General features: G+C 31.6%; 48 protein-coding genes (2 of these 48 cut by a window edge). 14 read left to right on the forward strand and 34 right to left on the reverse strand.

Annotated elements, in window-relative coordinates; genetic code table 11:
- The 6 genes from Q4512_RS02195 to Q4512_RS02220 form a co-directional block, all read right to left on the reverse strand.
- Positions 1 to 2,386, reverse strand: the 5' portion of a protein-coding gene (locus tag Q4512_RS02195; protein ID WP_303421152.1) for an efflux RND transporter permease subunit. It extends 752 nt beyond the left edge of the window; the window shows 2,386 of its 3,138 coding nt (coding positions 1–2,386); it begins with the start codon at positions 2,384 to 2,386; the stop codon falls past the left edge of the window.
- A gap of 22 nt (positions 2,387 to 2,408) precedes the next feature.
- A complete protein-coding gene (locus tag Q4512_RS02200) occupies positions 2,409 to 3,539 on the reverse strand; it encodes an efflux RND transporter periplasmic adaptor subunit (RefSeq protein WP_303421154.1) in 1,131 nt (376 codons plus the stop codon).
- Between the two features lie 13 nt (positions 3,540 to 3,552).
- Positions 3,553 to 4,056 carry a GbsR/MarR family transcriptional regulator gene (locus tag Q4512_RS02205; protein ID WP_303421156.1) on the reverse strand — a complete coding sequence of 168 codons (504 nt, stop codon included), beginning with the start codon at positions 4,054 to 4,056 and terminating at the stop codon, positions 3,553 to 3,555.
- 169 nt (positions 4,057 to 4,225) lie between these two features.
- Positions 4,226 to 5,245, reverse strand: coding sequence for a phenylalanine--tRNA ligase subunit alpha (pheS, locus tag Q4512_RS02210; RefSeq protein WP_303421158.1), 1,020 nt, complete (start codon positions 5,243 to 5,245; stop codon positions 4,226 to 4,228).
- A 32-nt stretch (positions 5,246 to 5,277) separates the two neighbouring features.
- Positions 5,278 to 5,697: a lipocalin family protein gene (locus Q4512_RS02215; protein ID WP_303421160.1), complete on the reverse strand. Its 420-nt coding sequence runs from the start codon at positions 5,695 to 5,697 to the stop codon at positions 5,278 to 5,280.
- Positions 5,698 to 5,702: 5 nt separating this feature from the next.
- A complete protein-coding gene (locus Q4512_RS02220) occupies positions 5,703 to 6,059 on the reverse strand; it encodes a hypothetical protein (RefSeq protein WP_303421163.1) in 357 nt (118 codons plus the stop codon).
- Between the two features lie 69 nt (positions 6,060 to 6,128).
- Between Q4512_RS02220 and Q4512_RS02225 the strand changes: the two genes are divergently transcribed.
- Positions 6,129 to 6,647 carry a CvpA family protein gene (locus Q4512_RS02225; RefSeq protein ID WP_303421165.1) on the forward strand — a complete coding sequence of 173 codons (519 nt, stop codon included), beginning with the start codon at positions 6,129 to 6,131 and terminating at the stop codon, positions 6,645 to 6,647.
- Here the strand turns inward: Q4512_RS02225 and Q4512_RS02230 are convergent.
- The 4 genes from Q4512_RS02230 to Q4512_RS02245 are packed head-to-tail and all read right to left on the reverse strand — an operon-like array spanning position 6,644 to position 11,726.
- On the reverse strand, positions 6,644 to 8,827 hold the full coding sequence (locus Q4512_RS02230; protein ID WP_303421167.1) for a PepSY domain-containing protein: 2,184 nt from the start codon (positions 8,825 to 8,827) through the stop codon (positions 6,644 to 6,646). The two genes, Q4512_RS02225 and Q4512_RS02230, sit on opposite strands and share 4 nt — an antisense overlap.
- A 22-nt stretch (positions 8,828 to 8,849) precedes the next feature.
- Entirely contained in the window at positions 8,850 to 9,332 is a 483-nt protein-coding gene (locus Q4512_RS02235) for a DUF2271 domain-containing protein (RefSeq protein WP_303421169.1), read from the reverse strand.
- Between the two features lie 8 nt (positions 9,333 to 9,340).
- Positions 9,341 to 10,819 carry an ankyrin repeat domain-containing protein gene (locus Q4512_RS02240; RefSeq protein ID WP_303421171.1) on the reverse strand — a complete coding sequence of 493 codons (1,479 nt, stop codon included), beginning with the start codon at positions 10,817 to 10,819 and terminating at the stop codon, positions 9,341 to 9,343.
- 1 nt (position 10,820) lies between these two features.
- The gene (locus tag Q4512_RS02245) at positions 10,821 to 11,726 is read right to left on the reverse strand and encodes a DUF6607 family protein (protein WP_303421173.1); all 906 of its coding nucleotides are present in this window, start codon (positions 11,724 to 11,726) and stop codon (positions 10,821 to 10,823) included.
- 149 nt (positions 11,727 to 11,875) lie between these two features.
- Here Q4512_RS02245 and Q4512_RS02250 point away from each other — a divergent pair, with 149 nt between their 5' ends.
- Together Q4512_RS02250 and Q4512_RS02255 are read left to right on the forward strand one after the other, a co-directional pair.
- Complete coding sequence (locus Q4512_RS02250; RefSeq protein ID WP_303421175.1) at positions 11,876 to 13,975, forward strand: TonB-dependent siderophore receptor; 2,100 nt, start codon at positions 11,876 to 11,878, stop codon at positions 13,973 to 13,975.
- Positions 13,976 to 13,986: 11 nt separating this feature from the next.
- Complete coding sequence (locus Q4512_RS02255; protein ID WP_303421177.1) at positions 13,987 to 15,171, forward strand: HmuY family protein; 1,185 nt, start codon at positions 13,987 to 13,989, stop codon at positions 15,169 to 15,171.
- 91 nt (positions 15,172 to 15,262) lie between these two features.
- Here Q4512_RS02255 and Q4512_RS02260 read toward each other — a convergent pair whose 3' ends face one another.
- The 15 genes from Q4512_RS02260 to Q4512_RS02330 form a co-directional block, all read right to left on the reverse strand.
- Positions 15,263 to 15,889: a carbonic anhydrase gene (locus Q4512_RS02260; protein WP_303421179.1), complete on the reverse strand. Its 627-nt coding sequence runs from the start codon at positions 15,887 to 15,889 to the stop codon at positions 15,263 to 15,265.
- A 20-nt stretch (positions 15,890 to 15,909) separates the two neighbouring features.
- Complete coding sequence (locus Q4512_RS02265; protein WP_303421181.1) at positions 15,910 to 17,772, reverse strand: SulP family inorganic anion transporter; 1,863 nt, start codon at positions 17,770 to 17,772, stop codon at positions 15,910 to 15,912.
- 68 nt (positions 17,773 to 17,840) lie between these two features.
- Positions 17,841 to 18,509, reverse strand: coding sequence for a DUF2490 domain-containing protein (locus tag Q4512_RS02270; protein WP_303421183.1), 669 nt, complete (start codon positions 18,507 to 18,509; stop codon positions 17,841 to 17,843).
- 20 nt (positions 18,510 to 18,529) lie between these two features.
- Complete coding sequence (locus tag Q4512_RS02275) at positions 18,530 to 19,156, reverse strand: carbonic anhydrase family protein (protein WP_303421185.1); 627 nt, start codon at positions 19,154 to 19,156, stop codon at positions 18,530 to 18,532.
- A 36-nt stretch (positions 19,157 to 19,192) separates the two neighbouring features.
- The gene (locus Q4512_RS02280; protein WP_303421187.1) at positions 19,193 to 19,981 is read right to left on the reverse strand and encodes a universal stress protein; all 789 of its coding nucleotides are present in this window, start codon (positions 19,979 to 19,981) and stop codon (positions 19,193 to 19,195) included.
- A 6-nt stretch (positions 19,982 to 19,987) separates the two neighbouring features.
- Entirely contained in the window at positions 19,988 to 21,580 is a 1,593-nt protein-coding gene (locus Q4512_RS02285; protein ID WP_303421189.1) for a SulP family inorganic anion transporter, read from the reverse strand.
- A 91-nt stretch (positions 21,581 to 21,671) separates the two neighbouring features.
- Positions 21,672 to 21,911 carry a hypothetical protein gene (locus Q4512_RS02290; protein WP_303421190.1) on the reverse strand — a complete coding sequence of 80 codons (240 nt, stop codon included), beginning with the start codon at positions 21,909 to 21,911 and terminating at the stop codon, positions 21,672 to 21,674.
- A gap of 104 nt (positions 21,912 to 22,015) precedes the next feature.
- Positions 22,016 to 22,774, reverse strand: a complete 759-nt coding sequence (locus Q4512_RS02295) for a tetratricopeptide repeat protein (protein ID WP_303421192.1) — start codon at positions 22,772 to 22,774, stop codon at positions 22,016 to 22,018.
- A 1-nt stretch (position 22,775) separates the two neighbouring features.
- Complete coding sequence (locus tag Q4512_RS02300) at positions 22,776 to 24,545, reverse strand: BatD family protein (protein ID WP_303421194.1); 1,770 nt, start codon at positions 24,543 to 24,545, stop codon at positions 22,776 to 22,778.
- Positions 24,546 to 24,672: 127 nt separating this feature from the next.
- The gene (locus Q4512_RS02305) at positions 24,673 to 25,539 is read right to left on the reverse strand and encodes an aerotolerance regulator BatC (protein WP_303421196.1); all 867 of its coding nucleotides are present in this window, start codon (positions 25,537 to 25,539) and stop codon (positions 24,673 to 24,675) included.
- Positions 25,540 to 25,602: 63 nt separating this feature from the next.
- Positions 25,603 to 26,643: a VWA domain-containing protein gene (locus Q4512_RS02310; protein ID WP_303421198.1), complete on the reverse strand. Its 1,041-nt coding sequence runs from the start codon at positions 26,641 to 26,643 to the stop codon at positions 25,603 to 25,605.
- A gap of 94 nt (positions 26,644 to 26,737) precedes the next feature.
- Positions 26,738 to 27,742, reverse strand: a complete 1,005-nt coding sequence (locus Q4512_RS02315) for a VWA domain-containing protein (RefSeq protein ID WP_303421201.1) — start codon at positions 27,740 to 27,742, stop codon at positions 26,738 to 26,740.
- Positions 27,743 to 27,745: 3 nt separating this feature from the next.
- Positions 27,746 to 29,425 carry a hypothetical protein gene (locus tag Q4512_RS02320; RefSeq protein WP_303421203.1) on the reverse strand — a complete coding sequence of 560 codons (1,680 nt, stop codon included), beginning with the start codon at positions 29,423 to 29,425 and terminating at the stop codon, positions 27,746 to 27,748.
- Between the two features lie 15 nt (positions 29,426 to 29,440).
- Entirely contained in the window at positions 29,441 to 30,307 is an 867-nt protein-coding gene (locus Q4512_RS02325) for a DUF58 domain-containing protein (protein ID WP_303421206.1), read from the reverse strand.
- A 93-nt stretch (positions 30,308 to 30,400) separates the two neighbouring features.
- The gene (locus Q4512_RS02330; protein ID WP_407941800.1) at positions 30,401 to 31,402 is read right to left on the reverse strand and encodes an AAA family ATPase; all 1,002 of its coding nucleotides are present in this window, start codon (positions 31,400 to 31,402) and stop codon (positions 30,401 to 30,403) included.
- A gap of 160 nt (positions 31,403 to 31,562) precedes the next feature.
- On the opposite strand from Q4512_RS02330, the gene Q4512_RS02335 reads away from it, so the two are divergent.
- The 5 genes from Q4512_RS02335 (at position 31,563) to Q4512_RS02355 (ending at position 36,216) form a co-directional block, all read left to right on the forward strand.
- Entirely contained in the window at positions 31,563 to 32,435 is an 873-nt protein-coding gene (locus tag Q4512_RS02335) for an aldo/keto reductase family oxidoreductase (RefSeq protein WP_303421210.1), read from the forward strand.
- Positions 32,436 to 32,522: 87 nt separating this feature from the next.
- Positions 32,523 to 33,281, forward strand: coding sequence for an SDR family NAD(P)-dependent oxidoreductase (locus Q4512_RS02340; RefSeq protein ID WP_303421212.1), 759 nt, complete (start codon positions 32,523 to 32,525; stop codon positions 33,279 to 33,281).
- Between the two features lie 2 nt (positions 33,282 to 33,283).
- Positions 33,284 to 34,351: a hypothetical protein gene (locus Q4512_RS02345; protein WP_303421213.1), complete on the forward strand. Its 1,068-nt coding sequence runs from the start codon at positions 33,284 to 33,286 to the stop codon at positions 34,349 to 34,351.
- Between the two features lie 41 nt (positions 34,352 to 34,392).
- Positions 34,393 to 35,526: an ATP-binding protein gene (locus tag Q4512_RS02350; protein ID WP_303421214.1), complete on the forward strand. Its 1,134-nt coding sequence runs from the start codon at positions 34,393 to 34,395 to the stop codon at positions 35,524 to 35,526.
- A 288-nt stretch (positions 35,527 to 35,814) separates the two neighbouring features.
- Positions 35,815 to 36,216: a lipocalin family protein gene (locus Q4512_RS02355; protein ID WP_303421215.1), complete on the forward strand. Its 402-nt coding sequence runs from the start codon at positions 35,815 to 35,817 to the stop codon at positions 36,214 to 36,216.
- Between the two features lie 53 nt (positions 36,217 to 36,269).
- On the opposite strand, the gene Q4512_RS02360 is transcribed toward Q4512_RS02355, so the two are convergent.
- The 5 genes from Q4512_RS02360 to Q4512_RS02380 all read right to left on the reverse strand — a co-directional run bounded on the left by Q4512_RS02360 (position 36,270) and on the right by Q4512_RS02380 (position 42,243).
- Entirely contained in the window at positions 36,270 to 37,460 is a 1,191-nt protein-coding gene (locus Q4512_RS02360) for a DUF1501 domain-containing protein (protein WP_303421217.1), read from the reverse strand.
- Positions 37,461 to 37,502: 42 nt separating this feature from the next.
- Positions 37,503 to 38,879 (reverse strand): DUF1800 family protein, encoded by a 1,377-nt coding sequence (locus Q4512_RS02365; RefSeq protein ID WP_303421219.1) that lies wholly within the window; start codon positions 38,877 to 38,879, stop codon positions 37,503 to 37,505.
- A gap of 146 nt (positions 38,880 to 39,025) precedes the next feature.
- Positions 39,026 to 39,562 carry a hypothetical protein gene (locus Q4512_RS02370; protein WP_303421221.1) on the reverse strand — a complete coding sequence of 179 codons (537 nt, stop codon included), beginning with the start codon at positions 39,560 to 39,562 and terminating at the stop codon, positions 39,026 to 39,028.
- A 24-nt stretch (positions 39,563 to 39,586) separates the two neighbouring features.
- On the reverse strand, positions 39,587 to 40,516 hold the full coding sequence (locus Q4512_RS02375; RefSeq protein WP_303421223.1) for an OmpA family protein: 930 nt from the start codon (positions 40,514 to 40,516) through the stop codon (positions 39,587 to 39,589).
- 173 nt (positions 40,517 to 40,689) lie between these two features.
- Positions 40,690 to 42,243 carry an aldehyde dehydrogenase family protein gene (locus Q4512_RS02380; RefSeq protein WP_303421224.1) on the reverse strand — a complete coding sequence of 518 codons (1,554 nt, stop codon included), beginning with the start codon at positions 42,241 to 42,243 and terminating at the stop codon, positions 40,690 to 40,692.
- A 244-nt stretch (positions 42,244 to 42,487) separates the two neighbouring features.
- Here Q4512_RS02380 and Q4512_RS02385 point away from each other — a divergent pair, with 244 nt between their 5' ends.
- The 3 genes from Q4512_RS02385 (at position 42,488) to Q4512_RS02395 (ending at position 49,277) form a co-directional block, all read left to right on the forward strand.
- Positions 42,488 to 48,058: an alpha-2-macroglobulin gene (locus Q4512_RS02385; protein WP_303421225.1), complete on the forward strand. Its 5,571-nt coding sequence runs from the start codon at positions 42,488 to 42,490 to the stop codon at positions 48,056 to 48,058.
- A gap of 185 nt (positions 48,059 to 48,243) precedes the next feature.
- The gene (locus tag Q4512_RS02390; protein WP_303421227.1) at positions 48,244 to 48,966 is read left to right on the forward strand and encodes a YqjF family protein; all 723 of its coding nucleotides are present in this window, start codon (positions 48,244 to 48,246) and stop codon (positions 48,964 to 48,966) included.
- On the forward strand, positions 48,963 to 49,277 hold the full coding sequence (locus Q4512_RS02395) for an antibiotic biosynthesis monooxygenase (RefSeq protein ID WP_303421229.1): 315 nt from the start codon (positions 48,963 to 48,965) through the stop codon (positions 49,275 to 49,277). The genes Q4512_RS02390 and Q4512_RS02395 overlap by 4 nt, the downstream gene beginning before the upstream one ends.
- Before the next feature lie 59 nt (positions 49,278 to 49,336).
- Here Q4512_RS02395 and Q4512_RS02400 read toward each other — a convergent pair whose 3' ends face one another.
- Entirely contained in the window at positions 49,337 to 51,658 is a 2,322-nt protein-coding gene (locus tag Q4512_RS02400) for a T9SS type B sorting domain-containing protein (protein WP_303421231.1), read from the reverse strand.
- A gap of 89 nt (positions 51,659 to 51,747) precedes the next feature.
- On the opposite strand from Q4512_RS02400, the gene pbpC reads away from it, so the two are divergent.
- Entirely contained in the window at positions 51,748 to 54,099 is a 2,352-nt protein-coding gene (gene pbpC, locus Q4512_RS02405; protein WP_303421233.1) for a penicillin-binding protein 1C, read from the forward strand.
- Here the strand turns inward: pbpC and Q4512_RS02410 are convergent, their stop codons facing one another.
- Genes Q4512_RS02410 through Q4512_RS02420 form a run of 3 tightly spaced genes read right to left on the reverse strand, consistent with a single transcriptional unit; the run spans position 54,100 to position 55,779 of the window.
- Positions 54,100 to 54,633 carry a YciI family protein gene (locus tag Q4512_RS02410; protein WP_303421234.1) on the reverse strand — a complete coding sequence of 178 codons (534 nt, stop codon included), beginning with the start codon at positions 54,631 to 54,633 and terminating at the stop codon, positions 54,100 to 54,102.
- A gap of 2 nt (positions 54,634 to 54,635) precedes the next feature.
- Positions 54,636 to 55,124 (reverse strand): CYTH domain-containing protein, encoded by a 489-nt coding sequence (locus Q4512_RS02415; protein WP_303421235.1) that lies wholly within the window; start codon positions 55,122 to 55,124, stop codon positions 54,636 to 54,638.
- On the reverse strand, positions 55,117 to 55,779 hold the full coding sequence (locus tag Q4512_RS02420) for a lysoplasmalogenase (protein ID WP_303421236.1): 663 nt from the start codon (positions 55,777 to 55,779) through the stop codon (positions 55,117 to 55,119). The genes Q4512_RS02415 and Q4512_RS02420 overlap by 8 nt, the downstream gene beginning before the upstream one ends.
- A gap of 36 nt (positions 55,780 to 55,815) precedes the next feature.
- Between Q4512_RS02420 and dinB the strand changes: the two genes are divergently transcribed.
- Positions 55,816 to 56,919 (forward strand): DNA polymerase IV, encoded by a 1,104-nt coding sequence (gene dinB, locus Q4512_RS02425; protein WP_303421237.1) that lies wholly within the window; start codon positions 55,816 to 55,818, stop codon positions 56,917 to 56,919.
- Between the two features lie 174 nt (positions 56,920 to 57,093).
- A protein-coding gene (locus tag Q4512_RS02430; protein ID WP_303421238.1) for a hypothetical protein crosses the window boundary here: on the forward strand, positions 57,094 to 57,671 show its 5' portion. The gene runs 133 nt beyond the window's last position; only the first 578 of its 711 coding nucleotides appear in the window; it begins with the start codon at positions 57,094 to 57,096; its stop codon lies off the right edge, out of view.

Raw genomic sequence — 57,671 nt, forward strand, 5'->3', positions numbered from 1 at the left:
CGCCACTATCGGTTCTTACATACATGCTGTTTAACGCACTTTTATCTGCTCTATCTTCTGGTAATGCTTGAATATATACTCTAAATTGTTTTCCAAATCTTGAAAAATCCGAAGCATAAATCCCTCCAATATATCCTTGTAAAGTTGAAAAAATACTAGTTACCGAAACTCCTTTTTCTTTTGCTAATGGTACATTAACTTCCATTTCGTATTGTGGATAATTTGTACTAAAAGAAGAGGTTGCGTATTTAATTTCTGGATGACTCATTAAAGCCATAGAGAATTCTTTATTCGCTTTGTCTAAATCGGCAAACTCGCCACCAAATTTATCTAATAGATTAATTTCGAAACCTGAAGCATTTCCAAAACCACGTATACTTGGTGGTGAAAAAAATATAATTTTGGCTTCTGGAATAGTAGCTGCAATACCAAATAACTTACCCGTTAAAGCTTGTACAGAAAGTGAGGGGTCTTCACGTTCGCTCCAATCTTCCAATTTAATAATACCAAAACCATAATTACTACCAGCTCCAGAAATTAAACTTCTACCTTTAATAAAATTAACACCTACAATACCTTCTAGTCCTTCAATTTTATTATATAAATCTTTAGATACCGCATTGGTTCTATCTAATGAAGCTCCTGGTGGTAATTCAATATTTGCAAAAATAATTCCTCTATCTTCATTAGGTACAAAACCTGTTGGTGTTGTTGTAGACGCCCAGTAAATTCCAACTCCGGCAATAATTAATAATAATACCGAAACAAATTTTCTTTTGTATAAAAACTGAAGTGATTTACCGTAACGCTCGACTGTAGCATTAAATCCACGATTGAATAACGTATAAAAGCGTTTTAATGGGCTCTTACCTTTTAGTTCTTCATCTTCTTTATGTTCTTTTAATAATAGAGCACATAATGCTGGACTTAATGTTAAAGCATTTACTGCCGAAATTAGAATTGCAATAATTAAAGTAACGCCAAACTGTTCATAAAAAACTCCCGTTGGACCAGTTACAAAAGTCACCGGAATAAATACGGCCGCCATAACTAAAGTAATCGAGATGATGGCTCCAGAAATCTCATTCATGGCTGTTAGTGTTGCTTTTTTAGGATTGTGTTCCCCTTCGTCCATTTTAGCATGCACAGCTTCCACAACCACAATAGCATCATCTACCACAATACCAATAGCGAGTACTAACGCAAATAGTGTTAAAAGATTAATAGAATATCCAAAAACATTCAAGAAAAAGAAAGTACCAATAATAGAAACAGGCACTGCAATTGCCGGAATTAAGGTCGAACGGAAATCTTGCAAGAAAATAAATACAACTAAAAACACCAGTAAGAAGGCTTCTAATAACGTGCTTATTACTTTCTCAATAGAAGCATTTAAAAATAAACTCGTATCGTATGGCACAAAAATATCTAAACCTTCTGGAAGATCTACTTTTACCTGCTCTAAAGTTATCTTTATGTTTTCAATAATCTCTTGTGCATTTGAACCTTTCGTTTGAAAAATCCCCATAAACACTGCAGGATTACCTAAACTCATTGCATTAGATGCGTAAGACTGTGCATCTAACTCAATAGTAGCGATATCCTTTAAGCGTAAAAACTCACCGTTCCCTAAAGCTTTAATAACAATGTCACTATATTGACTTTCATTTTTAAAACGACCGCTATAGGTTAATGTATATGAAAAAGACTCTCCATTATTTTGCCCTAAAGAACCCGCTGCAGCTTCTAAATTTTGTTCTGCTAAAGCTGCCGAAACATCGGAAGGAATTAAGTTATATGCTGCTAATTTTTCTGGATTTAACCAAATACGCATGGCATAATCTTGTTGTGAGAATAAACTAACATCACCAACACCACTAATACGCTGCATAGCAGGAATAACGTTAATATTTAAGTAATTCTGAATAAAAGTAGCGTCGTAATTATCGCTTTCCGAATACATGGCAATAAACATTAATGCACTGGTTTCTTGCTTTTGTGTTACAACTCCCGTTTGCGTTACTTCTGTTGGCAATAATGGCGCAGCTCTTGCTACACGGTTTTGTACATTTACAGCTGCAATATCTGCATCCATTTCTTGGTCAAAATAAACTGTAATTTCTGCTGTACCTGTATTAGAAGCAGTAGAGGTAATGTACGTCATTCCTTCTACACCATTAATTTGCTCTTCGATAGGAATGATAACACTTTCTAAAACGGTTTCTGCGTTTGCTCCTGTATAATTTGCGGTCACCTTAATAGTTGGTGGTGCAATATCTGGATACTCCTCTATAGGTAAACTAGTGATACTGATAACACCTAGCATAACTATTATAATAGAGATTACTGTTGAAAGCACTGGTCTTTCAATAAATGTTTTTAACATGATTAAATATGTTTGTGGTTAACTAGTTTTTAAATAAAGTGGCTATAGGTTTAATAGCTTCATCAAAAGAGGTTTCTTGAGGAGAAATTTCCATTCCGTTTTTTAATTTACCAACACCAGATATTACAATTTTATCGTTAGCTGTTAAACCAGATTCTACAACGTATAGGTTATCTACTGTTCCTTTTATTTTTATAATGGAAGTGGCAATTTTATTATCTTCTACTAGTTTAAAAATCATAATATTTCCTTGTTGTTCAAAAGTAGCAGATTGTGGTACTACAATAGCATCTTTATACTCAATAGGAAGTCTAATTTTTCCGCTGTTTCCATTGGTTAAAATTTCGTTAGGATTATTAAAAGCAGCTCTAATTTGAATGGTTCCTGTACTTTGATTTATTTGTCCTGTACTGGTTTGAATGCGTCCTTTTTCAGAATAAATTTTACCATTAGCTAAAACCAGGCTTAGGTCTGGCGAGTTTTTAATACGCTCTGCTTTATTTTGACCTTCTGATCTTTGTAAATGGTCTATGTATTGTGCTTCATTAAAACTAAAAAAGGCGTATACTTGATCTATTTCGCTAACCGTTGTTAAAGCTGTTGCATCGCTTGGGCTAATTAAAGCGCCTTCTCTAAAGTTTATAGACCCTACATAACCATCTATTGGACTTTTAATAGTGGCATAACCAATATTTGCAGAAACACCACTTAAAGCAGCCTTTGCTTGTGCTAAATTTGCTTTAGCAGTTTCTAATTGCACAGGGCTAATTATATTTTTTTCGACAAGTGGAATCAATTTATCTACCTCCACTTGTGCAACATTAACTTGTGCTTTTGCTGCACCAGCATCTTGACTTAAAGATTGTGTTTCTAATTTAAATAAGACTTGTCCTTTGCGTACTTTTTGACCCTCGTCTACATATACTTTTTCGATATATCCAGATGTTTTCGCTCTTACATCAATGTTTACAATACCCTCTATAGTTGCTGGATAATCGGTAAATCCTGTAACAGTTTTCACTTCTAATTGAGATACTGGAAAAGGTGCAGGCGAAGTCTCGGCTGCTGATGGTTTTTGTTCTGCATTTCCACAGCTTACAATAACTAAGAATAAACCTAGTGTTAGTATGGTATATAAATTATTTTTTTTCATTTTGGATAGGACTTTAAATATGGAATTTCTTGTTTATTAATTTTTCTCTCAATTCTTTAACTGAAACTGTAGCTTCATCTACAAATTTGACGTAATCGTTATGAAAAGTTAAATCAAACTTCTCATCGTTATTGTCAATTTTTATTTCGTTTTGTATTTCTTTATAAGCTTTAATTTCTAAATGGATAGCACGTTCTTCATCCCAATGACTTATCATTCTATCAACATGTTGAATAATGGTGTTTTTATTGATTATAAAGTACTTTTTACGATCACCTGTTTTGGTGAAGTATTCAATTTTATTTAAATCTTGTAAATGATTTAGATGTGTTGAAATAGTACTTTTACTAGCACAAAGGGCAGTTACCATATCTTCAAAAGTAGCACCTCTTTTACCAGTTAGAATAATATAGGATAGAATGCGTGAAGCAACAGGAGCCAACTGTTCTCTTCCTTCCAAGTGCACTCCTAGTTTTTCTACTAGATTCATTTTTTCTTGACAGAGATTTTTCTTCATTTTTAAAAATTTTGATACTGTTTTTTAGAGATAAAAAACCCATTACAGTAAAATACGCTGCAAAGATACATTGCTAGTTCGGAACAAACCGAACTAATCGAAGTTAAATAATTGTTAAATAAAAAAGCCGACTGTTAACAGTCGGCTTAAAAGATATAATGTATTGTAATTACAATGCGGATTTAAACTGTTCTAGAAAGCGTATATCGTTTTCGCTAAGCAATCTAATATCACTAATTTGATTAAGTAGCATAGCTATTCTGTCGATTCCCATTCCGAAAGCGAAACCAGAATATTCTTTAGAATCGATACCACAGTTTTCTAAAACATTAGGGTCTACCATACCACAACCCATAATTTCTAACCAACCTGTACCTTTGGTAATTTTATAATCCGTTTCTGTCTCAAGTCCCCAATATACATCAACTTCTGCACTTGGTTCTGTAAACGGAAAATAGGATGGGCGTAAACGGATCTTAGATTTACCGAACATTTCTGTTGTAAAATATTGTAGTGTTTGTTTTAAGTCTGCAAAACTTACATCTTTATCTATATATAAACCTTCTACTTGATGGAAGAAACAGTGGGAACGAGCAGAAATAGCTTCGTTTCTAAATACTCTTCCAGGAGATATGGTTCGAATTGGTGGTTTATTGTTTTCCATATAACGTACTTGTACAGAACTTGTGTGCGTACGTAGTAAAATATCTGGATCTGTTTGAATGAAGAACGTATCTTGCATATCACGAGCTGGGTGATATTCTGGCAAATTTAATGCCGTAAAGTTGTGCCAATCGTCTTCAATTTCTGGACCTTCACTTACATTAAAACCAATTCGAGAAAAAATATCGATAATTTGATTTTTAACAATAGATATTGGGTGACGTGCCCCTATTTCTATTGGCTCACCTGGACGGGATAAATCGTCATAAACACCTTTATCTTCTTCTTTACTTTCTAACTCTTCTCTTAAGGAGTTTACTTTGTCTTCAGCAGTTTGCTTTAATTTATTAATGGTTTGACCAAATTCTTTTTTTTGGTCGTTTGCTACATTTTTAAACTCTGCAAAATACTGTTTTAATAACCCTTTAGATCCTAGGTATTTTATTCTGTAAGCTTCAACCTCATCTTTGGTTTGTGCATTAAATGCTTCGGCTTCTGCTATAAGTTCTTTTATCTTGTCTATCATGATATCGTTAAAATGATTGCAAATTTAGTGAATTAAGATTTTATAAACACAAATTGAATGTGAATACCTTCCGGTTCATTTTGAGATGCTGGTATAAATGCGTTAAGATACAGGTAGGTATCATCATAATCCATATCAAATACAATATCATCATCTGTTAATTGAACTGTATTATAGTCTATTTGTTCCCAAGTACCTTCGGCTGGAGGAATAGGAACACAATTAATAAATTCATCTGCAAGAGCATAGGCGACCCAAGCATAGGTATTATCTTCATAAAAAGAAATATTTTCTAAATGACCACATTCTCCCCAATTTCCATGTAAACCATTATAGGTTATTTGTTGTATAATCCAGTTACCTACTATAGTGTTTTCATTATTATTTGAAGAGTCACTGCTACATGATATTAATATAAAACAAAAGCTAAAAAAGAGTATTATCTTTTTCATACAAATTATTTAATAAACTGGGTTTCTACAAAATAGTTTACAATGGCTTCTTTCATTAAAATACTTTGTTCTCCTGCCTTTAAATGTGGTAGTTCTTCAATGGTTTTATAATGAGGCCAGCCTTCTTCGTCTACAAAATCGAATTCGTAATAACCATAAGGTGTTAAAACTCTACATATAGCAATATGCATAAGGTCTAGTTTTTGGTCTTTTTTAAAAGTTCGGTTTAATTGCCCAAGCTCCTGCAAGCCAATTAAATATATAATTGCGTCTAAGTCTAAGGTGTCTCCATCTGCAAATTGATTGGATAGTTTTTCTACTACCAAATCCCAACGTTCTTTTAATTCTTGATCTCTTGACATTTATTTGGTATAAAGTTTAAAAGTTTGAAAGTTGTAAAGTTAGTTTATATTTGTTAAAATTATAATATTATGGCAGTAATTGATATTGTTTTAGGTGCTTTACTTTTATTTGGATTAGTTAGAGGTTTTATGAAAGGTCTTTTTGTAGAAGTGGCATCTCTTGTTGCATTAATAGCTGGGGTTTATGGAGCTATTCATTTTAGTGGTTTTGCTGCTACGTTTTTAGAAAGTAGAGTAGGATGGGAAGAGAAATACGTTAATATTCTTGCTTTTGCTATTACATTTTTCGTGATTATATTAGTAATATCACTTGCGGGAAAAGCATTAACTAAACTGGCAGATTTTGCTGCTTTAGGTATTATAAACAAGCTTTTAGGTGGTGTTTTTGGCGCTCTTAAGATAGGATTAATTTTAAGTATTCTACTTGTGGTTTTTAGCAGAATGAATAACACGATCCCTTTTGTTGGCGAAGAAGATTTAAAGGAATCTGTTTTATACGAACCCGTAAAATCTATTGCGCCTTTACTTTTTCCTACTATTATTAAAGCAGAAGAAAAAGAGAACGAGATTCCAGATGCTGAGGTTTAGTAACAATCTGTTTTTATTTGATTTACAAAATCTGTAATTGGTAGATTTAGCTGTTCTGTAGTTATTGTATTTAAAACCTCTAAAACATCCTTTTGCATCGCTAAAGAACCACAGATCATAATAATGGCATTGTTTTTTAAACTCTGCGAAACAAACAAAGCATCTCTTTTTAGAAAATCTTGCACATAATATTTAGGTATTTCTTGTGAAAATGCAAGATGTAATTTGCTTAATTTTTTTTCACTTAAATACGCTTGTATAGCTTTTTCATACAAGTAAAACGAAGTCTCTTTTCTTACGCCATAATACAAATGTGTTTCTAGTTTCTTATTGTTTTGGTCTAGCATTCCTAGAAAAGGAGCTATTCCTGTTCCATTAGCAATTAAAAGTACTTTAGATGCATTTTTAGGAAAATGAAAACCTGTATTTTTAATGATTCTAGCTTTAAAAGAACTGTTTGTATTTACGCTATTTAAAAAACCAGAACCTAATCCGTTTTCATGTAATTTCACACTTAATTGCACCTCATTATTTACTTTACCAATAGAATACAAACGCTCTCTATAATTGTTTTCTGGGTAGATTGCTAGTAAATCTCCAGAAGCAAATTTCTTGGTATTTACTTTCAGGCGAATTAAAAAAGTCTGATCTGGCTGTATTGCTACATTCGTTTTTTCTAAAACGCTAAGCTTCACATTTTGTTTTGGTTGTATTGCTAATTTTTCTTTTAAAATTTTAATAGGAAGCTTTCGTTTTCTATTCCAAAGATTTACCCATTCTTCAAAAGCGGTTAGCGATTTATCATGAATACTAAAAACTGGAAGTTCTTGTTGCATCTGAAGCTGTAATGCTACATCTACATCTATAGCAAATTGGCAAAAATTAGGATAAGCTAAAGAGCCAAAACCAACAACCGAAAAAGTGATCTTTTGTTCTTGTTTTATGGTTTGCAAACGTTCTAAAAATCTATTCGCGTTAGTTGGTGCTTCACCTTCACCATACGTAGCAGTCATTACAACAATATGTGCTGCTTTTTTAAAAGTAGTATACTTATTAAGCTCTGTTATGTAAACGGTTTCCCCTGCTTTTAATAATTGCTCTTGCAATTGGTTAGCAAAAAGTAAGGTGTTTCCGTTTTCTGAACCAACTAAAATAATATACTTTGCATCGTCTTTTTTATACTTGTTTTTCAGTGTTGTTTTTCTTCGTTTTAGCGTCATTGCAAAACCAGAATAGATAAAAAACAAAATATTTAAGGTTGCTATAGCTAAAATAACAGACCAAAGCACACTTCCTTTTCCGGTATGTAAAAACATACTTAGATTAGAAAAAATAGTCGCTAAAGGATAATCTATTTCACTTAAAACTTCTCCTGTAAATTGGTTTACAACCATTTCTTTGTCTTTAAGTGAAATGGTAAAATAGTCTTCTACGTCTTCAGAAAAAGGGAATTCTATGGTTTTAACTTCGGAAAGTTTTGTGTTTTTAAAAACAGGGAAATTAGAAATACTTTGTTTAGGTGCTTCCGAAAGATTTTCAAAATCTACAGAATGATTTAGATGTTGTTTTGGAAGTACATTGAATTTTTCGGCAGATAAATAAACTCCAGTAATTGTAATAATCAAGATAGGAATTAAAGTCAGTCTTCCTAAAACGACATGCCAATATTGATAAAAATTTTCATTAATAATTGCAGAAAAAATCTTTTGTAAACCACCTTGTCTTTTTAGAATTAAAACCGTTCCTGAAACTGCAATTAGAAAGAGCAAAAACGAAGACAAACCAACAAAAAAGCGACCAATACTTTTTAAAAATAACGATCTATGAAAATTAGTTACCCATTTAAAAAAGGGAGAAACCTCTATTTTATCTCCTAGAAATGCAGCCGTTTTTGGGTTAATGTATCCATTTAAACTTTCTCCATCATTTGTTATAACAGAAGCTAAAACAAAGGCATTAGCATCTACTTGAAGATCTAATACTTCGGGATACTTTTCTTTTAAAAGCCCTAAGGTTTCTGCAACAGTAACGCTTTCAAAATCAGAAATTTTGTACGGTTGCACCTGTTCTGATATAGGTTGAAATGCTAAGATAATTCCTGTAATAGAAGCTAGTAAAATAAAAATAAAAGAAGATACAGCTAAAGTAAGGTGGCTGTATCTCCATATAGAAATAGTCATGTTTATTCCTTTTTTAAAGCTTTTAATTAGGCATCATACGCACATAACGTATAAATCCTGTACCTTCTTTTTTGCTTTTTACATTTTCAGAAGTAAGTTCAAATTCTACATCTTTGGTATAGTATTCTTGGTCTTCCACAGCAGTTTCAAAACGAATACTGTAACCAGCATCTATTTTAGCATCTTCAATAGCTATCACATTAATACTTCGTGCTCCTCCTGCAATAGTTGCTCCAGTAATAGCATCAATATTAGATCGTTTTTTTCCGTAGAATTTCCACCATTCTGAAATATCGTGATACCACTCATCATCATCTCCTTGCACATATAGTGTTTTTTCATATGCACCTTCCGGATTGATTAGTGAAATAACCACGTAGGCATTCTCACCAGAGTAATTTATCATTTGAATCATACATTTATAAGAGGTAGACTCTGTTATTGTTGTAAAAGATAGCGTTGCAATAGCTAAAAAACAAAGTGCTATTATGGATTTAAGTTTCATATGTTATACTATTTTAAAAAATCTAAATGTATTTTTTTTGCTTTTAAAATTTCGTTTTCTACTGCTAAATCATGAGCTGTTTCGCCAAAATCTGTAGTAGCATCTTTTTTTGCTCCTATAGAAATTAAATATTCTAAAATCGCTGTGTTTTTGGCTTGTAAAGCAGCTACATGTAAAGGAGTGTTTCCTTCTTTATTTTTAGCATTAACATCTACATCAAATTGCTTTATTAATTTTAATAAATCCAAATTGTTTTTTGCTAAAGCTAAATGATATAAAGTGTTTCCGTTTTGCTGTGTTTTTGCAATATCTAAACCATTTTCTGCTAAAACATCTAACTTTTGCTTAAAAACGTCTTCTTTTTTAGTAGAATAAAAATCTATTAAATAAGGAATTAAATTGTTTTTATTAGCATCTAAAACAGTAACATCTGCTTTGTTTTCAATTAAAAAACGAACCACTTCTGGTGTATTATGAGCAACTGCTAATATTAAAGCAGATGCTCCTTTTTTGTTTACTTGGTTTATAGCTTTTACCTGTTGAAAAAGTAGTGTAACTATTTCTATATTATTTCTACTTGCTGCATTTAAAAAAGGAGTGTTTCTGTTAGCATCCATTGCATTTACATCTAATCCTCTTTCTAAAAAATATTGAACAACTGCTACATCTTTACTTTTTGCAGCTACAATATGCAAAGGTGTTTCTTTTTTTATGGAAGCATTTTTGGGGTTTAAACCAACACTTTCTAAATAGGTGTAAAAATCGACAGTATTTGTTTTTCCTCTAGTTGCTTGTGCTGCAAAAATAAAAGCATTAGCATTTCCTGTAACGCCTTTTTTTAACAATTGATTTAACAATGCTACATTTCCTGTTTTTGCAACATAATTAAACACACCATTACCATCTGCATCTACACTTTTTAAATCTAATCCTTTGGAAGTGAAGTAATTTATAAGCGTAAAATCATTATCGTAAGGTGCAGATAATAGCAATGCATTAGCGCCTTTTGGAGTTATATCTGTTTGTAGGTTGGCACCATTAGCAAGACACAGGTCATATACTTTGGTGTTTTGTTGTCCTGTTCCTGCTGCAAAATTTAAAATAGTATTTCCTTTATCGTCTTTGATATCTGTTTTTGCTCCTTTGCTTAACAGGTATTCCATAAATGCTACATTACCTTTATATGCAGCCCAAAAGATATAGGTTCTACCATCATGTGTTAACTTGTTGACGGCATTTCCTTTTTTAGATTGAATATATTTTAAAGACTCTAAAGAAGCCTCTTCTAAAATAGCATATACAACAGCATCAAAATTATTACTATTGGCTGCTGCTATATTATTTCCTTCAATAATTTTAGCATCTATACTTTCGATACTAGGATTCGTTTTCCAAAAATCACGACTTAAAAATACATTGTCTTGTGCAAAACTAAATGTGCAACAGAAAATGGTTACTACGATTATTATTTTATTTAAATACTTCATTTTATTTTTTTACAAAAGATTCAATTAAGGGGTTAATTTCTTCAGCTGTTTGGTATTTTTCTTTATCAAATAAGTACTTAAACAGTACCTTATTATCTACTTTTTCTTCTAAAACTAAATCTTTATTTCTAGCAAAAACTTCCTCCCATTTTGTTCTAACTAAAGCCCATTTTGCTTCATTTTTTTTCCAATATTCTTGTGCTGCACTACATTTGCTATCTTCCACTCTCTTATACACATTATGTCCTTTTTCTTCTGCAATCAGCTCATAAACACCTTCTTCACTAAGTATTTTTTCATTGTCTTGATCATGAATCCATCCTGTAGCTATAATTTCATGTCTGTTTGTTCTACCTGTAACATTATAATCACTACGCTTTGTGTATTCACGTCTTGGTAAAGGTGCATTAGTTGTGTTTTCCCAATAGTGTTTTCCGTCAACATGTACCCAAGTTGCAGAACCTTCGTAACGCGGACTATCATCTACCTGAAATACCTTTTGAGACCATTGTCCTTTAACTTGTTTTTTATCTAATTTTGTGTATTTCCACTGGTTATTTCTAAAATATGCATATAAATCGGTGTTTTCATATTCCCAATCTTGCCTCCAATGTTTTACTATATATGGCTTTTCTTTAGAACCAACAATAAGCAAGTGCTGCATGGAGATTTTATCTTTAGTATCTTCTACCAATTGTACCCATTCTAATCCTTTATCGTGTTTTGTTTTAGAAGCAACGTATGTAGAATCTTCTGAATATTGAAATGTTTCTGCAAAATTGAAGCTTACCTCATAACAACCACACATAGCTTTAATGGCTTTTTGATCTTGTTCTTTTTTGTTTTGTGCTTTTGTTGTGTTTATAAAAGCAAAAATTACGGTTACTAATACTAGTAAATGTTTCATTTTAAAAAGGTTAAATTTTGATATTAAAAAAAATTAAAAAAACACTATTCTTATTTAGATTGAATTAAAATAAGATTCTATATTTGCAGCAAATATAAAATAGAATGAGTCTAAATAAAAATAAAATATGCATTTATTTTTTATTTTTTTTGAGTTACACGATTAGTGCTCAAGAGAAAGAAAGAGACACTACTAGTATTGAAAAATTAGACGAAGTAGTTATCCTAGGAGAAAGCAATGTCATGTCTGTAAGTAAGAAATTATTTACCGTTGGAACTATTAAAAGAAAAGACATTGAAAATGTTGCAGGAAACAATTTAGCAGATGTTTTACAAAACAATTTAAACATAACAATCAACCCAGATGCCTCAGATGGGCGTTCTACCATAAGCTTATTTGGTTTAGATGGTCAGTATGTAAAAATTTTAGTAGATGGTATTCCAATTATTAGTGATAATGGTGTAGGAAACAACATTGATATTACACAACTAAATATAGATGACGTAGAACGTATAGAGGTTGTAGAAGGTTCTATGGGCGTATTATATGGTGATAATGCTGTTGCAGGAGTTGTTAATATAATTACCAAAAGAGGTTTAAAAGATAGCGGATGGCAACTGCAATTATCACTGCAAGAAGAAACCGTAGGAAACGAGTTTGAATTATTTGATAAAGGAAGACATATTCAAAACATTAGAGCTACCAACCAAGTAAATGAAAAACTATCCTATTCTATTGGAGCTTCAAGAAATGATTTTGCTGGTTTTTACAATGGTTATCAAGGAGAAAACTATGTAAATATTGAAGATGGAGTAGTTGTAAACGATAGTTTACGAGGCACCGAATGGAATCCTAAAGAACAAATTACTGTATCTGGAAACATGAATGTAAACCTTGGAAAACACAATATATTTTACAAGCTTCAATATTTTAATGAAGACTTAGATATATACAATAGAGCTGTTAATGGTAGATATGAAAACGGTGCGCTTAACCCAACTGCTGTAGATCAAAATTACCAAACAGATAGATGGGTAAATAACGTAAATGTTTCTGGGCCATTACATGGAGCTACCAACTATAATTTTTCGTTTTCTTATCAAAATCAAAAAAGAAACTATAAAGAATATGTATATAACATATTAGAAGAGCGAACACAGTCTTTGAATACAGACACGGTAAGCCAATCTAGTGAAGTTTGGTATTCTAAAGCGTTTGTAAATAACATTGTACGAAAGTCTGATTTTTTCGACCTTCAACTAGGTTACGAGTTTACCAATCAAAAAGGTTTTGATGCTATTGCTACAGGAAATTATTCTAGCGATGTAGTAGAAAACACAATTACGAATTACGAATTATTTGGCATTACAGAGTTTCAACTTTTAAAAAAAGTATCTATTCATCCTGGCATTCGTTTTACACATAGTTCGCAATTTAACAACCACCTTATTTGGTCCTTATCTTCAACTTATGACTTTACAGAAAAGCTAAAACTAAAAGCAGTGGTTGGTTCTGCCTATAGAGCACCAAATTTCGAAGAACTTTTTTACTCTTTTGTAGATACAAACCACAACATACAAGGGAATCCAGATTTACAACCAGAAGATGGTATTTCTGTTTTCACCAACCTAAAAAACAATTATAGAATTGCTAAAGAAGGCTTTTTAAACCAGAAACTCACATTCTTTTATATAGATCTTAAAGATGCTATAGCTAGTATAACTACAGAAGATGGGGATGGTAAAACTCTATTTACGCAAGCAAATATAGATTACAGCAAAAGATTAGGTTTCAATTTAGAAAACAATTTTATCTATAACAACTGGAATATTGGTTTAGGTGCTACATATTTAGGAGTAACTAGTACAATTAATGAATCAATAGAAAATGATTCCGATTATTTATGGAGCTTAAATGTTCAAGCATCTTTAGGGTATTCCATAGAAAAATGGAATACTACCCTTAACAGTCAATTAAAACATACAGGTAAAACACAAGGCGTATTTACAGATACAAATGGCGAATTATTTATTGGCGAAACCGATGCATTTACCTGGTTAAACGCCTCGATAAGAACAGATATTACACCAAGAATAAACGCAACATTAGGAGCTAGAAACCTATTAGATGTTGTAAACATAAATACAAATGCTTCAGCTGGAGCACATACTGCAGCAACATCAAGTTCAAGACTAATTGGTAATGGACGATCTTATTTTTTAAAACTATCCTATTATTTAAATTTTTAAAACTAATAATTATGACAAACAAATTTTTAACATTGATATTAATGGCTACCACTGTACTTATTACAAGTTGTAGTAGTGATGACAACGGTGAAAGCACAGAAGTAACTACACCACCTTCTACTGGAGGAATTATAGATCCTGATGTAGGTGGATTTAATCAACCAAACCGTGTTTTTGTAGACTTAAGTACAGGTAACCAAGTAGCTGTAACTCGTGATGCATGGGAAATAGCTGTGTATAACGGTTCGGATAACAGAGTATTTCTTAACAATACCTTATTAGTATCTGCTGCAGAACTAGATGGTATTACGGATATAACAGCGGTTACAGAAACAACAGTGTTAACCTCTCCACTAACTTTAAACGCATTAGACCAAACTTTTACGCCAACAACAGTAACTGTAAATACTGTTGCTGAATTAATAGAAGGTTTACCAGTAAATTACTACCAATATGGTGATTTAGATGCAGGTATTGCTTTTACAGATAGTAAAGAAGGGGAATTATCTGGTACTGCATTTGATGAAATATCAACAACAGATAGTGAGAACAATGTATATATTGTAAACTTAGGAAACGAAATACCTACAACAAACAATGGAACTATAAACACTACTGGAGACGCTAGAGGATATCTAAAAGTTAGAGTATTAACAAATGGTAATACATATACCATTCAGTATGCTGCGTTAAGTAACACTACAGATTATTCTGAACTTACTGTAACTAAAGATAGTAACTATAATCTAACTTATATAAGTTTAACAGATGAACAAGTTGCTACTTTAGAGCCAACTTCTTCGAATTGGGATATTGACTTTGGTGGTGTGTTTTCTTATTACGGTCTACAAGGTACTTTAGCAGCAGGTTTGACGTATTCGGATTACACGTTACACAATACTCTTGGTGGTGTTGGTTTATATCAAATCACTGTTGAAGATGATACCACTCCAAGTTACACTAACTTTAGCTATGCAGATATTACCGAAGCAAGTTTTGTTTATAATGATCGTGCTTTAGTAGGAAGTAGCTGGAGAAGTGTTGACTTTATGACAGGAGAAACCTCTGTAACAGAAGGCAGATACTACATTGTAAAAGATACTGACAATAATTACTACAAATTAAGATTTACAGCTGTAGAAAGCGAAAATGGAGAAAGAGGTTATCCGCAATTTCAATATGAATTATTGCAGTAAAAAATCATTAATATTTTATAATATTAGTCTATTATAATAACTAAAAAGCCACTCTTAAAAGAGTGGCTTTTATTTATAGTTATGCTTATAATTAATCTAAATGATAGATTTCTCTAATATCATTTAAGATACTTTCAAAATCTATTTTTAAATCGATCAGTTTTCCTGTGTGAATATCAAATACCCAACCATGTACCACTAAACCTCTTCCGCGAGCTGCTTTTTGAACAGCTGCAGTTTTAATAAGATTTACACATTGCTCTTGTACATTTAATTCTACTAAACGTTCATACTTTTTCTCTTCATTTTCAATAACATTTAATTCTTCGTTATGAATACGATATACGTCACGAATATTTCGCAACCAAGGATTTAACAAACCTAAATCTTCAGATTGCATAGCAGCTTTTACTCCTCCACAACCGTAATGTCCACAAACAACAACATGATTTACTTTTAAATGTGCTACGGCATATTCTACTACAGACATCGCGTTTAAATCGGTACCAATTACCATATTAGCAATGTTACGGTGTACAAAAACATCTCCAGGGCCTAATCCCATTAATTCTTCGGCGGTAACTCTACTGTCACTACAACCAATAAATAACAATTCTGGGTTTTGCCCTTCGCCTAACTTATCAAAGTATTTGCTATCTTCTTGAAGCTTGTATTTAATCCAATCCTTATTATTTTCAAATACTTTTTTTAAGTTCATAACATATTTTTTAGAATATATTAATATTCATCTTTTATATTTTCTTTAATCCATTTGGTACAAGACTTAAAATTATTAAAAATATGTTCATTGGGAATAAAATCTGGGATGATATCAATACGTTCCATCATATATCTTGGTTGTTTTAAAAGTCCAACAAAGAGTACTTCAACATCTTTCTTTTTTAGATCTAGAAGCATATCTTCCATAGCATATAAACCAGATTGATCCATATATTGCATACGGCCTAAACGTAGAATAACAGTTTTTGCTGTTTCAGGAATTTGCTCTGTTAATGCTTGAAAATCGCTAGTAGAACCAAAAAACAAAGGGCCTTTAATGTGTTTAATAAACACTTCTTCTTTTAGGTTTTCAGGAAAACCACTTTCATCTGCCCATGATTCTTCTTTTAAAGATTTTACATCCGAACGTTCTGCAGTTAAATCTCCAATTTTTTTCATAAACATTAAAGATGCGATTACAAGTCCTATTCCAACAGCATAAATTAAATCCCAAAAAGTAGAAAGTAATAATACAATAAGCATAATTAAAACTTCTGAACTTAATTTTATTGGACCAAACTTAATATCTCTTGGTAAGCTTGGTATTGCTTTAAGTCCTTTATAATCCATAACACCAATACCAACTGTTATTAAAATACCAGCTAATACTGCTGCAGGGATTTTAGATGCTACTGGAGCTAAAACTAACATAATGAGTAATAACATAATACCAGCAATCATACCAGATAATTTTGTTTTACCACCAGCATTAATATTTACAACAGTTCTAATAGTAGCACCTGCTCCAGGTATACCTCCAAATAATGCAGCAATACTATTACCAATACCTTGACCTATTAGTTCTTTATTAGGTTTGTGTTTGGTTTTTGTCATATTATCTGCAACGACACTTGTTAACAAAGAATCAATTGCGCCTAAAAGAGATAAAGTAAGCGCTGTAAAAATATAAGGTGTAATACTACCTAAATTAAAACTAGTAAACATTTCAAGTCTTGGAATTGGAATACCTCCTGGTATTTCTGAAATAGGTCTGTAGCCTAAATTAAAGCCGTAAGCGATTCCAGACATTACAATTAAGGCTACCAATGTACTAGGTATTGCCGTTGTTATTCGTTTAAAACCATAAATAATAAGTATGGTTCCTAAAGCCAAAATAAGTTCTAACCAATTAATGTTTTTTAAAGCTCTTGGTAAAACTTTAATTGCTCCAACAGTTCCAGAAGCTTCTTTAGCTGCTAGTGTTTGCGATTCGTTTAAAATCTGTTCTGGAGTAATTTGGTGTGCACGATCTATTGTTTCTTTAAAATCTTCCAGAACTAAAATACCTTCTCCAGCTTCATCTTTTAAAATGTTTTCTAGAATAACTTCTTCTGCTTGCGGTTTAAATTGTTCTACAAATGCTGTGTCTTCTTTTGGGTAGTAACCAATGGATGGTAAAATTTGCGTTAGCAAAATAATAACTCCAATAGCTGTCATAAATCCAGAAACAACTGGATATGGTATATATCTTATGTACTTACCTAAACCTAAAAAACCAAGACCTATTTGCATGACTCCTGCTAATAAGAATACGGTTAAAATTGCAGGTAGTGCTTTTTCTACACTACCATCATTTGCAGCTACAATTCCAGCAATAATAACCATACTAACGGCTGTCATAGGTGCTGTAGGTCCAGAGATTTGTGTAGATGTACCACCAAAAAGTGCAGCAAAAAAACTAATAAAAATTGCTCCATATAGACCAGCTTCTGGCCCTAATCCTGAAGAAACACCAAAAGCTAGTGCTAAAGGTAAAGCTACAATACCTGCAGTAATACCACCAAAAGCATCGCCTTTAATGTTTGAAAATAAATTTTTCATATTTAATAGTTTTAGTTTGTTTGTTCTACAAAATACCTTTTTTCTACTGACTTTAAAAGGAATTTATATTAGAAGTTAACAAATGCTATTAAATTTATTTGATCACGTCCTGAGTTTTCAAAAAACTGATTCATATAACCTAATTCTAATTTTAAGTTTTCAGAAAACTTATATCCTAAACCACCATATACTCGATTTCTATCGAAAACATCTGATTCTGTATTAAGAAAGACTTCATTATAAGCGGAGAGGTATAAAGGATTTTTACCTTCTTCTTTATTTTGAAGCGGATAATTAAATCCTAAAAAGTATCGGACTCTCATTTTAAAATCGTCTTCTACAAAACGTTGTTCGAAACGATAACGATGGTTTAATTTTAGCTTTCCTATATTTTGTTTAGATGTAAACTGTTGAAAAATTCGATGTTCATTCACAGTGACTTTTTCGTCGGTTTCTCCAATATAGTTTTCAGATAAAATATAACCATATCCTAAAAGGATGTTATTCTTACTCTCGTTAAAAGTATATCCTAAACCAGTTCTTAGTAATAGTTGTTCTAAATCACCTATAGCATCATAATTTCTATATTGCACTTCGTGATGAATATTCCATGTATTGTTTAATTTTTTGTTTCCAATATAAATTAACCAATTCCCTAAATTACTCTCTTGACTTGAAGCAACAAAAGGCAACACCAATATAAATATTAGTGTTGCCATAAAAGTTTTCTTTTTCATAAAAGCCTTTACTGGTTTTATTAATAAAAGTTTACTGCACCAGTATTAATATCATACATTGCTCCAACGATTTTAATTTCACCGTTTTTTTCCATTTCTGTAAGTATTGGACTTTCGGCATGTATTCTATCGATAGTTAATTCTACATTTTTCTTAGATACTTCATCTACAAATGCTAAATTTTTAGAATTTCTTAAGCTTTCATCTTTAGGTTCTGTAACCGCTTTAACTGCTGGATCAATTTTTTCAATTAGTTTCGTAAGGTTCCCCATTTTTGCATGGTCGCATGCTCCTTTTACTGCACCACAACTCGTATGACCTAAAACTACAATTAATTTAGTTCCTGCTAGTTTACATGCAAATTCCATGCTTCCTAGAATATCTTCGTTTACAAAGTTACCTGCAATACGTACACTAAAAACATCTCCTAATCCTTGGTCGAAAACAAGTTCTGCAGAAACTCTTGAATCTATACAGCTTAAAATGGTTGCAAATGGAAATTGCCCTTCACTAGTGTCGTTAACTTGTTCTAAAAGATTACGATTGGCTTTTAAATTATCTTGAAATCTTTGATTTCCTTCTTTTAAATATTGTAATGACTTATCTGGAGTCATTGTAGACTGTGTTTCTTTTGTATGTGCTTTCATGTGTGTTTTGTTTTTATTTATTAAAATAATATTTATTTATGCTTCGGAAACTAATAATGAAACATTTAACTTATTCACCACTTCTTTTAATGGTGTTTTCGTTTCGTTTTCAGCTCTATCTACACATAATAAATTAATGTTGTTTTTAAGTAGGTAGGAAGATAGTGTAGTCATGGAATTGGCATTTTTGTCAAAGACATATTCTACCATTTTTTCTTCGTTTAAACTTAAAACATCTGATTGTTCTTTTTGACTATTAAGGATTCTAAAAGATTTTACCGGTGTTTTGGTATGTGTAATTAAATCTTTAGTAAACTCTGTTTCAAAAACTTTATTAGAAGTGTTTAAAACTCCTAATGTCATTTTTTCGTTTGGCTCTAACGCGTTTTCGTTAGAAGCAATCATAATAATGCCTTTAAAATTTTTTAATATAAATCGCGTAATACTATCTCCAATAAATTTAAAAGGGGTTGTATCTCGTTGCCCTAAAACTATAATATCTGGATTATACGATTTTATTTGCTTTTGGATTTCTTCTTTTATTTTTCCGAAGGCATAATTGCTTTTAATGTTTACATTATACTCTTTAGAAAAACGATTAACTAAAGCATCCATATTCTTTTTGGTATTATTATGCTCTTCATTTAAAGTTCTCATTGCAGTAAATTGGTTATCTCTATCTACAATGTCAATGTGTTTTTTAACATGAAATAATGCTATTTCGGCATCTATCATTTTTGCTAAACTCACACTACTTTTTAAGGTTGTACTAACCGATTTCTTTAAGTCTGAAAGTACTAATATTTTATATTTATTATTTTTCATAATATACTAACTTAAACTTAAATTTGATTTAGGTCTTAATTGAAAAAACTCAATAAAACTAGGTGGATTTTCAACAACGCCACGTTTTGAAATTAATTTAATATCGATGTTTCTTTCCTTTGCTTTAAAAGCAAAATCTTCAAGAATCTCAATAATATCATAATCTAGATATCTTGTTTTTCTAACATCAAACTCTAAATAAGTATCTCTTGGCAAACTGTCTAGTTCTTTTAAAATAGCTCCTTTATTAAAGAAGGTTACTTCTTCAGCAAGTTCCATTTTAATTTTATGTTTCCCATTACTATTATCTTCAATATGAAGAAAGTGAGAGTTTTGGTAACTTTTTAATAGTATAACAACAATACCAACAGCTAAACCTAAACCAATACCTACTAATAAGTCTGTAAATACAATTCCTATAACCGTTACAAAAAATGGAACAGATTGTTTCCAACCTAGTTTGTACATCTTCATAAATAAAGACGGTTTTGCTAGTTTATAACCTACTATTAATAAGATTGCTGCTAAAACAGATAAAGGAATTTTATTAAGTAATGTAGGTATTAATACTACAGAAATTAATAATAAAAAACCGTGAATAATGGTCGATAATTTACTTTTTCCACCAGATTGAATATTAGCAGAACTTCTAACAATTACTTGAGTTACTGGAAGACCTCCAACTAATCCAGATAATATATTTCCTGCACCTTGCGCTAATAATTCTCTGTTTGTAGGTGTTACATTTTTATCTGGATCTAATTTATCTGTTGCTTCTACACATAATAATGTTTCTAAACTTGCCACTAGAGCAATTGTGAAAGCTATAACCCAGACTTCTGGGTTTGTAATTGCAGAAAAGTTAGGAAAACTAAATTGACCAATAAAAGAATCAAAACCATCTGGAACAGGTACACTTACTAAGTGTGATTTTGAAATAGCTAATGTCTCATTAGATTGTGTTAATATGTAAAAAATAATTCCTACTACAACTGCTACTAATGGTCCTTGAATAATTTGAAAAAACTTTCCTTTTTTAGCTAAAACGTTACTCCATAATAAAAGAATACCTAATGCTATAAATCCAGCTACCATTGAGCCTAGTATCAAGTTATCAAAAATATTCCAGATTGCTGAAAAAGTGTTTTCTCCTGATGTTTCTAAAAAACTATCAGCTCCTTCAGGTTCTGCATCATAACCAAAAAAGTGAGGTATTTGTTTTAAAATAATTATAATACCAATTCCTGTAAGCATTCCTTTAATTACAGATGAAGGAAAATAGTAACCAATAATTCCGGCTTTTAAAAAGCCAAAAATCAATTGAATAACACCTCCTAAAACAACAGCTACTAAAAAGTTTTCATAACCTCCTAAAGTACCTATTGCAGTTAATACAATTGCTGCAAGTCCTGCAGCAGGACCACTTACTCCAATTTTAGAACCACTTAAAGCTCCTACTACAATTCCTCCTATAATTCCTGCTATAACTCCTGAAAAAAGTGGTGCTCCACTTGCTAATGCAATACCTAAACATAAAGGTAAAGCAACAAAAAATACAACGACACTTGCAGGCAAGTCGTTTTTTAATGTTTTAAACATATAAACTGATTTTTTACTATTGATTCTTTATTTTATCAATAGTTATTTTTAATATTTTCTTGGGGACAATAAATGTCTAACGAATAAAATATTAAATAAAATCGGGGGGTGGAGAAATAATATTTCTATGCGGGTTTACGTAGTTTTTAAAGAAATAATCTAAATCATTACTTTTAAATAAATCGCAAAATGGGTGGAATTCATTATCAATTTCAGAAAAAACTAATTGGAAATTATTGTTTTCTTCCTCTTCAGAAAGACTATAAAAAACAGACACATCTATAGAACTATCCATTGCTATAATTATAGATGGCGTAGTAATTATTGCCATAAATAATACAGTAAAAAATATAGAAATGTTTCTTTTTAGCATCCTTTAAATGAAATGAAGCTGCAAATATATAACTATAGAATTGTTTTAATGTTAAGGAAAATTTAAATTTCGCTTAAAGCTTTAATATCTTCATTAGAAATCCAACCTATTTTACCATCGGTAAGTTTAATTTTTTTCCAATTATTTACAGTATCTAGAATTAAAACTTTAGTTCCTTCGTGTAATCTAAAAGATTCTTCGCTTCTTAAATTTGGTTCGCTTTTTACTAATGCTTCTTGCGAAAACACAATTGCTGGATTGTTATTTTTGTCTATATCGAATTTATGAAATGCAAAAAACAGCATAATAAAACTTAAAAACAAAAAACTGGAACTACCAATAAAAGCCAGTCTTTTTCTTCCTGTAGAATAACTAAAATAATACCATAAAGACATAAGCACAAATAATACCATTGCAGCAACAGAAAGGTAAGCCCAAGCGTCAAAACTAAACGCATTGGTTAGATTTTTAAAAAGTTTAGAAAAACCAACCTCTGGAACCACATCTATTGCATCTACCGTCATATTTCTTGCAAAAGCGATATTGTTTTGTATTTCTTTATCGTTTGGCGAAAGCTGCAATGCTTTTTCAAAATAGTAAATACTTGGTGCAATATTATTTAATTTATAATGTGCATTACCAAGATTAAAATATAAGGACGCAGCATGTTTTTTGGTGTCTAAAATGGATTCGTACTTGGTAATTGCTTCCGTAAATTTCCCTTCGTTATACAATGCATTTCCTTCTTCAAAAAGCGTATTGTTTTGTGCTACTGATATTGTAGATAGTATACAGGTTAGTATGTAAATTATCTTTTTCATATTAACGAATTTGTTTATCTATTTCAGAAATTGTTCGAGATGCTTTTTCATAATCTTGTTCCATTTCCACTTGCGTAATTGGCGTATAACGTGCTAGCTCACAGTTTTGAAGAATACTTACAAATTCGGAAACCGTTGTGTTTTCTACTTCTCTTTCATTTAATGTTTCTGTAATCTTGTCTTTACTAAAATCACTTGTTTCTATTTGTAACTTGGCTTTTAAGTAATTATGTAATGCTTTTTCTAGAGCCACATAAAAAGCTTCTTTTTGCCCAAGTGCTCGTTTTGCTTCGCTTAAATACCTTTTTGCTAATCTATCTGCTTTTCTAATTTTATTACCAGTTACATCTGCAAGGCGTTCATCGCGTTTGTTTCTAAATACAATAGCTAATGGTATTGCTAAAAGAGGTCCTAATAAAGCTGTCCAAAAACCTGTAGTTTTAAAGAAATTTTTCTTTTTTATAGAAACAAAATTAGCGTTGGTTTTAATGAATGCAAATTGATCGTTACTTAAAACGGGCTGTTTGTTGCTACCATTTGCTATAGCATTATTAGCAGACTCGTTGTTTGTAGGCCCTTCTAACACATCGATAACCAATTCGCTTGAGGATAGTGTTTTATAACTTTCTGTTTGTAAATCGAAATAAGAAAAGGAAATACTTGGCAAAGGGTATTTTCCTTTAAATTGCGGAACAACAGTATAGCTCTCACTACGAGTTCCTTGCATACCATTAATGTTTGTTCTTACTTTGTCTTTGTTTTCTGGCTCATAAACCTCTAAGGAACTTGGAAGGCTTAGTTTAGGTAATTCGAATAATTTCAAATTACCATTACCAGAAACGGAAACAGTTGCTTGTAGGGATTCTGAAGCGTTTAATTCGGTTTTAGATGTTGCGACTTTAAAATTAAAATCTCCAACCGCACCAGTAAAGTTTGCTGGTTTATTATTTTCAGGTAACGGTTTTACGTTAATATTTCTACTTCCTGCAGAAATAGATTTATGTGCTTGAGTCATTAAACGCTCACCAAAAATATTACGTCTATTTGTTGGTACATCTACTGTAATGTCTAAACTTAAAGGTTCAATTTCTAATTTCCCAGTTTTTTGTGGATATAGTACTGTTTTACGTAAAACTACATATCTATAATCTTCTCCTTTATAGGTTCCTTTTAATATTTTTAAGCCTTTAATATCTATATTTTGAGACCAAAAATCGTTGTATCTGGGGCTTGATGTTTCTCTCCAATTACTTACTCCTGTATTTGGTGAAACGTATAATTTATAAACAACCGTTATACCTTCGTTTAAATAAGGGCTAGTTTTAGATACCTCAGCAACTAAGTGAATATTGTCGTCTATGTCTATTGCAGGATTATTAGGATCGTTTGGTTTATCTACTGCTTTAGAAACAACCACAGTTATTGGTGTTGTTTTATAGATTTCTCCTTTAATTTCTATTGTTGCCTGATTAATTGTAAATTTACCTTGCTTTTTTGGTGCTAAAAAGTAACTATACGTTTTATTAAAAGACTTTTTTCCATTCACCCATGAATGGCTAACCGATTGGTTTGGTCCTGCAACTACATTAAAATTTTGAAAGCTTGGTGGATTAAAATTATCGCCATCTTCATTCATTTCAAAATCAATACGCAAACGTTCATTAACACCTAGTTTCTTCTTACTAACTTTTGCTTCAAATTTCACTTGTGCTGAAGCAATACTTGTTACAAGTACGATGAATAATATGGTTATGTGTTTAATTGTTTTCATAAGCTCTTTTGTCCTTTGGACATCTTTCCCTAATGGAAAGTAAAGATTTTGTTTTATTTTTTTGTTTATAAATACAAGGTTTTAAAACCCTTTAAGGCAACCAAAAGGCACTTGGGTTGCAAACATTTTACCAATCTTTTTCGGTTTGTACACGCTCTCCTTTTGCCTTTTGAGCATTCATTTTATCTTGTACTTTTTGTTCTTGATCATTCATTGCTTCTAATAAGTTTTTAACTTGTTGAGGCGATAATTGTCCTGGTTGTGGTTTTGGTTGTTCTTTTTTCTGATCTTCACCTTCTTTCCCTTGATCTTCATTTTCATCTTTAGGATCGCCTTCTTCGTCTTTCTTATCTTCGCCTTCTTTTTTATCTTGATCTCCTTCGTCTTCTGGGTTTTCTTTGTTTTCTTCGTCTTGATCTTTTTGATCTTCCTTGTCTTGCTCTTTATCTTGATCTTCTTTATCCTGCTCTTGGTCTTTTTGATCTTCTTTATTTTCGTCTTGTTTGTCTTCTTGGTCTTGTTGGTCTTGTTGTTGCTCTGCACATTCTTTTGCTAAAGCATAATTATATCGGGTTTCGTTATCTGTAGGGTTATTTCGCAATGCATTTTTAAAGGCTTCTGCCGCTTCTTTGCATTGTTTATCTTCCATTAAAACATTACCAATATTATGGAATGCCCTGTATTTTTCGTCTTTTGTTGTTGCGTATTTAGCAGTTTGTTTTAACCTGTATAAAGCTTCATCAAAAATTCCTTTTTTGTAATATGAGTTGCCTAGATTATAGGCACCCACAGCATAGTTTGGTTGTTCTGATATCGCTTTTCTATATTCCATTTCCGCAGATACATAGTCTTCATTATCTGCTAATATGTTAGCATCATAAACGAAATCATTCGCTTTATTTTGCGCAAGTAATTGTTGTGCTTCTTTTTCATTGTCTTGTGCAAAAGAAGAAATGCTAAAAATTGCGAATATGATTATTACTAAGTGTTTCATTTTAATTTTTACTAAATTATAAAACTACTGGTTTGCTTATAGTTAAAGATTTTATAAAATTATTTAAAGGTTTTCGTTAAATAGGTTTAGTTTTTTTAACCATGCTGTTTTTCGTTCTAATAAAAAGATATCGACTAACAACAAAAATATTGCTAATGCTAAAAACCATTGGAATTGATCTTTAAAATCTGCAAATTCTTTGGCTTCAAATTCTGTTTTATCCATTTTATTTAAAATGTCTCTAATAGTATCTACAACTTCATTGGTGTTTCTACCATTAATATAAACACCGTTTGCCTCAGCTGCAATGCTTTTTAAATTTTCATCGTTTAAACGTGTTATTACAGTTTCTCCTTGTCTGTCTTTTTTATAATTTAAAACAACACCATTTCTTTTAATAGGTATTGGTCCTCCTTTTATATCTCCAACTCCAATAGTGAAAATTCTAATTCCATGTTCTTTCGCTTCTTCGGCTGCTCGAATTGCAGATTCACCAAAATGATCTTCACCATCTGAAATGATTATTAATACTCTATTGGTTTGCTCTTCGTTATCAAAATAGGTTTCGGCTAATTGTATTGCTCCATTTATAGCTGTTCCTTGTGAAGACAGCATATCGGTGTTCATGTTTTGCAAAAACATTTTGGCTGCTGCATAATCTGTGGTGATTGGTAATTGTGGAAATGCTTTTGCTGCGTATGCAATTATACCAACACGATCGCTTGCTAGATTATTTATAATTTGGGTAACTAATTGTTTCGATTTGTCTAACCTGTTTGGCGCAATATCTTCAGCCAACATACTTTTAGAAACATCTACCGCAAATACAATATCTACTCCTTGTCGTTTTACCGTTTCAAGTTTTGTTCCAACTTTTGGATTTACCAAAGCGATTGCTAAACATGCAAATGACAAGCATAATACAATGACTTTTAATATACTTTTAAATACGGATTGGTTTGGGCTTAATTTTTTTAATATTGCTTTATTGGCAAAGTTTTTTTGCGCTTTATGTTTCCAAAATTGAAGCAATAAAAAGAGTAGGATTATTACTGGAATAATCACTAAAACCCAAAACCATATTTTTTCTTCTAGTTGATACATGTTAACTTTCCGCAAAAGCGGAAATCTTTTAATTATTATTAATATTTTTAAAAATCTACAAGGTTTTTAAAATCTTGCAGAAGATTCTATAAACCTATACAAAACTTCTAAAAATGGTGAAACGCAATAACAATTCTATTGCTAATAAAAGTCCTGCCAATAATACTAACGGGCGATATTTTTCTTCGTAATTATAAAACTTAAATTCTTCTATTTCTGTTTTTTCTAGTTTGTTTATTTCGTCATAAATTTCGGCAAGCTTCTTATTATTAGTTGCTCTAAAGTATTTTCCTCCTGTAGCATCTGCGATTTCTTTAAGTAACGTTTCATCAATTTCTACTTGCACTCTTGCGTATTGAAAAGTACCATTAGGATTTACAGCATAAGGAGATAATGCCATACCGTTGGTACCTAAACCTATGGTGTACACTTTAATACCATATTCTACTGCTAATTCGCTAGCAATTTTTGGATCTATAAAACCTGAGTTATTTACACCATCTGTAAGTAAAATTATTACTTTACTTTTAGCCTTGCTGTCTTTTAAACGGTTTACAGATGTTGCTAATCCCATTCCAATTGCAGTTCCTCCTTCAATAATAGTATTGTATTTTATTTCGTTTAAAGAACGTAACACAATGGCTTTATCGCTTGTAATTGGTGTTTTTGTATAGCTTTCTCCTGCGTATTCTACTAGACCAATTCTGTCATTTGGTCGTCCTGCAATAAACTCGGATGCAACATCTTTTAAGGCTTCTAAACGGTTTGGTCTTAAATCTTTTGCTAACATACTTGCCGAAACATCTATTGCCATAACAATATCTATTCCTCGAGTTGTTTTTGTTTTTGTGGAAACATCTACTGTTCTTGGTCTTGCTAACGCTGTTATTAATGCTGCTAGTGCTGCTAAACGTAAAACAAAAAGCAAGTGTCTAAATTTTGGCAACCAAGAATTGGTTATTTTAAAACCTTTTAAACTTGATATTTTTAATTCTGCTGTTTGCTTTTTGTGTTTAAAAATATACCATAGCACAGCCAATGGAAGTAATAAAAACAACCAGAAAAATTCTTTATTTAAAAATTCTATTCCTTCAAACATGGTTTACTTTTCTTCTTGTTCTTTTTTAGCTTTTTCTTCTTTTACTAGTTCTACAGAATTAATTATTCTATCGGCTATTTCTTTAGCATACACATCACCTTTTCTATAAGTAATTGCAATTTCTTGTATTACATTTTCTGCGGTAAAATGAAGTAAGATATATTCGCCGTCATAAAAATTATTTGTATTAGCAACTGGAAGACTAGCAGTTCCTTGTGTTTTTAATCCTTCTGCATTATTAGGAGTAACAAACTTTTCTTTAGTTACTAACATATTAGTAACTCCTTGTTTTTCTAGTTGCTTAATAGCTTGTTCGGACGTCTGATTTAAATCTATTTTTTCCTGACTTTCTTGTTGGTTAAGCTTTAAAGTAGAAAGGGTTACACTTAGAGGCTCAGAAACGTTACCAAAACTAAAAACCGTCATTTGTAGTTTGGCTTTTATTTCTTCAGGAATTGGTGGGTTTGCTCTTTTTAAAACTTTTGGTGTAGAGATTGTAATAGGTGGAAAACCATAATCACTAGTTACCCAATTTCCTTCCAGCAACTCTTTACTTTCATGACCAATAATAGTGTCTTTTACATAACCAAATCCGTATTTTAAACCAAAACCAATAAACGTTGCTATACATAACCCAACAACTACAAATATTGTTATTATCGTTTTTTTACGTTTTTGTTTTCTCTCTTTTTCTTCTTGATATTTTTGATCTAGCGCTTTCTCTTCTTCTGTTGGTTCTGGTAAAGCTTCTTTTACCTGATCTATTTCTACATCAATCGTATTTCTATCTAGTTTTGCAAGCTCAATATCTGGAGCAGACTTTGCGAATTTTACTAAATCGGCACGCTTTAAAATCGTTTCAATATTTTTAATATCGTCTTTACTAATATCTATTTGATTTGCATCTTTTAATATGTTTAATCGATCTATTAACTCATCTGTGGTACTTTCTAAAGCACGGTCGTATACTTTTTCGTCTAGATATTTTCTAATAATAAAAGTTAATTCGGAATAGTAATCTTTTAATTCGGCATTTTCTAAATAGCTACTTTCATCTAAGGTTTTTAGTGCTAGTTTTGCTCTATCATAAGGTGGAAGTAATGCTATTTTCTCTTCTTTGGTAAGCGGTTTTTTACGCCAAATAAACCAGTATAATAAGAAACCTATTAAAGATAAAACCAATAAAGTTAAAAGAACATATTGAAACCATTTACTTGGTGTTTTATCTACTTCAATTATTGGTTTAATATCATACAAGCCTTGTTTTGTAGTATCTACCACAATATTTTTCACTTGCACTTGTAAAGAATCGGTATGAAATACCTTAGTACCAATTACAATTTTTTGTCTTGGAATTGTAAATGCTCCAGAGTCAAATTGCGTTAATCCATATTTTTTAATTAGTTTATATTTTGCGTCTTCTTTTGTGGTGTCTATTGCGTAGGACTCTATTACTTCTAGAGGAAGAAATGATTGTCCTTCAGGAAAAACCACAACATTGGTTGTATCTGTTTCTACTTGTACTTTATAAGTAATTTGTTCTCCTATTTTTATGGAAGTAGAGTCTATAGAAGAGGTTACTTGCGCATGAGAAAGGAAAGAGAATAGAACAAACAATAAAGACATAGCTAATACTCTAGTATGCTTTATTTTATCATTCAAAAATCTAAAATCGTAATTCATAAATCGTTAGTCTTTTTACCCTCTTCTTTTAAAATAACCTAAAAGCTTTTTCACATAACTTTCATCTACTCTACAATCTATGGCACCTGCTCCAGATTTCGCAAAACTATCTGTATAATATGCTACTTTCTCTTGGTAGAATTTAGCGTAATTTTTTCGTACAGATTTAGATTGTGTATTCACTAAAAGTAATTCTCCTGTTTCTTCATCCTGCATTTGCACCATGCCAATATTAGGCATTTCTTCTTCGCGTTTATCAAACACTCTAATTCCTGTGACATCGTGTTTTCCTGCTGCTATTTTTAAAGTATGTTTATAATCGTCTGCAATAAAATCAGAAAGCACAAAAACAATCGCTTTCTTTTTCATTACGTTTCGCATAAACTTTAAAGCTTCTGCAATATTTGTTCCTTTGCTTTTTGGTTTAAACTCTATTAACTCACGAATAATTCGCAAAACATGCGATCTTCCTTTTTTTGGAGGCACATAAAGTTCTACCTCATCCGAGAATAAAATTAATCCTATTTTATCATTATTCTGTGTTGCTGAAAATGCTAATGTTGCTGCTATTTCGGTTACTACTTCATTTTTAAATTGTTCTTCTGTACCAAACAATTCAGATCCTGAAATATCTACCATAAGCATCATAATTAATTCACGCTCTTCTTCAAAAACTTTTACATGTGGCACAATAGTTCTTGCAGTAACATTCCAATCTATATTACGAACATCGTCTCCATATTGATACTGTCTCACTTCAGAAAAAGTCATACCACGACCTTTAAAGGTAGAATGGTATTCTCCTCCAAAAATATGATCAGACAAACGACGTGTCTTAATCTCAATTTTACGAACTTTTTTTAGTAATTCTTTAGTATCCATCTTTATAAGTATGCCGTGAGCAATCTTCAGTTAGTAGTAATTAAAATTCAGAATTCGAGTAAGTAACTGAATACTGATTTACTAATAACTATTCTATGGCACTTCAATTTCGTTTACAATTTTGCTAATAATATCTTCTGAAGTTATATTTTCTGCTTCTGCTTCGTACGTAATTCCAATTCTATGACGTAATACATCATACACTACAGCACGAACATCTTCTGGTATTACATACCCTCTTCGTTTAATAAATGCATAACATTTTGCAGCTGTTGCAAGGTTTATACTACCACGAGGCGAAGCACCAAAAGAGATTAATGGTTTTAAATCTTCTAATTTATATTTTTCAGGGTAACGCGTCGCAAAGATGATATCTAGAATGTATTTCTCGATTTTCTCATCCATATACACCTCACGAACCGCTTCTTGCGCTTTCAAAATCTGTGCTACTGAAACAACAGGCTTTACTTTGTCCCAAGATCCTTTTAAATTAGCACGCATAATTAGCTGCTCTTCGGCTTGCTTAGGGTAATCTATTACAGTTTTTAGCATAAAACGATCCACTTGTGCTTCAGGTAAAGGATAGGTTCCTTCTTGTTCCACGGGATTCATAGTAGCCATTACCAAAAAAGGCTTGTCTAACTTAAAAGTTTCATCACCAATAGTTACTTGTTTTTCTTGCATTGCTTCTAATAAAGCAGATTGTACTTTTGCTGGAGCTCTGTTAATCTCATCTGCTAGTACAAAATTTGCAAATATTGGTCCCTTTTTAATTTTGAAGTCATTTTCCTTCATGTTATAAATTAAGGTTCCTGTAACATCTGCAGGTAATAAATCTGGAGTAAACTGTATTCTACTAAAGCTTCCGTCTACAGCTTGAGAAAGGGTATTTATTGCTAATGTTTTAGCTAGACCTGGAACTCCCTCTAATAAAATATGTCCTTGCCCTAATAACCCTATGAGTAATCGCTCGACCATTTCTTTTTGACCAACAATTACTTTATTCATTTCTAAAGTTAGCAAATCTACAAAAGCACTCTCTTTTTCAATTTTCTCATTAATTGACTTAATATCAACTGTACTTGTGTCTTCCATCATTTTTAATTTTTAAACGCTCGAATTTAACATTCCTAATTTGGAAGTGCAAATTGTTAAAATTTTTAATGTGTTGCTGTTAATAATTGGTTAAAAAATGTAGTGTTTAATATATGTTTAAGAGTTTTTCTTTTCTATTTTTAATGTTCAAAATAAAAAAATGATACAAAAACCATTTTCAAAAATTATTGCAGGAACCATGACCTGGGGTACATGGGGTAAGCAACTATCTAAAAAAGAGATGATTACATTATTAAATCATTGTCTGTCGCAAGGTGTAACCAGTTTTGACCATGCAGATATTTATGGAGGCTATACTACCGAAACTGCTTTTGGTAACGCTTTCGCGGAAAGCAGCATTAACCGTGAAAAAATACAATTAATCACTAAATGTGGTATTCAATATCAAAGTGAAAATAGAAATAATGAAGTAAAACACTACAATTATAGTAAAGATTACATCATTTGGTCTGCGGAAGAATCCTTAAAAAACTTAAAAACAGATTATTTAGACCTTTTATTACTTCACAGACCAAGCCCTTTAATGCATCCTGACGAAATTACTGAAGCAATTACCATATTAAAAGCACAGGGAAAAGTAAAAGCATTTGGTGTTTCCAACTTTACACCTTCTCAAGTGGACTTAATTTCTAAATATACCGAAGTTTCAGTAAATCAAATTGAATTTTCATTAACACAACACCAAGCAATGCATAATGGGACTTTAGACCAAATGCTATTAGAAAGAATTATACCAATGTCATGGTCACCTTTAGGTTCTGTTTTTAGAGAAGATACGGAACAAACTAGACGAATACACAAACAACTTGGGTTGTTATTAGAAAAATATGACGCTACCGAAGACCAATTGTTACTTGCTTGGGTTTTAAAACATCCCGCAAAAATCCACCCTGTTATAGGAACCACAAACGAAAAACGAATTGAAAATGCTGTAAAAGCAATTAATATAGATTTACAATTAGAAGATTGGTTTAAAATTCTAGTAGCTAGTCAAGGTCATAAAGTACCTTAATAGTGAATAGTGAATAGTGAATAGTGAATAGTGAATAGTGAATAGTGAATAGTGAATAGTGAATAGTGAATAGTGAAAAATTAAACTATGAATAACAACAAAACAGCCTTAATAACTGGAGCTACAAGCGGAATTGGTAAAGCAACAGCGCATGAATTAGCAAAACACGGTATCAACCTTATACTTTGCGGAAGAAGAAAAGAACGACTAGACACCATACAAAAAGCATTAAGCAAACAAACCAATGTACATACTTTAAGTTTTGATGTTCGTGATAAAGAAGCAACTTTTAACGCTATAGATTTACTACCAGAGGCATTTAAAAACATAGACATTTTAATTAATAACGCTGGAAACGCACATGGTTTAGACCCAATTGAAACAGGAAATCTTGACGATTGGGATGCTATGTTAGATATTAACGTAAAAGGATTACTTTATGTAAGTAAAGCGATTATACCAATGATGACTAAAAGAAATTCTGGGCATATTATTAATATTGGTTCCTCGGCAGGAAAAGAAGTGTACCCAAAAGGAAATGTATATTGTGGCAGTAAACATGCCGTTTTAGCAATTACAGAAGGTATGCGTATAGACCTCAACCAATACGGAATAAAAGTTGGTGCAATTAATCCTGGATTGGTAGAAACCGAATTCTCGCAAGTACGTTTTAAAGGAGATCCCAAAGCAGACACTGTTTATAAGGGCTACAAAGCATTACAACCAGAAGATATTGCAGACATTATTTACTTTGCTATTTCGCGTCCACCACATGTAAATATTGCAGATTTATTAGTGTTTTGTACAGCGCAAGCTAGTAGCACCATTGTGAAAAAGGAAATATAATTATGAATATAACTTATTTATTAGGAGCAGGGGCTAGCTATAATGCATTACCTGTTGTTGAAAAAATACCAGAAACTTTGCTAGAATTTGCATTTCAATTTAATCCTAGAATATACTTAGAATACCAGAAAAATGATAATCCTCCTGACTTTAAAAAAAATTTAATTTGTGATTATTTCGATAACACTCCTTTTACAAAAGAAAAATTCACATTAATAGATGAGTTTCATAAAGATATCCTATGGTTAAGAAAGGAAAGCAGAAACCACACAAGTATTGATACTTATGCGAAAAAACTATACTTACAAGAAGATTTTTCTTTATTAAAAAAATTAAAATATGTCTTATCCTGCTTTTTTATTTTTGAGCAAACTTCTAAATTTGACAAAAGATATGATAGTTTTTTTGCTTCAATTCTAGAGAACTTAAAAGAAATTCCACAAAACATAAAAATCGTTTCTTGGAATTACGATTCTCAATTAGAAATTGCATTCAGTAAATTCTCAAATACATCTATAGAGAAATCCAGAAATATATTAAATACATTTTCTAAGGGAAATCAATTAGACAATATATCTAACAAACAAGAATTTGGTGTTTTTAAAGTTAATGGAACAACAACTATTACTGATAAAAACAACAACCTCTATGATTTAATTCAAGATTATGACATTAATAAAGTAAAACTTATTAATAGTTTTTTAGAAATCTATGAAAACAAACAATTATTTACAGAACACGCTCCAAACATGTCATTTGCTTGGGAAAGATTCAACGAAAACCTTCAGTTTTACAGCGACTTAAGAAATACAATAGATAAAACAGATATAATAATTGTTATTGGATATTCATTCCCTTTTTTCAACAGAAAAGTTGATGAATTTATTTTAAATTCAATTGATAATTTAAAAAAAATTTATGTCCAAGACCCCTATAGTGCTGATGATATTCTTCAGAAAATAAAAAAACTTTTGCATAGTGATATTTATTACAAAGATGGTATTGGTGAACTAATAGAATTTGAAGCGATTACCTTTAAAGACCAATTTTTTATCCCAATAGAATTTTAAACTAATAATTAAAAATACTCCTGCCTACGCAGAAAGTAAACATGATTAATAAACGCTTACTTATTAAAAACCTACTAGCTCATAATGATGAGAACAGTTTTTATGATAAAAAGCGAAAAATTAATATTAGTCAAAAAGAAGGGAAAGCCAAGTTTTTAAAACACGTTTGTGCTCTTTCTAATAGCAACCCTAAGAACAATTCGTATATCGTTATTGGTGTAGAAGATGAAGACAATAAGATTATTGGTGTCGACTTTTTTGACGATTCTAAAATTCAAAATTTAATAAATGCCTATCTTACTAATCCACCAATAGTACAATATGAGAATATTCCATTTCCACATTTACCAGACGATAAAGTTGTTGGCTTAGTTACTATACGAGCTATAAATAGCTTAACATCCCTTCGTAAAAATATTTGGAAATATTATGGTGGTGCTGTCTTTTTTAGAGATGGAAGTATGAGTATGCCTAAGGTTTTTAAAAGTGAAATTACAGATGTTAATTCAAAAATTGTTGAAGCTATTGAAAACCACTCACAAAACAACATACAACATACGCTGGATAGTGTTTTTACTTTTTTAAATAAGCGAAAAGATTACAACCCAAAATACAAAGTATTTAAAGAGTATTTTGTGCTTTGTTGGTCTGGACAAAAAAAAATAGTTGGTAAAGAAATTTTTTATTCTAGAGTGGATATAGAAATGGTAAACGAGCAAGTACGCCTGTTTTTTTCCACCTTAGATGAAGTTGCAATTAGCTACAATGAAGACAGCTTTAAAATTATTGAATATGTTAATCTTGGGTTACAAAACACATCTAAATATTATACCTTAGAAGAAACCGTTATTCAGTTTCAAAATAACGCGAACTATACTATTGAAACTAAATTAGTGTTTGAAGCTCCTCAATTTGACAAAAAAGTTTTACATCATATTTACAATGCTAACAATACCTTATTAGAAAAATTAAAAAAAGGACAATCACTAAATAAAAATGAAGAAGCAGATTTAATGAGTCTTCCTGAAACATACTTAATTTGTTATCTAAATAATTTTCAAGAAGCTTTAAGTAAACTTACCGAAGCAAAACCTTTTTTAAAATCGCACAGTGAAGATGCGTATCTATTTTATAAAGAATCACTACGTATTTTACGAAAAGTAAAATATAGTTAGCTACCAACTATACAAAAAACAGTACCAATTATATATTCTTTACAACTAACGATAAATTTTTAATGTTTTTATGCTTTGATTATCATATATTTACACTGCTATTAATCAACAGAGTAATTTAAATCTTGCTTCTTTCTTTATTTGTTTAAAGATGAAGCAAGTTTTTTTTATTCATTAAAGTCTTATTTAAATTTATTGGTTTTTAAAATAATGTATTAAAAAGTTAACGAATAATGTTAACCTTTAAATTATTTCAGCATTAAAAGTTAGACAATAAAACCCAATATTATGAAAACTCTAAAACTTATTGCTTTAAGCATTTTATTTTCTTTAACCTTTTTTAGTTGTGATAATGATGACGATAGTAGTAATCTGGAACCTACTACTCAAGAACTATTAGCACACAAATGGTTTATAGTAATAGAAGGAGCTACTCCTTGTACAGCAACTTCTTATTTTGATTTCAATACTGATGGAACATTTGCAACAGATACCTTTTATGAACATAGTGTTTCTGGGGATTGTACTTCAGGAGGTTATTTAGAAGGAACATATAGCCTGTTAGATGATAATGTAACCCTTATTATTAATCTAAGTACTTCAGAAACATTTATCATAGAACTAATTTCTACTACAGACTTAGTAATATCACCACCTGATGAAGATGGCGAACTAGTATTTACTAGATAGAGAATATGTTTAACTTATAGCTTCCTTAGTAAAGCAACTAAGGAAGCTTTTTTTTAAATAAAATCTAGCTGCTCAAAAGATTTATTCAAAATTATCTTATCGTCTACTTGTAACCATTTTTTTAATATGGTTGCGTAAATAGTTCTAAAATCAATTTCATATTTTATATCTCCATTAGCATCTAAATCACTCAAACTAGCTAAGTCATTATACAGTCCTTGTTTTTTTAAATTATCGCCAATTATAAATACATTGTTTGCAGCACCATGATCTGTACCATTAGAAGAGTTTTGTTGGACTCTTCTACCAAATTCAGTAAAGGTTAAAATCAATGTATCTTTAAAGGTGTTTTGCTGTTTTAAATCTCTTACAAAAGCTTCCATACTTTCAGCATACATCTCTAAAAGCACCTTCTGTTTATTATTTTGATTCGAATGCGTATCAAAGCCTCCCAATGAGGAGTAAAAAACCTTAGTATCCATTCCAGAATTAATAAACTGCGCCATTGTTTTTAACTGATTTGCAAAACCATTATTTGGATAATCATTAGATTTAACTACTTTTTTAGCATTAAAAAAAATGTGTTTTGCAGAAGATTCGGCAGCAATCATTGTTTTATATAAGTAGCCTAAATTATGTTCACTTAAATGTTCATCATTTTGATAACTCAGTATTTTTTTAAAAAAAGGATCTTGAGATGCAGAATATAATCTTGAAGCACTTTTAGTAGCAATACCGCTTATATTTTCACCCTTCATCATTAAAGATAAACTATCATCTATCTCGATAGCATTATAATAATTTTTTCCAAATGCATCTAAATACCTTCCTACCCAGCCACTTTGTATATATTCACTAGAATCACTTGCAGTTTGCCATATATCTGTAGATCTAAAATGAGAACGATTTGGGTTTGGATAGCCCACATTATTAACAATAGCAAGCAATCCTTGGTCATATAATTTTTTTAACGGTGTTAAACTAGGATGCAAACCAATAGTATCATTTAGTTTAATCACTTTATTTTCTTTTATAGAAATCGTGGGCCTCAGTTTATAATACAAATCATTCTTGTAAGGAATTACCGTATTTAAACCATCGTTACCACCAGATAGCTGAATTATCACTAGTTTTTTATAGCCTAAACCTTCAATGGCTATTTTCTCGAAAGCCTTCACAAAGCTAGGAACAAAAAACAATGTACTAGCTAAAGATGAGTTTTTTATAAATTGTCTTCTTTTCATAATTCTTCTTTTACTTTTAGGTCTTCCTGTTATTAATAATCTCTAGCATAATTGGTATTCTGGTAAAGACATCATTTGAATTACAATATCTTTCTTATTATATTTATTTATGCTTTCTAAAAAAATTTCGGTTCCATCATTTAGTGCGCATTGAATTAAATTTTCTTTCATTTGGTTAAATGATATCGTTTCAAAATTTTCTTTGAAATAATTCCAATCTGGAGTAACATCTATTGTTGACTTTGTCTTTGTTTTTTTATAAAGTGTTTTATAAGACTCTGTAAACTCTCCTTTTTCTTTTATGTCTAACACTGTATTTGCTAGTAACAATTGAGGAAGCTTCAATCTAAACATTAAGGAATTGGTATCTATCCAACCTTTTCCACCTTTCCAGCCTGCAACATTTGGAGGGTCAAGCAAAAATTGACCTAACAGTTTTTGAATTTTTAAATAGTCTTTTTTCTCTTTAAACTCCATAGGCACTACCTTATTCATACCAACTAAAAGTTCGATAGGAGATTTTATTTTTGTTCCAATATTTTCATCATTATAGAACCAATTGGAAGTAAAAACATATCGCATTAATGTTTCTATATTATAATCGGGGTAAAAAACAGCAACCATCTCAGAAACATGAGAGTCTACTAATTTATCATTCACAAAATATTTGTATATTTTTTCGCAAATAAATTTGGCACATTGTTCCTGCTCTAAAATAATATCAATTATATCATCACCATAAAATGCCCCTTGCTTATTTAGAAAAGTTTTATTTTTACCATCATGGGCTTTTTCATTAAAAATAAAAGACCCATCCTTTTCATCATATTTATAACCTGTAAAGGCTCTTGCGCCTTCTTTAATATCTTGTTCACTATAGTTTCCTACTCCAAGAGTAAAAAGTTCTAATAATTCTCTTGAAAAATTTTCATTAGGACTTCTTTTACTATTCTTTCTAGTATCTAGATATTTAATCATTGAGGCTTCTTTTGAAATAACCTTAACGAAATCTCTAAAATTACCCAACGCATTTTCACGAAGTGCGTTATTATATAGTGTGAGGTGATATATGTTTCTGTCTCTACAAACAAAATGATTTGCCCAAAACAAGGTCATTCTTTCTCTTAAAATTTGATTAGAATAATTTAACCTATCGATCCAAGCATAATTATACTCATTAAATTTTTCGCCATTAAGATTTAAAAAAGCTTGTCTTGCCATTTTATCTTCTTTAAAACTTTCAATAGTATAAGTGTCTAATTTTGATGTATCGACAGATAAAGGCTTTGCATTTAATGATTTTTTAAACAAGTCGTTAACTATAAATTGTTTCGACTGTTTTTCTAATTCCATAGATTCTTTAGGCAATACCCCAAAGCCTGCCCTCCAATACAAATGTAATATGTGTTTTTTGTTCATATTTTTAAGATAAATAAAAGCTACTGTTACCCATTAAAGTTATCAAAAATCTAACCAAATTTTTAATAAACATCTTAATTTTATTATAAAAAAAACCGTTTTAGTTTACTAAAACGGTTTTTAATTTGTTTTGTAAAAGGAAAAAATTACTTACCTCCATCTAATTCATCTTGCCAATCAAACAGTTCTTTCCATTTTCCTTGATAAGCTAATAATGCTTGTTTTGGCCAAGTTCCTGGTTTATGTATTTTATACCTTTCTCCTCCAGAGTTTAAAACTTCTTGGCATTTTTCTATACTACAATCTGATAATGCTTGCCATGTTTTCACATCATGATTATGAAAAAGTTCTTTAATTTTTGGACCAATACCTTCTACTACTGTTAAATCATCTTCTTTAATTTTTTTACCAAATACAGCTTTAGCTGCGTCTGCATCAAAAGCGATTTTAGCAACAGAACCGACTCCTGCTCCTGCCGCAAAAGAAGATACCGCAGAACCTAATCCTGAAGACTTACTTGCTTTACAAGCTTCTAAATCTGCTTCTAGTTTTGCTATTCTACTTTTGTAAACATTTAGATCCGTAGAATTATCTTCACTACTTCCTCCAAATAATTTTCCTAGTAAATATCCTAATAAGGCACAAATTGCACCAACTAATAATGGAATTAATATACACCACATATTTTATATTTTTTAAATTTTAATTTAATTAATTGTTACTACTGTTCTTCTATTTTTAGCTCTACCTTCTTCTGTCGCATTATCTGCAATTGGCTCATTAGGGCCTTGAGATAAAGCTTCAATGTTAGTGCTTAAAATACCATTTTGTATTAAATAATCTTTCGCAAAATTAGCTCTATTTTGACCAAGAGTTATATTCTTTGCGGCAACACCAGTATTATCTGTATGCCCAACAACTTGTACTTTGACTCCTAGTTTATCAACACATCTAGAAATAGCTGCAATTTTTTTACGTTGCTCTAATGTTAAGTTTATTTGAGCTTCTCCGGTATTAAAATATAATACTAACGGATTTGCTTTTAAAGAAGCACAATCTGCTTTTAACGCGTCTTCAGCTGAAGTATCCCCTTCTTCTTTTGCAGATATTTTATAATCCACAGGCCCAAAAAAGACTTTGTTTTCGTCTGCAACCATACTGTCTTTTAATTCGCCCTGAGTATCTATTATTTTTGAAGATATTCCTTGTGAAACAAAATAGTTTTTAACTGCATTTGCTCTAGCCAAACCTAAATTGGGATATGCAGAATTGTTAGTTTCGCCATTAGTATAGTATCCCGTAATAGATACTCTTTTTGAAGGGTTTTCGTTAAAATACGTTTTTAGTTGTACAACAGAATTCTTCAAATCTTCTGAAACTGGTTCTAAAATTTTAAAATTAGAATCTTTAAAATTAAAATTGTCATTGCTATTAATAGCATAATTTCCATCCTTTATAGAAAAAGAATTTAGGGTTGTTTTACTTACATTAGGCTTTGCTACTATTGTACTTTCTGTAACTTTTTTGTTCTTGCAACTTTCTTTATTACAACAACTACAACAAAGCCACCAATACAATAAAGTTCCAATAATAATGGTAAGCAAAATACCTAGAAGGTAAGATGTTTTTTTACTCATTTAGTTAGTTTTTATAAGTTAATGATTATCAAGATATTAAATTTTAGATGTAATTTTCATTTTTAAAGTTTAAGTTTCTTTTAATTATCGATTAACTACTTAATTTATACGTTATGAAACAAAAAAAGCCACATCAAATGATGTGGCTTTTTTTAATTAGAATTTATTTGGTCTTACAAATCAAATTTAATTCCTTGAGCTAAAGGCAACTCATCAGAATAATTTATAGTATTCGTTTGTCTTCTCATATATACTTTCCATGCATCAGAACCAGATTCTCTTCCACCTCCAGTTTCTTTTTCTCCACCAAAAGCACCACCAATTTCTGCTCCTGAAGTTCCTATATTCACATTTGCAATTCCGCAATCAGATCCTGCATAGGACAAGAATTTTTCTGCCTCTTTCATTTCGTTTGTCATGATTGCAGAAGATAAACCTTGTGCAACTCCGTTTTGTTTTGCAATAGCATTTTCTACTTCACCAGTATATTTCATTAAATATAAAATTGGAGCAAAAGTTTCATGTTGTACAATTTCAAAATGATTTTCTGCTTCAATAATTGCTGGTTTTACGTAACAACCAGATTCGTAACCTTCACCAGTTAAAACACCACCTTCAACTAACACATTTCCGCCTTCTGCTTTTGCTTTTGCTATAGCTTCCAAATAAGTATTTACTGCATCTTTATCAATTAATGGTCCAATATGATTTTTTTCATCTAAAGGGTTTCCAATAATTAATTGCCCATACGCACCAACAATGGCGTCACGTACTTTATCATAAACCGATTCATGTATAATTAATCTTCTTGTAGAAGTACAACGTTGACCACAAGTTCCAACAGCTCCAAATACAGCTCCAGGAACCACTACTTTTAAATCGGCTGTTGGTGTAATAATAATTGCATTATTGCCTCCTAATTCTAATAAAGATTTCCCAAAACGTTCTGCAACTGTTGCTCCAACTATTCTTCCCATTCTAGTAGATCCTGTAGCAGACACAAGTGGAATTCTTGAATCTGTTGTCATCATTTCACCTACTTTATAATCTCCATTTATAATACAAGAAATCCCTTCTGGTAAATTGTTATCTTTTAATACTCCAGCTATAATATTCTGACAAGCAATGGTGCATAAAGGTGCTTTTTCTGAACCTTTCCAAACACAAACATCTCCACAAATCCAAGCTAAAGCGGTATTCCATGCCCAAACAGCAACTGGAAAGTTAAATGCAGAGATTATACCTACAACACCAATAGGATGCCATTGCTCACGCATAACGTGTCCTGGCCTTTCTGATGGAATGGTTTGTCCGTTTAATTGTCTAGATAAACCAACTGCAAAATCGCAGATATCAATCATTTCTTGCACCTCACCATAACCTTCTTGCAAAGATTTTCCCATTTCGTAGGAAACAAGTTTTCCTAAAGGCTCTTTCAATTCTCTTAATTTATTTCCAAACTGACGTACGATTTCTCCACGTTGTGGAGCTGGCATATCTCTAAAAGATAAAAATGCCTTGGTAGCAGTTTCCATTACTTTGTCGTAATCTGCTCTTGTCGTTGTTTTTACTTTTCCAATTAATTTTCCATCAACCGGAGAATAAGACGCAATAATTTCTCCATTTGAAAAATTATTAGAACCTGTAGAGGTTCCTTCATTAATTGCGGCAACACCTAATGCTTTTAATGCGTTATCCATTCCGAAATCTGTAGAAATAGCTTCCATATATGTTTGTTTTTTACGAATTATTTAAATTTATTTCAAAGATACTAATTATTTACCTGTTCAAGCATCGTTTTATTTCTTAAAAATATTCATTTAAAAAAGCGTAAATACAGGCTTCTTTTTTTAACTTTAAGAACAATTTAACAGCTATTAAAAATCTAAAACGTTTACTGCAAGAGTATTTATATTAACACGAATTATATTACAGCTCTTTTACATGTATTCACTTTAAAAATCTTCTCCTATGCACATCAAGAAACTTCTTGCTTTGGTATTCCTTTTCTCTTTAATCTTTTCCTGTAAAAAAAAGGTGGAAGAAACGGATAATATCTTCCAATTTAAAGACTACATAAGCTACACTACTTCTGGACATATTTCTATAGCAAATGCTATTGAAATTAATTTAGCAAATGATGTAGAAGGTTGGGAAATAAATCAAGAAATAACAGATAATATGGTTACCATAAAACCACATGTTAATGGGAAACTATTAGTAAACAATAAGCATTCGCTTCGTTTTGTTCCTGATGAAACCTTAGATCCAGACACAGAATATACTGTAAATATTAAACTAGATAAGATCTATAGTGATATTCCAGCAGACTTTAAAACCTACACGTTTCAGTTTAAAACCATTACACCAAACTTCAATATTGTTACCAATAACTTACAATCGTATAATAAAGAATGGCAATATTTAGAGGGTGTTGTTCGCAGTGCAGATATGATTTATTTAGAGGATGCAAAACAACTTGTTGAAGCATCACAAAATGGAAAAAAATTAAAAATTGTTTGGAATGAATCGTATAAAAATTCCAAAGTTTTCGAATTTAAAATAGATAGTATCCATCGATTAATTGAAGATGATAAAATACTTGTTACATGGAATGGAAAAAGCATTAAAGCAGATAATTCTGGCGAAAACATTGTGAATATCCCTGGTAAAAACAACTTTATAATTACCAAAGTAGATGTGGTACAAACACCAGAACAATTTTTATCTATCAATTTTTCGGATCCTTTAAAAAAGCAACAAAATTTTGACGGATTAGTATCCATTCAAAATGTAAAAAACCCTAAATATATTGTAGATGGCAATGTATTAAAAGCATACCCTAATGCTAAAATTGTTGGCAATATACAGGTAGATGTTTTTCAAGGAATAGCTAATACAGAAGGGTATAAACTAAAGAAACCATTTTCGGAGATGATAGCTTTTGAAGATGAAAAACCTCAAGTTAGACTAATAAGTAATGGTGTTATTTTACCAAACTCACAAGAACTAAAATTCAATTTTGAAGCGGTTAATTTAAAAGCTGTCGATGTTAGAATAATTAAAATATTTGAAGATAACGTGCTTCAGTTTTTACAAGACAACAACCTCAACAACACAAATAGAAATGATGTACGTCGTGTTGGTAGACGTATTGCAAAACAAACCATTACACTTCAAAATGAAGCAGATAATACAGGGAAATGGAAAACATACAGTGTTGATTTATCCAAATATATGAAAGCAGATCCTGGAGCAATTTACAGAGTAGAGTTAGAAATGAAAAAAGAATACTCTTTGTACAACTGCGAAGGCAATCAAAACATTACAAATTCTGAAGACAACGACGATTATTATGAAGAAGAATACTACGAAGATGACTATTATTATGATGACTATAGAGAAACTACAACAGAAGATGAAAACCTTAGAGAGGAAGAATATTGGGACAATTTAACCTACAGTTACAGAAACAATTACTACAACTGGAGCGATAGAAAAAACCCATGTAAAGAAGCTTTTTACAACAACAAAACAGTTGCTCAAAACGTATTAGCCTCTAATCTTGGAGTAATTGCAAAAAAAGGTGCAAACAATAATTATTATTTTGCTATAACTAATATTTTAGATACCAATCCTGAAGCAGGAGCAACAGTTCGTATTTATAACTTTCAACAACAAGAAATTGCTAGTACGAAAACAGATAGCGAAGGTTTAGCTACTATAGATGCAGAAAACCATGCTGCTTTCGCAATCATTTCTAAAGGAAACAATACGAGTTACCTAAAATTAAACGATGGTAATTCTTTATCCTTAAGCAAATTTGATATTTCTGGAAACCATTTGCAACGTGGACTAAAAGGCTATATTTATGGCGAACGTGGTGTTTGGAGACCAGGGGACACTTTACATTTATCTTTTATGTTAAATGATACTGGAAACAAGCTACCAAAAAAGCATCCTGTAAAAATGGAAATCACAGATGCCAATGGAAAACTTGCTTTTAGAAACATTACAACAAACAACCTCAACAATCTGTATACCTTTACTGTTCCTACTTCAACCGAAGACAAAACAGGAAACTGGAATGCAAAAGTTTCGGTTGGTGGAGCCACTTTTTATAAAGGCTTAAAAGTGGAAACAGTGAAACCTAATCGTTTAAAAATTAAAGTCGATTTTGAAGACGAAGTACTTTCTGGTGCAAATCCGTTAAACGGAAAATTAGATGTAAAATGGTTACATGGAGCTCCTGCAAAAAGTGTTAGAACCGAAATTAAAGCGAAATTTAGCAACTCGTATTCCAGTTTTAAAAACTATAAAGATTACGTTTTTCGTGATCCTTCGCGAACTTTTTCAAGTGAAGAAATCGTCATTTTTGATGGTAAAGTAAACGAAGAAGGTATAGCAAACATTACCAACAAATTAAACGTTGGTAGCAACGCTCCAGGAATGTTAAATGCACAATTTTTAGTTCGTGCTTTCGAGAATGGAGGTGACTTTTCTATGGATGCTTTTACCAAACAATATGCCCCTTACAAATCTTTTGTAGGTTTAAAATCACCCAAAGGAAAAGGTTATGGCTCTTTTGTTACCAACGAAAACCAAACCTTTAATATTGTCGTTGTAGATGCACAAGGAAAACCTATAAAACGTAAAGGTTTAGAAGTAAAAGTCTATAAAATAAATTGGCGCTGGTGGTGGAATTCCTCTTATGACAACCTATCTTCGTACACCTCAAGCACCTTTCATCAAGCATATAAAAACCTGAAACTAGATACAGATACCAATGGCAAAACTAGTTTCACTTTAAATATTCCAGAAAGCGACAAAGGTCGTTTCCTTATTCGAGTATTCGATCCTAAAAGCGGGCATGCAACAGGACGAACTGCTTACTTTTATAAAAACTGGTACACACCTTCTGGTGATAAAGAAGCTGCAAAAATGTTAGCATTTGCATCAGACAAAGAAAATTATAATGTTGGAGAAACTGCTACAATTACTTTTCCTTCTGGTAGCGAAGGTCGTGCTTTGGTGAGTATTGAAAATGGCACAGAAGTATTAGAACACAAATGGGTAAAAACTACCAAAGGCGAAACAAAGGTAAGCATTCCTATTACAGCAAAAATGGCTCCAAATGTTTTTGTAAATATTTCGCTGTTACAACCACATGCAATTACTGCTAACGATTTACCTATTCGTTTATATGGTGTAATTCCTATAATGGTAGAAGACCCAAACACCAAGCTAGAACCAGAAATTAAAATGGCAAGCGTTTTACGTCCTGAACAAGAATTTGAGGTTTTTGTGTCTGAAAAAAACAACAAAGCAATGACCTATACGATTGCTATGGTAGAAGAAGGCTTGCTGGACTTAACACGTTTTAAAACTCCAAATGCTTGGGGTGAATTTTACAAACGTGAAGCTTTAGGCGTAAAAACTTGGGATATTTTTGATGATGTGATTGGTGCATACTCTGGAAGCGTAGATCAAATATTCGCCATTGGTGGAGATGCAAGTGCTGCAGGTGGTAAAAACAAAAAAGCCAATCGTTTTAAACCTGTTGTAACCTTTTTAGGCCCTTTTCAATTAAACGCAGGGGATAACAAAGTACATAAAATTAAAATGCCAAACTATATTGGTTCGGTAAGAACCATGGTTGTGGCAGGAGATATTAATAACGAAGCATATGGAAGTACAGATAAAACGGTTCAAGTAAAAAAACCTTTAATGGTGTTAGCAACGCTTCCGCGGAAACTAAGCCCTGGCGAAAAAGTGACCCTTCCAGTTACTGTTTTTGCTATGGAACCAAATATTAAAAAAGTAAATATTAACTTAAAACTAAGCAATGGTATAGAAGTAGTTGGTAGCAAAACACAAACAGTCTCTTTTGCTAAACCAGACGAAAAAATGGTTTATTTTGAATTGGATGTTAGTAAAGCAAAAGGTATCCATACTGTGGAAGTTGTTGCGACTGGAAATGGTGAAAAATCTACATATAAAGTAGAGTTAGATGTGGTAAACACCAATCCAATTACATCTGTCGCTTTAGATAAAACTTTAGAAGCAAATACTTCCGAAAATCTAGATTTTAAAACCTTTGGTGTTTCAGGAACTAATAGTGCAACGGTTGAATTTTCTACCATGCCACCAATGGACTTTTCTAAAAGATTACAATACCTTGTGCAATATCCTCATGGTTGTGTAGAACAAACTACTTCTGGCGTTTTTCCGCAATTATACTTGCAAGATATTTTCGATTTAACTTTTAAGAAAAAGCAAGAAATACAATCGAATATAGAAAATGGCATCAAACGCTTAGGTCATTTTCAAAGACCAAATGGAGGAATGAGTTATTGGATAGGAGAAAACACTGCCAATGATTGGGGAACTAGTTACGCTGGACATTTTATGATGGAAGCCGAGAAGAAAGGATTTGTGCTTCCTCTTACTTTTAAAAGTAACTGGATTACATACCAAAAGCAAGCGGCTCGAGATTGGAGACCAAGCTATAAAACCTACAATAGTGATTTAGCGCAAGCATATAGATTATACACTTTAGCATTAGCAGGAAGTCCAGATTTAGCAGCAATGAATAGGCTTAGAGAATTTACCGAAATTTCTAACGAAGCAAAATGGCGTTTGGCTTCGGCTTATGCTTTAGCAGGACAACAGGAAGCTAGCACACAGATTTCTAAAACTGCAAATATTGAGTTTTTACCACCTAAATATAATTATTACACCTATGGATCTGTAGATAGAAATCGTGCAATGGCTTTAGAAACCATGGTAATTACTAAAGACCCAAGAGTTAGAGAATTGGCTAAAACTATTGCTAAAGATTTATCTAGTAGTCGCTGGATGAGTACACAAACCTCTGCATACAGCTTGTTAGCAATGGCAAAAATGGTAGAGGCAAATGGCGGAAAAGCAATGAAGCTACAATATACGTTAAACGGAAAAACAGAAGAAATAGACACCAAAAGTGCTATTGCACAACGAGATTTAATAGTTAAAGAAGGAAGCAATACATTTTCCTTTACAAACAAGCAAAGCAATATTGTTTATGTTCGTGTATTAAATTCTGGTAAACTGCCTTTAGGTAACGAAATCACTGAGCAACGTGGTTTAAGTGTTTCTGTTGTGTATAAAGATTTACAAGGAAATACAATAGACATTTCGAAATTGCAACAAGGTCAGGATTTTGTAGCAACAGTTAAGGTGAGTAATCTTAAAAATGAAAAGGTGAATGATGTTGCGTTAACACAAATTTTTCCATCAGGTTGGGAAATTGTAAATACACGTTTTACAGACTTTGGAAGCAGTACAACAAGTCAAGCGCGTTTTACAGATATTCGTGATGATCGTGTAAATTTTTATTTCGATTTAAATAAAAAAGGAAAATATGACACTAAGACCTTTAACGTCATGCTAAATGCTGCTTATTTAGGAACTTATTATTTACCTGGAGTGCAAGCTGAAGCAATGTATGATAATGAGTTTTTAGTTAGAAATAAAGGTCGTTGGATTGCCGTTGTAAAGTAACAAACTCTTGCACAGGCTGCAACATCGCAAAAAAGAAGTCGTTTTAATTTTGAAAAAAAACATAACAGGTTAGTGCGTTAAGGATTGAACGGTTTGTTTGAGCTCCTTAAAAAGAGCGAGTAGTGAAAGCCTGACCTTTAGGTAACGCCAAATTAAATTAAATCCCACTTTCGTGGGAACTAAAGATGAAAGCAAAAGAAATACTTAATCATTGTAAACACAGGCCTTTTGATTACCCTTCACGCGCTTGGAAATTTTACCAAGAATGGAATGATGCTATTTTTTTACATTGGGAAATAGATTGTAATTTGATAAGACCTTTACTTCCAAATGGTTTAGAATTAGATGTTTTAAACGGAAAAACCTGGGTGAGTTTAGTGGCATTTAACATGAATAATATTGGAATTAGAAGCCTCCCTAAACTACCACATATTTCCGATTTTCATGAAATAAATATTCGTGTTTATGTTATATGTAATAATAAACCTAGTGTCTATTTTTTAAGCATGGAAGGTAGTAAACGTTCCTCGTGCAAAGTTTTAAAGTCCATTTCTAAATTTCCGTATTATCCTTCTAAAATGAAACGTACCTCTTACAGTTTTGCATCTTCAAACAAGAAAGAAAACAATTGGTTTTTTACAGAATATCGATTAGAAAATAATCCCGTAATTAAAGACGAAACAGATAATTGGTTGACGGAACGTTATGCTACTTTTCAAGATTATAAAGGTCAATTTTTAGAATACGACGTACATCATGTTGCTTGGCCAATGCAAGCTATTGAGATTAAAAAACTAGAAATACATTACCCTAAATTAAATCATATTCTTAATAATTATCCAAGTAAAATACATTATTCTAAAGGTGTACAGGTTTTAACTTGGGATAAAAAGAAATTAGCTTTATGAAAAACCTTAAACCTTATTACGCAGTTATTTTTACTTCAACTCAAAATGAAAATATAGAAGGTTATGTAGAAATGGCTGAAAAAATGGAAATTCTAGCAAAACAGCAAGAAGGCTTTTTAGGAATAGATTCTGCTAGAGACAATGTTGGAATTACTGTAAGTTATTGGGAAACTATAGAAGCTATTAAAAACTGGAAACAGCAAACAGATCATTTAACAGCACAATTAAAAGGAAGACAAGACTGGTACAATTGGTATCATGTTAGAATTTGTAAAGTAGAACGTGAATATGCGTTTAATAGTTCGTTTTAATACAAAAAAGTTACAACAGAAGCAATTAGAGCTTGTTTCGTTTTACTGCAATAAAAAAATTATCGCTTTAAAGTAAAATGCCCTTTCATTTCTTGATTGTCTAAAATGACAATATACCAATAATCTGCACTTGGAAGTTCTTGATTGTTAAATGTGCCGTCCCAAACAAAAGGACTGTTTTTAGCGCTTTTTATAAGCTTTCCAAAACGATCAAAAACATACACTTCGGAAGTATTATAATTCTCCATTCCATTTAAGTTAAAAGTATCATTATATCCATCATTATTTGGTGTGAAAAAAGTAGGAATTGCAAAATGCAAATGTGTAATTATCACTGGATTACAACCTCTTACATCTTTCACATACACAGTATTTAAACCATTTTCTACATTATAAAACGTATTACTAGACTGGTATTGAACTCCATCTAGAGCGTATAAAAAATCGCCCATATTTGTAGTTTCGACAACAATATCATTTCCAACAGATATAACACTTTCGATAATTGGTTTATCTATTTGAGTAACTTGAAAATTAATAATTTCGGTAGTACAACTATCGGATATTTCTACAGAATAATTACCTGGATTACTAATTGTTATACTTTGTGAGATTTCTCCCGAATCCCAATCGAAATCTGGGTTTATTAAAGTGGTATTAGCAAATAAAGTGATGTCTTCTCCTTCGCAAAAGCTGTAGGACTCATTACTCTCTGTCATAGGTTCTATTCCCCTATTTTCCCATTCACATGTTATAGGATTAAACTGAAAATCATCCCAGCAAGTTACATTTGGAGGCTGTACATCTTGAAATCCAATATTTTGCCATGTACAAGTTGTTGTATCAAACTGATAATCGTCCCAACAGTTTATAATTGGTGGCTGTACATCTTGCATACCATTATTTTGCCATGCACAAGATGCTGTATCAAATTGGTAATCATCCCAACAATTTACATTTGGTGGTTGTGCATCTTGCACTCCAATATTTTGCCATGTACAAGAAGTTGTGTCGAATTGAAAAGCATCCCAACAGTTCACATTTGATGGTTGTATATCTTGTGTTCCTATATTTTGCCATGTACAAGTTGTTGTGTCGAACTGAAAATCATCCCAACAATTTACAATTGGTGGCTGTATATCTTGCGAACCATTATTTTGCCATGTACAAGATGCTGTATCAAATTGGTAATTATCCCAACAGGTTATATTTGGTGGTTGTGCATCTTGCACTCCAATATTTTGCCATGTACAAGTTGTTGTGTCAAACTGATAATCGTCCCAACAATTTACAATTGGTGGTTGCGTATCTTGCGAACCATTATTTTGCCATGTGCAAGAAGCTGTATCTAATTGATAATCATCCCAACAAGTTATATTTGGTGGTTGTGGTCCTGCTTGTGTAATGATCACAGAAAAAACATCTGAAAAAGTTATACAATCTGCATTATTTAAGTTTGTTGCATATTCAGCAACTTTTGCTCTGTAATATATAGTAGAAGTGACTCCAGAAACCGTTAAGGTAGCATTTGTTTCTCCTATAATATCTCCCCAAGTAATTCCATCTACACTTTCTTGCCACTGATAAAAATGACTACTAAAAACCGTATTATCTGGTGTTGCAGTAAAAATGGTATTATAAGGTGTATCTACACTACATAAAGCAGCAGCATTATCGCCTGAAGAATCTGTAATCCCTATAAAGTCACCACAACTTTTAAAAACAATATCATCAATCGCTAAATCGTTTCCACAACCACCAATTCCATTATTAATCATTTTTAAAATCACAGAAGTTTGAGCAGGTAATGTTTGAAATACTAATGCGTATTGTTCCCAATTAGGAGAATTAGTTTCAAAAATATCTCCTGTATTACCACTAGCTAATCTATTAGTGTCGGTATTATCCCATATTTCAAATCCAACATTAATTGGAATGGTTCCTGAAGAAAGTGTAGAACAAAACCCACCAGCAATCACTAGATTCATCATCCATGCAGAAAACTCATAAGTAGTATTTTCACATAAACCAGAAACAATAGTTCTATAAAACTCACCAGCAGAAAAACTCGCATTTACAACAAGCATTTTTCCATTAATATCACCAGCAGTATGGTCTTGAATTGCATGCCAACCAAAAGTGTTTCCAGAAGTGGTATTCATAACCGAATAAAATCCGTCATTCGGAATTCCATTAAAATAAGAATACGTTGTAGTACCAGCTGGTAAAGTCGTGTTTGTTGTTCCAGTACCAAAGGTTTCTGTAAAAATGGAATCGCCAGAATTTCCTTGACAAAAACCTAATTGCGCAAGTATATTTCCGGTAGAAAAAAACACAAGAAAAATTAGGAAAACATTATGATATACAAGGCTTTTTTTCATCTAAATCTATTATTGTAAGATTTCTAAAATAACTATATTTATTGAATTACAAATAAGATAAAAGAACTAAAACTAAAGATGTGCAGTTCATGTATAGGTTAAAAAGTTATATATATAAGAATAAAGTAAAATCTACAGTATTAGTAGTGCTATTACTTGCTTATTATTTCTGTTTACCGAAGCAACTTTTTAAAGACCCAACAGCAACAGTGATAACAAGTTCTAATAATAAACTTCTTGGTGCACAAATTGCAAAAGATGGACAATGGCGATTTCCAGAAAACGATACTATACCAAAAAAATTTAAAACTTGTATTATTCAATTTGAAGACGAATATTTTTACAAACATCCAGGTTTTAATCCTATTTCTATATTTAAAGCACTAAAACAAAACATACAATCTGGGGAAGTAAAACGAGGTGGAAGTACCATTACACAACAAGTAATTCGTCTTTCAAGAAAAGGACAGTCTAGAACTTATTTCGAAAAAATTAAAGAAATCATTCTTGCTACACGATTAGAATTTCGCGAAAGCAAAGAACAAATATTATCGTTTTATAGCAGTCATGCTCCTTTTGGCGGAAATGTAGTTGGTATTGATGCTGCATCTTGGCGCTATTTTAATAGAAATGCAAACCAATTATCATGGGCAGAAAGCGCGACACTTGCTGTTTTACCTAATGCACCAAGTTTAATTTATCCAGGGAAAAACCAAGAACGATTACGAGCAAAGCGAAATCGTTTATTAAAAAAACTACTAGAAAAACAGATTATAGATTCACTCACCTATACTTTATCGATAGCTGAAGGTTTACCACAAAAACCATATCCTTTACCACAAACAGCACCTCATCTATTACAAAAAATAGCTAAAACAAATTATGGGAAACGCGTACAAACCACCATTAAATCTGGACTGCAAAATCAAGTCAATGCTATTGTAAAAAATCACTATAATTTATTGAAACAAAATGAAATTTACAATATATCTGCCTTAGTTTTAGATGTAAAAACGCGACAAGTGTTAGCCTATGTAGGTAATACACCTACAGACAAAACACACCAAAAGGATGTAGATATTATAGACAAGCCAAGAAGTACAGGAAGCGTTTTAAAACCATTCTTGTACGCTGCTATGTTAGATTCTGGAGATTTGTTACCTAATACTTTAATTGCAGATGTGCCAACACAATATGGCAACTATTCTCCTGTAAATTTTAATAAAGAATACGATGGTGCCGTTCCTGCAAGTCGTGCTTTATCTCGTTCTTTAAACGTACCTGCTGTACGCATGCTTCAGGAGTTTGGTTTAGACAGGTTTCATCATTATTTAAAAAAATTAAACCTAAAAGATTTAAAATACAACGCAAATCATTATGGCTTAACATTAGTTTTGGGGGGTGCAGAAAGTAATCTCTGGGATTTATGTAAAAGCTATGCTTCGTTATCTTCAACCATAAATCATTACTCCGAAAATTCTAGTCAATATTATACCAATGAATTTTGCGAACCTACTTTTTTAGCTTCTGAAAAAATAGATTTTGGAAAGAAAACTTCAGAAAAAACCTTATTGGATGCAGCTTCCATTTACTTAACATACGAAAGTTTAAAAGAAGTAAACAGACCAGAAAGTGATGAGAGTTGGGAATTTTTTGATGGTTCTAAACAAATCGCCTGGAAGACAGGAACCAGCTTTGGTTTTCGTGATGCTTGGGCAATTGGTACTACTAAAGATTATGTAGTTGGTATTTGGGTTGGTAATGCAGATGGCGAAGGAAGACCAGGTTTAGTAGGTGTGCAAACAGCTGCTCCAGTTTTATTTGATATTTTTGATGTTTTACCAAATAGCGATTGGTTTGTAAAACCTTTTGATGAAATGCAAAAAGTTCGCATCTGTACAAAAAGTGGTTATAGAGCGACAGAAAACTGTGAGGAAATCGAAAATAAATTCATACAGGTTAGCGGATTAAAAACGAAACCCTGTCCGTACCATATGCTTGTGCATTTAGATAAAAACGAAAAGTATCAAGTAAATTCCTCGTGTGAAGATATTAGTAACATGGAAAACAAATCTTGGTTTGTACTTCCACCTTTAATGGAATTCTATTACAAAACTAAAAATCCTTTTTACAAACGGCTACCAAAATTTAGAAGCGATTGTTTAGGCGAAAACCCTGTTTCTATGCAATTTATTTATCCAAAAGAGAATACAACTGTTTTCTTGCCAAAAGATTTTGATGGAAACACGAATGAACTGGTTTTAAAAATTGCACATTCTAAACCAGAAACTACTTTATTTTGGTATGTAGATACTGTTTTTGTTGGTACTACAAAAGACATTCATGATTTGGCAATACTACCAAAAGTAGGAAAACATAAAATTACTGTTGTAGATGCTTTTGGCAATGAAGTAAAGCGTTTTATTACGGTTTCCAAATAGCTATCGTAAAGAAATCCCTTTCGCGCACCACCAAGGGTGCATTTCTATTTTTAATCTTCCAGCTTGTACCATAGGATCTAGATTCGCCAAGCTATCTGCTATTTTTTTAGTTGGCACATTATACACAGTAATACCACGAATATCTCCATCGTCACCAAAAGGTCCCGATAAATCTGCATAACCCTCGGCATACATTCTGCTTAAATGTTCTAAATGATCCTCTTGTAATGCTTTTGCTTCTTCTTCATTCTGGTTTCTAATTGGTCCCGTTTTTAAGAAAGCCATAAAATATTTTTGCATGATTACGGTATCTTTGGTTTTTTCATCTACATAATTAAACGTTTCAAAACCTTTGGCTTTAAGTTCTGCTAATACATTAGCGACAGATTTTTTTACTTCCTGTATATCAGGAACTACTTCTTCAATAACTTCTTCTTCTGGAACGGTTGAAATTTTGTTGGTTATCGTTTTACTCTCTTTTTTGCATGCAAGAACCGTTGTACATACAAGAATTAAAATTATAATTTGTTTCATAGTTAATGTTCTTTATTTGTCCAAGTAGTATATGGGTTGTTACTTAATTGCGAGTTGTAATATTTTATTTTACCTGTAACTTCTTTACCAAGCCAATGTGGTTTTGTGAATAATTCAGCTTCGGTTTGTAATTCTACTTCGGCTACAATTAATCCTTCATTTTTACCAAAAAATTCATCTACTTCAAAAATATGATTATTTACTTTAACTTCATACCTAATCTTATCAATAACTCCTTTTTTACAAAGTTTCAAAAGATCTTCTGCTTCGCTTTTAGAAATTTCTTTTTCCCACTCAAAACGAGATAATCCGCTTTTTGAAGATGCTCCCTTTATGGTTAAAAAACCTTGTTCTCCTTTTAACCTTACACGAACGGTTCTTTTTTTATTAGTACTTAAAAACCCTTGAACAATCTTTGTATGCTTAAAAGCTTCGTCTTTAAACAGTGTAGATTTTACTAAAAATTTACGTTCTATTTCTAAGTTATGCATTTGTTTTTGTTTTATTGTGAATATGAATAGTAGAAAGTGAAATTAATGTAACTGCAGACCAATAAGTACTAGAAACTAAAAATTGTGCGATAGTAAAATCTGCAATAAACCTTCTATACGATAGTACAGAATCGGAAACTAAAAACAAAGAAGCCCCTATTGCAATTAGTAAAAAGCCATATTCCTTTTTCCAAACATATAAGTTTATTGCTTGCCAAGCCATAAGCACAATACAAGTTACATATAGAATTACTGGAATCATTAAATTACCTAAATGGTCTTTTAAATTAAAAAAGATAAGACTAGCTATTATTAATAACGGAATTAGTGTTTTAATGTTCCACAAAAAACCATTAATGGTTGTAAATCCATACACAAAAAATAAGTGACCAATTAAAAAGGAAGCTAAACCAAAAACAAAATAGGTATCAAACATTAAAAAAACATCTCCAAAAAGACAAAACACCAAACCAATTAATATAATATTCTTGTATGGTTTTAGTCCATTTTTAGCATATAAAAAAGGTAATAGTATTACTAGTATGGTAGATAATGGCTTAAAAATATAATGCATTATAGTATTCTCTATGTAAGACGAAATGATGGTACAGAGTACAGAAATTATTATTAAAATGAGAAGAATACTTTTTTTCATGAATTGTTTCATTCTATTATTGTCTAAATTTACATCATGTCTAACGATTTACCAATACGAAAAATTATTCATGTAGATATGGATGCTTTTTATGCATCTGTAGAGCAAATGGATAATCCCGAATTACGAGGCAAACCTATAGCTGTTGGTGGTGGAGGTACTCGAGGAGTGGTAAGTGCTGCAAGTTATGAAGCTAGAAAATTTGGAGTACGAAGTGCTATAAGCGGCGCACAAGCAAGACGAAATTGCCCAGAACTTATTTTTGTAAAACCTAGATATGATAGATATACAGAAATTTCTAAAAAGGTGAAAAAGATTTTTTTCGATTATACAGATTTGGTAGAGCCACTTTCTTTAGACGAAGCCTATTTAGATGTAACCGAAAACAAAAAAGGAAACCCTAGCGCATCTTTACTTGCAAAAGAAATTAGAGATCGTATTTTTAATGAGGTTGGTTTAACAGCTTCTGCAGGAATTAGTATCAATAAGTTTATAGCAAAGGTTGCAAGTGATTACAACAAACCTAACGGGCAAAAAACAGTAAATCCCGAAGAGGTTTTAGAATTTTTGGAGGTTTTAGATATCCGAAAATTTTATGGTGTTGGTAAAGTTACCGCCGAAAAAATGTATCAAAAAGGCATCTTTACAGGAAAAGACTTAAAGTCTAAAACGCTAGAATATCTAGATGAAAACTTTGGAAAATCTGGACGATACTACTATTATATTGTTAGAGGAATACATAACAGTGAAGTAAAACCAAACAGAATTAGAAAATCCCTTGCTGCAGAACGTACTTTTCATGAAAATCTTTCTTCTGAAATATTCATGCTAGAAAAACTAGAACATATTGCTGCCGAAGTTTCTAGACGATTGTATAAAAGTAAAGTAGCAGGGAAAACAGTCACCTTAAAAATTAAATACAGTGATTTCACATTACAAACTAGAAGTAAAACATTACCATATTTTATAAGTGATTCTAGTATTATATTAGAAACTGCAAAAGATTTATTGTATCAAGAAAAAATGAGTAATTCGGTGCGATTGCTTGGTATTTCGCTCTCTAATCTAAATACCGAAAAATCTAAAAAACCTAAAGTTGTTAAAAAGGAAGTAACCGTTCAGCTACAGTTTGATTTTTAAAGCTACAGCAAATTAGCAACAGGCTCTATTTTTTCTTAAAATTTTCAAGGATTAAAAATAAAACAGCTATATATAATCAATTATTTAAAACCCATTAAAAAGTAAAACAAGCACTTCTTTAAGCGTATGGATTGCCTTATATTTAAAGGAATAAATTATTTTAAAAAACATGTTATGAAAAATTCAATGCTATTCTGTACGTTATTCATCGCTATTCTTTTTTCAAGTTGTGTTAACAAAGAAGAAAAGCCAATAACTTCAAATTCGGATATAGTTGCTTTAAAGGAAGTAAAAAAGGAAACTAAAAAAGAGTTGAAATTTACAAATGAACAATTCTACGATGCTGAAGGAAATTTTTTAAAAGAAAAGGCTAAAGATGCTTTAATAGAAATGCTAGAATATCATAATTATCCTGTTTTTGATGGTTTACGTGAAAAAATTTGGCTTACCGATTACAACAAAGGTAAATATGCCGAGTTAGGCCTAGCCTCTATTATGTTTGTAAACAACAAAGAAGACAAATACATGCTTATGGATATCTTTTTATTACCAAACCAAATGCTAGGAGAGCATATGCATTTTGCTGCAGAAGGAAATCCAGTGAAAATGGAAGGTTGGTTAATAAGACATGGGAAAAGTTATATAGTAGGTGTAGGCGAAGATAATAGCGAGCAATTTCCACAAGTTGTTGTTCCAAAATCACATTGGGATGGTAAAGTAACTACCAAACATATTATAGAAGCAAATGAAGG

The sequence above is a fragment of the Oceanihabitans sp. 2_MG-2023 genome (assembly GCF_030547245.1).
GTDB lineage: Bacteria > Bacteroidota > Bacteroidia > Flavobacteriales > Flavobacteriaceae > Oceanihabitans.

What these genes read in the sequence shown, in the direction of transcription:
- Q4512_RS02295 (WP_303421192.1), bottom strand. Translation starts at nt 22,774, where the DNA reads ATGAAAAAGATAATTTACATACTAACCTGTATACTATCTACAATATCA.
- Q4512_RS02355 (WP_303421215.1), top strand. Translation starts at nt 35,815, where the DNA reads ATGAAAACTCTAAAACTTATTGCTTTAAGCATTTTATTTTCTTTAACC.
- Q4512_RS02235 (WP_303421169.1), bottom strand. Translation starts at nt 9,332, where the DNA reads ATGAAACTTAAATCCATAATAGCACTTTGTTTTTTAGCTATTGCAACG.
- Q4512_RS02200 (WP_303421154.1), bottom strand. Translation starts at nt 3,539, where the DNA reads ATGAAAAAAAATAATTTATATACCATACTAACACTAGGTTTATTCTTA.
- Q4512_RS02340 (WP_303421212.1), top strand. Translation starts at nt 32,523, where the DNA reads ATGAATAACAACAAAACAGCCTTAATAACTGGAGCTACAAGCGGAATT.
- Q4512_RS02400 (WP_303421231.1), bottom strand. Translation starts at nt 51,658, where the DNA reads ATGAAAAAAAGCCTTGTATATCATAATGTTTTCCTAATTTTTCTTGTG.
- Q4512_RS02380 (WP_303421224.1), bottom strand. Translation starts at nt 42,243, where the DNA reads ATGGAAGCTATTTCTACAGATTTCGGAATGGATAACGCATTAAAAGCA.
- Q4512_RS02415 (WP_303421235.1), bottom strand. Translation starts at nt 55,124, where the DNA reads ATGCATAACTTAGAAATAGAACGTAAATTTTTAGTAAAATCTACACTG.
- Q4512_RS02300 (WP_303421194.1), bottom strand. Translation starts at nt 24,545, where the DNA reads ATGAAAACAATTAAACACATAACCATATTATTCATCGTACTTGTAACA.
- Q4512_RS02215 (WP_303421160.1), bottom strand. Translation starts at nt 5,697, where the DNA reads ATGAAAAAGATAATACTCTTTTTTAGCTTTTGTTTTATATTAATATCA.
- Q4512_RS02220 (WP_303421163.1), bottom strand. Translation starts at nt 6,059, where the DNA reads ATGTCAAGAGATCAAGAATTAAAAGAACGTTGGGATTTGGTAGTAGAA.
- Q4512_RS02255 (WP_303421177.1), top strand. Translation starts at nt 13,987, where the DNA reads ATGACAAACAAATTTTTAACATTGATATTAATGGCTACCACTGTACTT.
- Q4512_RS02350 (WP_303421214.1), top strand. Translation starts at nt 34,393, where the DNA reads ATGATTAATAAACGCTTACTTATTAAAAACCTACTAGCTCATAATGAT.
- Q4512_RS02275 (WP_303421185.1), bottom strand. Translation starts at nt 19,156, where the DNA reads ATGAAAGCACATACAAAAGAAACACAGTCTACAATGACTCCAGATAAG.
- Q4512_RS02310 (WP_303421198.1), bottom strand. Translation starts at nt 26,643, where the DNA reads ATGTATCAACTAGAAGAAAAAATATGGTTTTGGGTTTTAGTGATTATT.
- Q4512_RS02345 (WP_303421213.1), top strand. Translation starts at nt 33,284, where the DNA reads ATGAATATAACTTATTTATTAGGAGCAGGGGCTAGCTATAATGCATTA.
- Q4512_RS02375 (WP_303421223.1), bottom strand. Translation starts at nt 40,516, where the DNA reads ATGAGTAAAAAAACATCTTACCTTCTAGGTATTTTGCTTACCATTATT.
- Q4512_RS02240 (WP_303421171.1), bottom strand. Translation starts at nt 10,819, where the DNA reads ATGAAGTATTTAAATAAAATAATAATCGTAGTAACCATTTTCTGTTGC.
- Q4512_RS02390 (WP_303421227.1), top strand. Translation starts at nt 48,244, where the DNA reads ATGAAAGCAAAAGAAATACTTAATCATTGTAAACACAGGCCTTTTGAT.
- dinB (WP_303421237.1), top strand. Translation starts at nt 55,816, where the DNA reads ATGTCTAACGATTTACCAATACGAAAAATTATTCATGTAGATATGGAT.
- Q4512_RS02370 (WP_303421221.1), bottom strand. Translation starts at nt 39,562, where the DNA reads ATGTGGTGTATATTAATTCCATTATTAGTTGGTGCAATTTGTGCCTTA.
- Q4512_RS02325 (WP_303421206.1), bottom strand. Translation starts at nt 30,307, where the DNA reads ATGGATACTAAAGAATTACTAAAAAAAGTTCGTAAAATTGAGATTAAG.
- Q4512_RS02265 (WP_303421181.1), bottom strand. Translation starts at nt 17,772, where the DNA reads ATGAAAAATTTATTTTCAAACATTAAAGGCGATGCTTTTGGTGGTATT.
- Q4512_RS02225 (WP_303421165.1), top strand. Translation starts at nt 6,129, where the DNA reads ATGGCAGTAATTGATATTGTTTTAGGTGCTTTACTTTTATTTGGATTA.
- pheS (WP_303421158.1), bottom strand. Translation starts at nt 5,245, where the DNA reads ATGATAGACAAGATAAAAGAACTTATAGCAGAAGCCGAAGCATTTAAT.
- Q4512_RS02320 (WP_303421203.1), bottom strand. Translation starts at nt 29,425, where the DNA reads ATGAATTACGATTTTAGATTTTTGAATGATAAAATAAAGCATACTAGA.
- Q4512_RS02290 (WP_303421190.1), bottom strand. Translation starts at nt 21,911, where the DNA reads ATGGCAATAATTACTACGCCATCTATAATTATAGCAATGGATAGTTCT.
- Q4512_RS02270 (WP_303421183.1), bottom strand. Translation starts at nt 18,509, where the DNA reads ATGAAAAAGAAAACTTTTATGGCAACACTAATATTTATATTGGTGTTG.
- Q4512_RS02205 (WP_303421156.1), bottom strand. Translation starts at nt 4,056, where the DNA reads ATGAAGAAAAATCTCTGTCAAGAAAAAATGAATCTAGTAGAAAAACTA.
- pbpC (WP_303421233.1), top strand. Translation starts at nt 51,748, where the DNA reads ATGTATAGGTTAAAAAGTTATATATATAAGAATAAAGTAAAATCTACA.
- Q4512_RS02305 (WP_303421196.1), bottom strand. Translation starts at nt 25,539, where the DNA reads ATGAAACACTTAGTAATAATCATATTCGCAATTTTTAGCATTTCTTCT.
- Q4512_RS02410 (WP_303421234.1), bottom strand. Translation starts at nt 54,633, where the DNA reads ATGAAACAAATTATAATTTTAATTCTTGTATGTACAACGGTTCTTGCA.
- Q4512_RS02230 (WP_303421167.1), bottom strand. Translation starts at nt 8,827, where the DNA reads ATGACTATTTCTATATGGAGATACAGCCACCTTACTTTAGCTGTATCT.
- Q4512_RS02385 (WP_303421225.1), top strand. Translation starts at nt 42,488, where the DNA reads ATGCACATCAAGAAACTTCTTGCTTTGGTATTCCTTTTCTCTTTAATC.
- Q4512_RS02315 (WP_303421201.1), bottom strand. Translation starts at nt 27,742, where the DNA reads ATGTTTGAAGGAATAGAATTTTTAAATAAAGAATTTTTCTGGTTGTTT.
- Q4512_RS02395 (WP_303421229.1), top strand. Translation starts at nt 48,963, where the DNA reads ATGAAAAACCTTAAACCTTATTACGCAGTTATTTTTACTTCAACTCAA.
- Q4512_RS02330 (WP_407941800.1), bottom strand. Translation starts at nt 31,402, where the DNA reads ATGGAAGACACAAGTACAGTTGATATTAAGTCAATTAATGAGAAAATT.
- Q4512_RS02245 (WP_303421173.1), bottom strand. Translation starts at nt 11,726, where the DNA reads ATGAAACATTTACTAGTATTAGTAACCGTAATTTTTGCTTTTATAAAC.
- Q4512_RS02285 (WP_303421189.1), bottom strand. Translation starts at nt 21,580, where the DNA reads ATGTTTAAAACATTAAAAAACGACTTGCCTGCAAGTGTCGTTGTATTT.
- Q4512_RS02360 (WP_303421217.1), bottom strand. Translation starts at nt 37,460, where the DNA reads ATGAAAAGAAGACAATTTATAAAAAACTCATCTTTAGCTAGTACATTG.
- Q4512_RS02280 (WP_303421187.1), bottom strand. Translation starts at nt 19,981, where the DNA reads ATGAAAAATAATAAATATAAAATATTAGTACTTTCAGACTTAAAGAAA.
- Q4512_RS02420 (WP_303421236.1), bottom strand. Translation starts at nt 55,779, where the DNA reads ATGAAAAAAAGTATTCTTCTCATTTTAATAATAATTTCTGTACTCTGT.
- Q4512_RS02365 (WP_303421219.1), bottom strand. Translation starts at nt 38,879, where the DNA reads ATGAACAAAAAACACATATTACATTTGTATTGGAGGGCAGGCTTTGGG.
- Q4512_RS02260 (WP_303421179.1), bottom strand. Translation starts at nt 15,889, where the DNA reads ATGAACTTAAAAAAAGTATTTGAAAATAATAAGGATTGGATTAAATAC.
- Q4512_RS02335 (WP_303421210.1), top strand. Translation starts at nt 31,563, where the DNA reads ATGATACAAAAACCATTTTCAAAAATTATTGCAGGAACCATGACCTGG.